Origin of the sequence: Flavobacterium succinicans (assembly GCF_001662485.1) — a bacterium.
GTDB classification, from domain to species: domain Bacteria; phylum Bacteroidota; class Bacteroidia; order Flavobacteriales; family Flavobacteriaceae; genus Flavobacterium; species Flavobacterium succinicans_A.
The window spans coordinates 288358-346028 of sequence record NZ_JMTM01000017.1 but is presented as its reverse complement, the minus strand read 5'-3'; the positions used below and the strand labels follow the sequence as shown (position 1 = coordinate 346028).

48 protein-coding genes (2 of these 48 only partly in view) are annotated in these 57671 nt (G+C 35.4%); 21 read left to right on the top strand and 27 right to left on the bottom strand.

Going from position 1 to position 57671, the window contains the following annotated elements; all coding sequences use genetic code 11:
* On the bottom strand, nucleotides 1-1498 hold the 5' portion of the coding sequence (locus FLB_RS03730) for a valine--tRNA ligase (protein WP_064714612.1). It extends 1136 nt beyond the left edge of the window; only the first 1498 of its 2634 coding nucleotides appear in the window; the start codon lies at nucleotides 1496-1498; its stop codon lies off the left edge, out of view.
* 218 nt (nucleotides 1499-1716) lie between these two features.
* Between FLB_RS03730 and FLB_RS03725 the strand changes: the two genes are divergently transcribed.
* On the top strand, nucleotides 1717-2100 hold the full coding sequence (locus FLB_RS03725; RefSeq protein WP_064714611.1) for a DUF1573 domain-containing protein: 384 nt from the start codon (nucleotides 1717-1719) through the stop codon (nucleotides 2098-2100).
* A gap of 7 nt (nucleotides 2101-2107) precedes the next feature.
* On the opposite strand, the gene FLB_RS03720 is transcribed toward FLB_RS03725, so the two are convergent.
* On the bottom strand, nucleotides 2108-3445 hold the full coding sequence (locus FLB_RS03720) for a retropepsin-like aspartic protease (RefSeq protein ID WP_064714610.1): 1338 nt from the start codon (nucleotides 3443-3445) through the stop codon (nucleotides 2108-2110).
* 125 nt (nucleotides 3446-3570) lie between these two features.
* Here FLB_RS03720 and FLB_RS03715 point away from each other — a divergent pair, with 125 nt between their 5' ends.
* From FLB_RS03715 to lgt, 5 genes are all read left to right on the top strand, one after another.
* A complete protein-coding gene (locus FLB_RS03715) occupies nucleotides 3571-4770 on the top strand; it encodes a pyridoxal phosphate-dependent aminotransferase (RefSeq protein ID WP_064714609.1) in 1200 nt (399 codons plus the stop codon).
* 183 nt (nucleotides 4771-4953) lie between these two features.
* On the top strand, nucleotides 4954-5625 hold the full coding sequence (gene folE / locus FLB_RS03710) for a GTP cyclohydrolase I FolE (protein ID WP_064714608.1): 672 nt from the start codon (nucleotides 4954-4956) through the stop codon (nucleotides 5623-5625).
* Nucleotides 5626-5775: 150 nt separating this feature from the next.
* Nucleotides 5776-7254 carry a cysteine--tRNA ligase gene (cysS, locus tag FLB_RS03705; protein WP_064714607.1) on the top strand — a complete coding sequence of 493 codons (1479 nt, stop codon included), beginning with the start codon at nucleotides 5776-5778 and terminating at the stop codon, nucleotides 7252-7254.
* Between the two features lie 202 nt (nucleotides 7255-7456).
* Nucleotides 7457-7702, top strand: a complete 246-nt coding sequence (gene yidD / locus FLB_RS03700) for a membrane protein insertion efficiency factor YidD (protein WP_064714870.1) — start codon at nucleotides 7457-7459, stop codon at nucleotides 7700-7702.
* 58 nt (nucleotides 7703-7760) lie between these two features.
* Nucleotides 7761-8684 (top strand): prolipoprotein diacylglyceryl transferase, encoded by a 924-nt coding sequence (lgt, locus tag FLB_RS03695; RefSeq protein ID WP_064714606.1) that lies wholly within the window; start codon nucleotides 7761-7763, stop codon nucleotides 8682-8684.
* A 64-nt stretch (nucleotides 8685-8748) separates the two neighbouring features.
* Here lgt and FLB_RS03690 read toward each other — a convergent pair whose 3' ends face one another.
* From FLB_RS03690 to FLB_RS03665, 6 genes are all read right to left on the bottom strand, one after another.
* Entirely contained in the window at nucleotides 8749-10854 is a 2106-nt protein-coding gene (locus tag FLB_RS03690) for a prolyl oligopeptidase family serine peptidase (RefSeq protein WP_064714605.1), read from the bottom strand.
* 302 nt (nucleotides 10855-11156) lie between these two features.
* On the bottom strand, nucleotides 11157-14135 hold the full coding sequence (gene secDF, locus FLB_RS03685) for a protein translocase subunit SecDF (protein ID WP_064714604.1): 2979 nt from the start codon (nucleotides 14133-14135) through the stop codon (nucleotides 11157-11159).
* 225 nt (nucleotides 14136-14360) lie between these two features.
* Nucleotides 14361-15296, bottom strand: a complete 936-nt coding sequence (gene mdh, locus FLB_RS03680) for a malate dehydrogenase (protein ID WP_064714603.1) — start codon at nucleotides 15294-15296, stop codon at nucleotides 14361-14363.
* Between the two features lie 54 nt (nucleotides 15297-15350).
* Nucleotides 15351-17294, bottom strand: coding sequence for a DNA topoisomerase (ATP-hydrolyzing) subunit B (gyrB, locus tag FLB_RS03675; protein WP_064714602.1), 1944 nt, complete (start codon nucleotides 17292-17294; stop codon nucleotides 15351-15353).
* Nucleotides 17295-17486: 192 nt separating this feature from the next.
* Nucleotides 17487-19163, bottom strand: a complete 1677-nt coding sequence (gene asnB / locus FLB_RS03670; protein WP_064714601.1) for an asparagine synthase B — start codon at nucleotides 19161-19163, stop codon at nucleotides 17487-17489.
* A 425-nt stretch (nucleotides 19164-19588) separates the two neighbouring features.
* Nucleotides 19589-21214: an amidohydrolase gene (locus tag FLB_RS03665; RefSeq protein ID WP_064714600.1), complete on the bottom strand. Its 1626-nt coding sequence runs from the start codon at nucleotides 21212-21214 to the stop codon at nucleotides 19589-19591.
* Between the two features lie 263 nt (nucleotides 21215-21477).
* Here FLB_RS03665 and FLB_RS03660 point away from each other — a divergent pair, with 263 nt between their 5' ends.
* A complete protein-coding gene (locus FLB_RS03660; protein ID WP_064714599.1) occupies nucleotides 21478-21738 on the top strand; it encodes a hypothetical protein in 261 nt (86 codons plus the stop codon).
* A 583-nt stretch (nucleotides 21739-22321) separates the two neighbouring features.
* Here FLB_RS03660 and FLB_RS03655 read toward each other — a convergent pair.
* The 4 genes from FLB_RS03655 to FLB_RS03640 all read right to left on the bottom strand — a co-directional run bounded on the left by FLB_RS03655 (nucleotide 22322) and on the right by FLB_RS03640 (nucleotide 28575).
* The gene (locus tag FLB_RS03655) at nucleotides 22322-22771 is read right to left on the bottom strand and encodes a hypothetical protein (RefSeq protein ID WP_064714598.1); all 450 of its coding nucleotides are present in this window, start codon (nucleotides 22769-22771) and stop codon (nucleotides 22322-22324) included.
* 56 nt (nucleotides 22772-22827) lie between these two features.
* On the bottom strand, nucleotides 22828-24582 hold the full coding sequence (locus FLB_RS03650; protein WP_064714597.1) for a TonB-dependent receptor: 1755 nt from the start codon (nucleotides 24580-24582) through the stop codon (nucleotides 22828-22830).
* A 47-nt stretch (nucleotides 24583-24629) separates the two neighbouring features.
* Nucleotides 24630-25493 carry a PhzF family phenazine biosynthesis protein gene (locus FLB_RS03645; protein WP_064714596.1) on the bottom strand — a complete coding sequence of 288 codons (864 nt, stop codon included), beginning with the start codon at nucleotides 25491-25493 and terminating at the stop codon, nucleotides 24630-24632.
* Nucleotides 25494-25560: 67 nt separating this feature from the next.
* A complete protein-coding gene (locus FLB_RS03640; protein ID WP_064714595.1) occupies nucleotides 25561-28575 on the bottom strand; it encodes a tetratricopeptide repeat protein in 3015 nt (1004 codons plus the stop codon).
* A gap of 344 nt (nucleotides 28576-28919) precedes the next feature.
* Between FLB_RS03640 and FLB_RS03635 the strand changes: the two genes are divergently transcribed.
* Both FLB_RS03635 and FLB_RS03630 read left to right on the top strand, forming a co-directional pair.
* Nucleotides 28920-29603 (top strand): cell division ATP-binding protein FtsE, encoded by a 684-nt coding sequence (locus FLB_RS03635; RefSeq protein ID WP_064714594.1) that lies wholly within the window; start codon nucleotides 28920-28922, stop codon nucleotides 29601-29603.
* Nucleotides 29603-30496, top strand: a complete 894-nt coding sequence (locus tag FLB_RS03630) for a glycosyltransferase family 2 protein (protein ID WP_064714593.1) — start codon at nucleotides 29603-29605, stop codon at nucleotides 30494-30496. The genes FLB_RS03635 and FLB_RS03630 overlap by 1 nt, the downstream gene beginning before the upstream one ends.
* Here the strand turns inward: FLB_RS03630 and FLB_RS03625 are convergent.
* The 3 genes from FLB_RS03625 to FLB_RS03615 are packed head-to-tail and all read right to left on the bottom strand — an operon-like array spanning nucleotide 30476 to nucleotide 32795.
* Nucleotides 30476-31570, bottom strand: coding sequence for a glycosyltransferase family 4 protein (locus tag FLB_RS03625; RefSeq protein WP_064714592.1), 1095 nt, complete (start codon nucleotides 31568-31570; stop codon nucleotides 30476-30478). The two genes, FLB_RS03630 and FLB_RS03625, sit on opposite strands and share 21 nt — an antisense overlap.
* Entirely contained in the window at nucleotides 31567-31974 is a 408-nt protein-coding gene (locus tag FLB_RS03620; RefSeq protein ID WP_064714591.1) for a sugar 3,4-ketoisomerase, read from the bottom strand. The genes FLB_RS03625 and FLB_RS03620 overlap by 4 nt, the downstream gene beginning before the upstream one ends.
* Nucleotides 31971-32795: a glycosyltransferase family 2 protein gene (locus tag FLB_RS03615; RefSeq protein WP_064714590.1), complete on the bottom strand. Its 825-nt coding sequence runs from the start codon at nucleotides 32793-32795 to the stop codon at nucleotides 31971-31973. The genes FLB_RS03620 and FLB_RS03615 overlap by 4 nt, the downstream gene beginning before the upstream one ends.
* Before the next feature lie 44 nt (nucleotides 32796-32839).
* Between FLB_RS03615 and FLB_RS03610 the strand changes: the two genes are divergently transcribed.
* Nucleotides 32840-33979 carry a glycosyltransferase gene (locus FLB_RS03610; RefSeq protein ID WP_064714589.1) on the top strand — a complete coding sequence of 380 codons (1140 nt, stop codon included), beginning with the start codon at nucleotides 32840-32842 and terminating at the stop codon, nucleotides 33977-33979.
* Here the strand turns inward: FLB_RS03610 and FLB_RS03605 are convergent.
* The 5 genes from FLB_RS03605 to FLB_RS03585 are packed head-to-tail and all read right to left on the bottom strand — an operon-like array spanning nucleotide 33976 to nucleotide 38489.
* Nucleotides 33976-35247 carry an O-antigen translocase gene (locus tag FLB_RS03605; protein ID WP_157490524.1) on the bottom strand — a complete coding sequence of 424 codons (1272 nt, stop codon included), beginning with the start codon at nucleotides 35245-35247 and terminating at the stop codon, nucleotides 33976-33978. The genes FLB_RS03610 and FLB_RS03605 overlap by 4 nt on opposite strands.
* Nucleotides 35244-35780: an acyltransferase gene (locus tag FLB_RS03600; protein ID WP_197488928.1), complete on the bottom strand. Its 537-nt coding sequence runs from the start codon at nucleotides 35778-35780 to the stop codon at nucleotides 35244-35246. The genes FLB_RS03605 and FLB_RS03600 overlap by 4 nt, the downstream gene beginning before the upstream one ends.
* 35 nt (nucleotides 35781-35815) lie before the next feature.
* Nucleotides 35816-36925, bottom strand: coding sequence for a DegT/DnrJ/EryC1/StrS family aminotransferase (locus FLB_RS03595; RefSeq protein WP_064714586.1), 1110 nt, complete (start codon nucleotides 36923-36925; stop codon nucleotides 35816-35818).
* Complete coding sequence (locus FLB_RS03590; protein ID WP_064714585.1) at nucleotides 36922-37872, bottom strand: hypothetical protein; 951 nt, start codon at nucleotides 37870-37872, stop codon at nucleotides 36922-36924. Before FLB_RS03590 ends, FLB_RS03595 begins: the two co-directional genes overlap by 4 nt.
* Before the next feature lie 2 nt (nucleotides 37873-37874).
* The gene (locus tag FLB_RS03585; protein WP_064714584.1) at nucleotides 37875-38489 is read right to left on the bottom strand and encodes a trimeric intracellular cation channel family protein; all 615 of its coding nucleotides are present in this window, start codon (nucleotides 38487-38489) and stop codon (nucleotides 37875-37877) included.
* Between the two features lie 169 nt (nucleotides 38490-38658).
* Between FLB_RS03585 and FLB_RS03580 the strand changes: the two genes are divergently transcribed.
* The 7 genes from FLB_RS03580 (at nucleotide 38659) to nudK (ending at nucleotide 46999) form a co-directional block, all read left to right on the top strand.
* On the top strand, nucleotides 38659-39444 hold the full coding sequence (locus FLB_RS03580) for a TrmH family RNA methyltransferase (RefSeq protein WP_064714583.1): 786 nt from the start codon (nucleotides 38659-38661) through the stop codon (nucleotides 39442-39444).
* Between the two features lie 41 nt (nucleotides 39445-39485).
* On the top strand, nucleotides 39486-41036 hold the full coding sequence (locus tag FLB_RS03575) for a serine hydrolase (RefSeq protein WP_064714869.1): 1551 nt from the start codon (nucleotides 39486-39488) through the stop codon (nucleotides 41034-41036).
* Nucleotides 41037-41191: 155 nt separating this feature from the next.
* On the top strand, nucleotides 41192-43414 hold the full coding sequence (locus tag FLB_RS03570) for a RelA/SpoT family protein (protein ID WP_064714582.1): 2223 nt from the start codon (nucleotides 41192-41194) through the stop codon (nucleotides 43412-43414).
* 81 nt (nucleotides 43415-43495) lie between these two features.
* On the top strand, nucleotides 43496-43954 hold the full coding sequence (locus tag FLB_RS03565) for a Fur family transcriptional regulator (protein ID WP_024981183.1): 459 nt from the start codon (nucleotides 43496-43498) through the stop codon (nucleotides 43952-43954).
* 79 nt (nucleotides 43955-44033) lie between these two features.
* Nucleotides 44034-45305 (top strand): adenylosuccinate synthase, encoded by a 1272-nt coding sequence (locus FLB_RS03560; RefSeq protein WP_064714581.1) that lies wholly within the window; start codon nucleotides 44034-44036, stop codon nucleotides 45303-45305.
* A gap of 57 nt (nucleotides 45306-45362) precedes the next feature.
* Nucleotides 45363-46373: a cellulase family glycosylhydrolase gene (locus tag FLB_RS03555; RefSeq protein WP_064714580.1), complete on the top strand. Its 1011-nt coding sequence runs from the start codon at nucleotides 45363-45365 to the stop codon at nucleotides 46371-46373.
* A 5-nt stretch (nucleotides 46374-46378) separates the two neighbouring features.
* A complete protein-coding gene (gene nudK / locus FLB_RS03550; RefSeq protein WP_064714579.1) occupies nucleotides 46379-46999 on the top strand; it encodes a GDP-mannose pyrophosphatase NudK in 621 nt (206 codons plus the stop codon).
* 144 nt (nucleotides 47000-47143) lie between these two features.
* Here nudK and FLB_RS03545 read toward each other — a convergent pair whose 3' ends face one another.
* Entirely contained in the window at nucleotides 47144-48055 is a 912-nt protein-coding gene (locus tag FLB_RS03545; RefSeq protein WP_064714578.1) for an AEC family transporter, read from the bottom strand.
* A 37-nt stretch (nucleotides 48056-48092) separates the two neighbouring features.
* Entirely contained in the window at nucleotides 48093-48290 is a 198-nt protein-coding gene (locus tag FLB_RS03540; protein WP_064714577.1) for a hypothetical protein, read from the bottom strand.
* A 102-nt stretch (nucleotides 48291-48392) separates the two neighbouring features.
* On the opposite strand from FLB_RS03540, the gene meaB reads away from it, so the two are divergent.
* Nucleotides 48393-49481 (top strand): methylmalonyl Co-A mutase-associated GTPase MeaB, encoded by a 1089-nt coding sequence (gene meaB / locus FLB_RS03535; protein WP_064714576.1) that lies wholly within the window; start codon nucleotides 48393-48395, stop codon nucleotides 49479-49481.
* 48 nt (nucleotides 49482-49529) lie between these two features.
* Here meaB and FLB_RS03530 read toward each other — a convergent pair whose 3' ends face one another.
* From FLB_RS03530 to FLB_RS03510, 5 genes are all read right to left on the bottom strand, one after another.
* Nucleotides 49530-49760 carry a hypothetical protein gene (locus tag FLB_RS03530; protein WP_064714575.1) on the bottom strand — a complete coding sequence of 77 codons (231 nt, stop codon included), beginning with the start codon at nucleotides 49758-49760 and terminating at the stop codon, nucleotides 49530-49532.
* Nucleotides 49761-49886: 126 nt separating this feature from the next.
* Nucleotides 49887-50792, bottom strand: a complete 906-nt coding sequence (locus FLB_RS03525; protein WP_157490523.1) for a prohibitin family protein — start codon at nucleotides 50790-50792, stop codon at nucleotides 49887-49889.
* 71 nt (nucleotides 50793-50863) lie between these two features.
* Entirely contained in the window at nucleotides 50864-52246 is a 1383-nt protein-coding gene (locus tag FLB_RS03520; protein WP_064714574.1) for an MATE family efflux transporter, read from the bottom strand.
* Nucleotides 52247-52375: 129 nt separating this feature from the next.
* Nucleotides 52376-54145 (bottom strand): cytochrome-c peroxidase, encoded by a 1770-nt coding sequence (locus FLB_RS03515; RefSeq protein ID WP_064714573.1) that lies wholly within the window; start codon nucleotides 54143-54145, stop codon nucleotides 52376-52378.
* A gap of 75 nt (nucleotides 54146-54220) precedes the next feature.
* Nucleotides 54221-55666, bottom strand: a complete 1446-nt coding sequence (locus FLB_RS03510; RefSeq protein ID WP_064714572.1) for a hypothetical protein — start codon at nucleotides 55664-55666, stop codon at nucleotides 54221-54223.
* A 325-nt stretch (nucleotides 55667-55991) separates the two neighbouring features.
* Between FLB_RS03510 and FLB_RS03505 the strand changes: the two genes are divergently transcribed.
* From FLB_RS03505 to FLB_RS03495, 3 genes are all read left to right on the top strand, one after another.
* Nucleotides 55992-56831 (top strand): DUF6929 family protein, encoded by an 840-nt coding sequence (locus tag FLB_RS03505; protein WP_064714571.1) that lies wholly within the window; start codon nucleotides 55992-55994, stop codon nucleotides 56829-56831.
* Between the two features lie 317 nt (nucleotides 56832-57148).
* On the top strand, nucleotides 57149-57649 hold the full coding sequence (locus FLB_RS03500; protein ID WP_064714570.1) for an RNA polymerase sigma factor: 501 nt from the start codon (nucleotides 57149-57151) through the stop codon (nucleotides 57647-57649).
* 2 nt (nucleotides 57650-57651) lie between these two features.
* A protein-coding gene (locus tag FLB_RS03495) for a hypothetical protein (protein ID WP_064714569.1) crosses the window boundary here: on the top strand, nucleotides 57652-57671 show its start. The gene runs 925 nt beyond the window's last position; the window shows 20 of its 945 coding nt (coding positions 1-20); the start codon lies at nucleotides 57652-57654; the stop codon falls past the right edge of the window.

Sequence of the window (57671 nt, the reverse complement as noted above, 5' to 3'; positions counted from 1 at the left end):
ATAAAATATCTGGTCCTGTAACCAAATCATTCGTTGGATAATAGTATTTAAAATCTTCGTTTTCTGGATTCATTATACCTCCAAAAACAGACATTGGCCATAACCAAGATGAGAACCAAGTATCAAGAGCATCAGGATCCTGACGAAGGTCAGAGGTTAGAAGTGAGGAGTTAGAAGTTTTTTCTTTGGCTAAAGCTAAAGCCTCTTCAATATTTTCAGCTACTACAAAATCTTCTTTACCGTCACCATAGAAATAGGCAGGAATTTGTTGTCCCCACCACAATTGACGGGAAATATTCCAATCGCGAATGTTGTTCAACCAATGCGCATATGTGTTGTTAAAACGAGAAGGATGCAATTTAATATCTCCATCTTCTAAAACCGATTTAATCGCTGGTTTTACTAAATCATCCATTTTTAAGAACCATTGATCAGACAATCTTGGTTCGATTACCGCCTTAGTTCTTTCAGAGGTTCCTACTTTATTTAAATGAATTTCTGTTTTAGCCAAAGCACCTATTGACTCTAGTTCTTGAGCAATTTCGGTACGAACTACAAAACGATCTTTTCCTTGGTAGTGTAAACCAAAACTATTTAAAGTAGCATCTTCATTGAAAATATCAACAATCTCTAAATTATGTTTCTCTCCTAGCGTCTTATCATTCATATCGTGTGCTGGAGTCACTTTCAAACAACCCGTACCAAACTCCACATCTACATACTCATCTTCGATAATTGGAATTACACGACCACAAATAGGTACAATCGCTTTCTTTCCTTTTAAATGGGCAAAACGTTCATCATTTGGATTGATACAAATTGCAGTATCTCCAAAAATCGTTTCAGGACGCGTAGTCGCTACCGTCAAGAAATCTTCCGACCCTTCAATTTTGTATTTTAGAAAAAACAACTTTCCTTGTTGTTCTTCGTAAATTACCTCTTCATCAGATAAAGTAGTTTTTGCTTCAGGGTCCCAATTTACCATTCGGTAGCCGCGGTAAATCATTCCTTTGTTATACAAATCCACAAAAGATTTGATAACAGAAGCCGACATATCTTCATCCATCGTGAATTTGGTTCTATCCCAATCACAAGAGCAACCTAATTGTTTCAATTGTTCTAAAATGGTTCCACCATATTTATCTGTCCAATCGTAGGCGTGCTTCAAAAATTCTTCACGAGTCAAATCAGCTTTATTGATGCCTTCTGATTTTAATTTAGCCACTACTTTTGCTTCTGTAGCAATCGATGCGTGGTCCGTTCCTGGCACCCAACAAGCGTTAAAACCTTTCAAACGAGCTCTTCGGATTAAAACATCTTGAATCGTATTATTCAACATATGTCCCATATGTAAAACTCCTGTAACATTTGGAGGTGGAATTACAATGGTGTAAGGAGTTCTATGGTCTGGTTCCGAATGAAAATAATTGTTTTTCATCCAGTAAGCATACCATTTATTCTCAATGGTTTTAGCGTCAAATTGTGCAGGAATACTCATTTTATAATAGATACGTTTATTAGTAATTGTATGTTTTTAGGTCATTGAATATCAAACTCAAAGAAAGTAAACAATACCACATTTCAGTTTTGGTTCGATATTTGTAAGTGTACCGTTGGCAAAAGTAATTAATAAAGTAGAGTATAAAAAGCGAATTAATAATTTGTACTCTAATTAAAACAAACTATATTTACTCAACCCAAACAAAGTCTAATTATATGAAAAATCTTATCATTGTAATAGCCACAGCGCTCTTTACCATTACAACCTACAGCCAAAGTGGTCCAAAAATCCAATTTTCGGCACCCGATAACACTATCGATTACGGCAAAGTGAGTAAAAATGCGGATAACGGTATTCGTACTTTTGAATTTAAAAATACAGGGGATGCACCTTTGCAAATCATCAATATACTATCTACCAAAGAGTGTAGCATTTTGAGTAAACCCACATCGGCAATTCAGCCTGGACAAAATGGCAAAATAGAAGTAAAATACAATATGACTCCGGGACCTATCAGAAAAACCATCACTGTTGAAACCAATGCAGTAAATCAAGAGAATGGTAGAGTTGCCTTAAAAATCAAAGGAGAAGTTATATAAAGCTATTTTAAAGTTCACTTTCTAACCTGAAAGTGAACTTTAATTTGTTATTATCTCTCAAAACCACTATGGTGATATTTTTATCTTCTTCCACCATAAAAAGATTGTTTATTTTTTGAAGTGTATACCTAAATACTGGAGTCCCTCCAATAGAAACAATCTCATCTCCCACTTTTAAACCACATTTCTCAGCAGCCGATTTTTTTCGGATATTAGCAATGATATAGTTGGGTTTTAACTCGAATTTATATTTGTAGTCATTTCTTACCATAACCTTTCCTGATTCTTGATTGCCATACCCATAAGAATTTACAAGACTATTTTCAAGTTTTATATAATCTTCCACCCATTTCAATCCATTTTGCTCAATCTCAATACCGCTTTTATTATACTTAAAATGAGATTTGAAATTCCCATTTTTCCTAAGATATATCGTCCCTCTTTCATAATCAAAAACAACTTTAAATCTCCTGAAGATTTCAGCACCAATAGAACCTACTCTATTATCGACCATTTTAACGTGTTTCAACGAACTCGAGTCAGGAAAAGCAACAATTGGAGTACTGAACTTGAAATCGGCCATTTTTAATTCGCTTATTTTGGCTCTTTTCCCCTCAATATCTCCACTAAATCCTTTTCCTAAAAAATCGTCAAAATTTTTCTTAGGCACATTAATCCCCTCAGTGTAGTTTTGAAAAACCCAAATTGCATCGCTGTTGCCTATATCAATCAACATTTTGGATTCGATATAAGTATCCTGCATTTTCAACTGAACATTGAAATATGGTTTTGCTTTTTCGATTGAAATTGGGAGGCTAACAAATTTCTTATCTAATTTCTTCTGGTATTTAGCATTGGATTTTGATACCGTAATTTTTTTTCTCAAATAATCAATTTCGACCAAATTATTTTTAAAAAATTGTGTTCCAATAATTCCATTTACAGGAATCCCAATATGTGAAGAGAGATTGAAATTTTGGTCTAAAATGATATAAAAACTTTGCTTTGGAGAGACCAATCCTCTAACAAACATATAATTATTCGAAGACTTGAGGCCCTCAATTGACTCATTACTGCCCAAACCTCGTAGTTGAATTTTATCAACATTATACAAATTCAATTCCTTTTTATCATCCAAACTAAACAATAAAGTCTCCTCTACTCCCGTATCCAATAAAAAATTAAGTTCAACACCGTTAACTGTAATTGGTATAAAAATCAGATTGTTTATCAACTGAAACGGTACTTCGACTTGAGTTTGATTGCCTATAAACTTAAACCCTTCTTGAGCACGGTTAGTATATTGTCCTAGAAAAAATAGCAGAAAAAATAGAGTTATTCTCATTAAAAAAGGTTTCGGTAATAGTACAAAAAATACAACATATTTGTTAGAATTTGGTAACAAATAGCACTTAAATTTACATTTAATTTGGAAAAAAAATCGCAATTTTGCACCAAATTATAAAAAACATGCCTAGTATTTCAATCAGAGGTAAAAAAATGCCTGAATCGCCAATTCGAAAATTAGCTCCTTTTGCAGATTTGGCCAAATCAAAAGGACGCAAAGTCTATCATTTAAACATTGGTCAACCCGATATTAAAAGCCCCGAACTCGCTATTGAAGCTATCAAAAATATACAACTAGATATTATTGAATATGGACCATCTGCTGGTTATGAAAGCTATAGAAAAAAATTAGCCAGATTTTATCAAAATCAAAATGTTTCAGTAGCTACTGAGGACATTATCATTACGACTGGAGGTTCAGAAGCTTTACTTTTTGCCTTAGGAAGCATTATGGATCCTGAAGACGAAATAATTATCCCTGAACCTTTTTATGCTAATTACAGTGCTTTTTCGGCTGAGTCAAGCGCACGAGTTGTTCCAGTAATTTCTAACATTGAAAGTGGTTTTACCCTTCCAACAATTGAAGAATTTGAAAAAGCTATTACCAGTAAAACCAAAGCAATATTAATATGCAACCCCAATAATCCTACTGGATACCTCTACTCTGAATCTGAAATAAATCAGCTTGGTGCATTGGTTAAAAAATATGACCTCTTCCTTATTGCTGATGAAGTATATCGCGAGTTTATTTACGACGAAAGAGACCAACATTTCTCTGTAATGAACCTAAAAGGAATTGAACAAAATGTCATTATGATTGATTCAGTTTCCAAAAGATATAGTATGTGCGGCGCTAGAATAGGCTGCTTGGTAACCAAAAATAAAGAAGTTATTGCCGCTTCAATGAAGTTTGCACAAGCTCGTTTGTGTCCACCTACCATTGAACAAATAGCCTGTGAAGCTGCTATAGACACGCCAAAAAGTTATTTTGACGAAGTAATTTCAGAATACAAAGAAAGAAGAGACATTTTAATCAATGAACTTAACAAAATTGATGGAGTACTAGTAAAAAGTCCAAAAGCAGCTTTTTATTGTATCGCCCAACTCCCTATAGACAATGCCGACGATTTTGCACAATGGCTTTTAGAAACCTATGAATTTAATGGAGAAACGGTTATGGTAGCTCCCGCGGCTGGTTTTTATTCTACTCCTGGTGTGGGCTTAAATCAAGTTCGTATTGCCTATGTTTTAAGTAAAGAAGAACTCATAAAAGCGGTTCACATTCTAAAAGAAGCTATAAAAGAATACAACCAACGTTCTTAGAAACAAAAAATAGATAATCAAAAGACAATAATTCAAAGGAGTTATTGTCTTTTTTTGTTAAAATTAAACCCGAAATATTAAGAAAAACTAGGCAATTAATTCCCTCAAGCGATTGAATTTGTTACTATTTATTATTTATCTTTACCCCTTGAAAAATACACACCCAACAAATAGTAATTTTTAATGATAAATAACGAAGAATTCCACGACGAAATAGGAAATAATCATATTAGTACCAACGCTAATAATCCGATAAGAGAAGATGCTTTTGCTATTTCGGATGAAGAAAAAATTGAACGCATCAAGAAAGATGTAGAAAATATGTTGCTTACTTTGGGTATGGATTTAACAGATGATAGCCTAAAAGGCACCCCAAATCGTGTAGCAAAAATGTTCGTAAAAGAAATTTTTGGCGGTTTAAATCCGAATAAAAAACCAAAAGCTTCAACTTTTGACAACAACTACAAATATGGTGAGATGTTGGTTGAAAAAAACATTACCTTATATTCTACCTGTGAACATCATTTGTTACCCATCATAGGAAGAGCACACGTGGCTTATATTTCTAATGGTACTGTAATTGGCTTGTCTAAAATGAATAGAATTGTTGAATATTATGCAAAAAGACCTCAAGTACAAGAGCGTTTGACTATGCAAATTGTTCAAGAACTTCAAAGAGCATTAGGAACAGAAGACGTTGCTTGTGTAATAGATGCCAAACATCTTTGCGTAAATTCTAGAGGAATAAAAGATATCGAAAGTAGTACGGTAACCTCAGAATTTGGTGGAAAATTCAAAGAAGCACAAACCAGAAGAGAGTTTTTGGATTACATTAAATTAGAAACGAAATTCTAAGAGTTTATGTTTTTTTGTTCAATCGGTTAAATAGTTAATCGATAGACAACAGATTATTTACTTTTTTCAAATAAGCAATCACGATTCATAAGTTTGCAATCAATAATTCAACGTTAAACATTAAACCGTTAAACTGTTAAACAAAAAGAAATGCCTTTATACAACCATCAACCCCTCAAAATATACAATTCTCTATCTGGAGAAAAAGAACCATTTGTACCCGTTCACGAAGGAAATGTAGGAATGTATGTTTGTGGTCCAACCGTGTACAGTAATGTACATTTAGGGAATGTGAGAACTTTTATGTCATTTGATGTAATATTCAGGTATCTATTGCATTTGGAATACAAAGTTCGTTATGTACGCAACATTACCGATGTAGGTCATATCGTGGATGATGTAGATGAAGGAGAAGATAAAATTGCTAAAAAAGCGAGATTAGAACAATTGGAACCGATGGAAGTAGTACAGCGTTATACTGTTGATTTCCATCGTATTTTGAGTGCCTTTAATTTTTTACCACCAAGTATTGAACCTACAGCTACTGGACATATTATTGAGCAAATTGAAATTATCAAAAAAATAATAGACAATGGATTCGCTTATGAAGCCAATGGTTCTATTTATTTTGATGTGGTAAAATTTAATGAAGACCATCATTATGGTATCTTGAGTGGCAGAAACATCGAAGATATGTTGGCTAATACTCGAGATTTAGACGGTCAATCAGACAAAAGAAATCCTCAAGATTTTGCTTTATGGAAAAAAGCGGAACCACAACATATTATGCGTTGGCCTTCACCTTGGAGCGATGGATTCCCGGGTTGGCACTTAGAATGTACTGCTATGAGTACAAAATACTTGGGCAATCATTTTGACATTCACGGTGGTGGAATGGATTTGAAATTCCCACATCACGAATGTGAAATCGCTCAAAATGAAGCGTGCACAGGACACACACCTGTGAATTATTGGATGCATGCCAATATGCTTACTTTGAATGGTAAAAAAATGGCAAAATCGACTGGAAATAATATTTTACCAGGAGAGATTTTGACTGGAGACAATACTATTTTGAGCAAACCGTTTTCAGCTTCGGTAACGCGTTTCTTTATGTTACAAGCACATTATAGAAGCATACTTGATTTTTCGGATGATGCTATTGTGGCGGCCGAAAAAGGATACAAACGATTAATGGAAGCTCTTTCGTTATTGAAAGACTTACCTACAAGCGCTCAATCGTCTGTTGCCATTGAAGATTGGAAACAATTCTGTTATGATGCGATGAATGATGATTTTAACACACCTATCCTAATTGCGCATTTGTTTGAGGGTGTTCGTTATATTAATGTCATCAAAGATGGTAAAGAAACTATAACGGTAGAAGATTTGGCTTCATTTACAACCGCTATAGAAGCATTTGTATTTGAGGTTTTGGGTCTTGAGAATGAAAAAATTACCGATAGCAGTAACGATAAATTAGAAGGCACCATTCAGTTATTGATTGACATGAGAAAGCAAGCCAGAGAAAACAAAAACTTTGCGCTTTCGGACCAAATTAGAGACCAATTATTGGCTCTGGGTATTCAATTGAAGGACGGCAAAGAAGGCACTACTTTTAGTTTATAAAACAGAAAATTAGATATTAGAAGTGAGAAATTAGAAGTTTAAAGTTTCCAAAAAATCACTTTCTGTCCTTTTAGCCCCGATGGGAGTGGCATCCTTTGCCTTTTTCTGTAAGAAGGCAAAGATATAACGGACAGCGGGACCCATACTTACTGAAAATGCCTTATTTACCTGCTCCTAATTAGTAGTTGACTAACAAAAGATGATGTTAAATAAAATTTTTACCTACCCATTAATTCTTTTGGTACGCTTTTATCAAGGAGCCATCTCCCCTTTTACACCAGCCGCTTGCAGGTACGAACCCACTTGCTCGAGCTATATGATTGAAGCGTTGCAAAAGCACGGTTTTTTGTTTGGTGGTTATTTGGGATTGAAACGGATTTTGAGTTGTCATCCTTGGGGTGGAAAAGGTTATGACCCTGTTCCTGAAAAAAAATGCTCACACAAATAGTAATTAAACGTTTTCAATTTGATTACATTTAAAGTTTATATTTACAAAAAAATTACACATGACACACGCTTTGAACTTGGTTTGGAATCCATCTGAAGGATTAGATTTAGGCTTTTTTATGATTCGATATTACAGCCTAATGTTTGTAGTAGCTTTTGGATTGGGTTGGTACATCATGAAACATATTTTTGAACGCGAAGGAGAACCGATTGAGAAATTGGATTCGCTTTTTATTTGGACTGTTTTAGCTACTTTGCTCGGTGCTCGTTTGGGTCATGTCTTTTTTTATGATTGGGAATATTATCGCAATCATTTGCTTGAAATTATACTACCATTTCGTTTTGAACCAAAATTTGAGTTTACTGGTTTTCAAGGATTAGCTAGTCATGGCGCAGCTGTTTCTATAATCATTGCTATGTATTATTACAGTAAAAACATCTTGAAACGCCCACAATTGTGGATTTTGGATCGCGTAGTTATTCCTGTAGCAAGTGGTGCTATTTTTGTAAGATTAGGTAATTTTTTTAATTCTGAAATTATTGGAAAAGAAACAACTTCTGTTTTTGGGATTCGTTTTTTGAGAGATCAGTTTAGTCCAAAAGATGCTGTAAATGCTACTGGAATCGCCAATCCAAATGACGCATATAATGCGATTGCAACCGACCCAAAGTTTGCTGATCTATTAGCGCAAGTTCCCGCAAAACATCCTACACAGCTGTATGAAGCTTTTTGCTACATCTTCGTTTTTGCCATTTTGTTTTTCTTGTATTGGAAAACAGAAGCAAGAAAGAAATCAGGCTTTTTGTTTGGTTTGTTCTTAGTACTTTTATTTACGGTTCGTATCATTGTTGAGTCGGTAAAAGAAAGTCAAGGCGGTTTTGAAAATGAATTAGGCAACATACTTTCTACCGGACAATGGTTGAGTATTCCTTTTATCCTTATTGGTTTATTTTTTGTTTTTAGAACACAAAAAGAAGCTTAGTATATTTACAAAAAAAGGCTGTCCTTAGTTTTTGGACAGCCTTTTGATTTATACTAAAAAAATATTATTTAATGGATTTAAAACCCATATTGAACAAAGTAAACGCCTGAATATCGGCAGCTTCTTCAATTGTTTTAGAAACGGGTTTTCCAGCACCATGGCCAGCATTGGTCTCAATTCGAATTAAAACAGGATTACTTCCTTTTTGTTTTTCTTGCAATTCGGCTGCAAATTTAAAACTATGGGCTGGCACTACTCTATCGTCATGATCTCCAGTGGTTACCAATGTAGCAGGATACTTTACCCCTGATTTTACATTATGAACTGGTGAATAGCCTTTTAAATAATCAAACATCTTTTTAGAATCTTCAGCTGTACCATAATCATAAGCCCAACCCGCGCCAGCAGTAAACGTATGATAACGCAACATATCCATAACTCCAACAGCAGGAAGTGCAACCTTCATCAAGTCGGGCCTTTGTGTCATCACAGCACCAACCAATAAACCACCGTTAGAACCACCACGAATTGCTAAAAATTCAGAAGAAGTATATTTTTGAGCGATCAAATATTCACCTGCTGCAATAAAATCATCAAATACATTTTGTTTTTGCATTTTGGTTCCGGCGTCGTGCCATTTTTTACCGTATTCGCCGCCTCCACGCATATTGGCAACAGCATAAATTCCGCCCATTTCTAACCAAACCGCATTGGCAATACTAAAACTTGGTGTTAAACTCACATTAAATCCACCATAACCATACAAAATGGTTGGATTCTTTCCATTTAATTGCAATCCTTTCTTATGTGTAATAATCATCGGTACTTTGGTTCCGTCTTTTGAAGTATAAAACACTTGTTTAGATTCATAATCTTCTGAAACAAAATCAACTTTAGGCTTAACATAAACCGAAGATTTACCACTTTCTGGAGAGAAGGTATAAGTAGTACCCGGAGTAACATAGTTAGTAAATGAAAAATACAACTCTTTATCTTTGGATTTACCACTAAAACCTGAAGCTGTTCCAACACCGGGCAAGGCAATGGTACGGATTAAATTTCCTTTATAATCAAATTGTTTGACTACAGAAACCGCATCTTTCATATAATTCGCAAAAATATACCCTGAACCCGTAGATGGATTTAAAACTTGCTCCGTTTCTGGAATTAAATCTTTCCAGATTTTAACACTTAAATCCGTAACATCCACTGTAACTATTCTTTTGTTAGGCGCATTTAAATTGGTCACTATTAAAAGCGTACTACCTACATTATCCAATACGTCAACATCATACTCAAATCCTGTATGAATAGGAAGAACAGGGCCATTTGGAACAGATAAATATTTTATGTACAATTCATTCCCTGAAGTAGAATTGGCAGCTGAAATAAACAAATAACGATTATCATCTGATACATATCCACCTACATATCTACGCTTTTCTTCATCACCAAAAATCACAGCATCTTCCGCCTGTTTGGTTCCAAGCTTATGAAAAAATAAACGGTGTTGATCCGTTTTAGCCGAAAATTCACTTCCATCTGGTTTTTCGTAACTAGAATAAAAAATCCCTTCATTCCCTTTCCAAGATAGACCGCTAAACTTTACATCCACTAAAGGTTCTCCTATACTCTGTTTCGTTTTAGCATCAATAAAAATAACCTTCCTCCAATCACTTCCCGCTTCTGAAATAGAATAAGCTACTAAAGAACCGTCTTTAGAAAAACTAACCCCATCCAATGAAGTTGTGGCATCTTTAGAAAAAGTATTGGGATCTAAAAATACCTCTTCAGTCCCTTTAGCATCTTTTCTATACAACACAGATTGATTTTGCAATCCATTATTTTTATAATAGTAGGTATAGTCACCTTCTTTAAAAGGCGCCGAAACTTTCTCATAATTCCAAAGTTTTTCCATGCGCGCTTTAATCGTATTTCGAAATGGAATCGCTGCTAAATAATCAAAGGTAACTTTATTTTGTTCTTTAACCCATTCGGCCGTTTCAGCTGAACGGTCATCTTCCAACCATCTAAAAGGGTCTGGAATAGAATTACCAAAATAAACATCTACTTTGTCTATCTTTTTAGTGGCAGGATACTTTATCGTGGATTGCCCAAACGAAAGCAAAGAAGAAGAAACAATCATAGTACTTAAAATTACTTTTTTCATAGATGTGAAATTTATTTAAAATGGAAGACAATTTTATAAAAATTCTTCAAAACAAATCTAATAAATTACCCTCAAAGTAAATATAAAACAAAAGTTATTTTTGGGCGTGCCCCTCCATAAAAATTCCGGGTCGGGCTGTACGTTCCCGCTTCCCGATGAAAAATCGGGAGAGCTCCACTGCCATCCTTCACGCAATTCATCAACAATTCCTATTTTAGCAAACACAACTAAAAACCTAAAATATATAAACAAAAAAAAGGGCGCATCATACAATGCGCCCTTTGTTATCAACAGACTATAACTTATTTATTTTCGTTATGTCTCTCTTCAATTAATTTTTTATCAGCAATTGAAATGGTGTCTACTAACACTGGTGTTGCGATAAATAGTGAAGAATACGTTCCAACTATAATACCAATCAACATAGCAAAGATAAATCCTCTAATGGATTCTCCTCCAAAGATGAACATAATTAACAATACTGCGATCATAGTTAATGAAGTATTGATTGTTCTTGACATTGTAGAGTTGATAGAATTATTTACGATTTCAGCAAAATTACCTTTTGTTTTACCATCTAAGAATTCACGAACTCTATCAAATACAATTACAGTATCATTCATAGAATAACCAATTACGGTAAGGATTGCTGCGATAAAATGCTGGTCAATTTCCATTCCGAATGGCATGAATTTGTAGCATAATGAATAGATTCCCAATACAAAGATAACGTCATGCGCTACCGCAGCAAGAGCACCTAAACTATACTGCCATTTTCTGAAACTGATTACCAAATACAATCCAACAATAAGCATTGCACCTAAAACTGCCCAATAAGCATTCGTTTTAATATCTTCAGCAACAGTTGGTCCAACTTTTGAAGCCATAACAACCCCAACTTTCTTACCATCATAAGCATTTACAAATTTCTCATAAGTAACATCAGCAGAAAAATGTTTCTTTAAGCTTTCATATAATAATTTGTTCACTTCTTCATCGGCTTCGCTTCCGTGTTCTTGAACTTTGTATTTAGTTGTAATTTTTAATTGATTGTCATTACCAAAAACTTTTGCTTCAGCACTACCAAAAACTTTAGTTAATTCTTCTTTAACTTCTTCTGCTTTTACAGGTTTCTCAAAACGTACTTGAAACGTTCTTCCTCCAACAAAATCAACTCCTTGATCAAAACCATTAGTAGCAATTGAAACAATAGATACTACAGTAACTATAGCTGAGAATACATAAGACCATTTTTTAATTCCTAAGAAATTAAAGTAGAAATTAGTAAAGAAGTTTTTAGAGAAATTAGTAACGAATGACAAGTCATTTTTACCAGCAATGTTTCTATCGATAAAAATTCTAGCAATAAAGATTGAAGTAAATAAAGACGTTACAATACCAATTAACAATGTTGTTGCAAAACCTTTAATTGGTCCTGATCCAAATATAAACAATACCGCACCAGTCAAAATGTGAGTTACGTTGGCATCAACTATAGAACGCATAGCACCTTTCCAACTATAAGAAGCAATAACAGCCTCATTTAAAGTTTTTCCTGCACGTAATTCTTCTTTCGCTCTTTCATAAATAATAATGTTGGCATCTACTGCCGTACCCATTGTTAATACGATACCAGCAATACCAGGCAACGTCAATACAGCACCTAAACTTGCTAAAATTCCAAACAAGAACAATAAGTTTACCGCCAAAGCTAAGTTAGCATACCAACCTGCTTTACCGTAATACACCATCATCCAAAGAGATACTAATAATAATCCAACAAGAGCAGAAGTAGTACCGTTATCGATTGCTTCTTGACCTAAAGATGGCCCTACCACTTCAGATTGAACGATATCAGCAGCTGCAGGTAATTTACCAGCTCTTAATACGTTAGCTAAATCTTTAGTTTCAGTAATATCAAAGTTTCCAGAGATTTCTGATCTACCACCAGCAATTGGACCACTTGAAACACCTGGAGCTGAATACACCACGTTATCTAAAACGATAGCAATGTATCCTTTTGAAGTATAAGCTCTTCCTGTTAATTCTTCCCATTCTTTAGCACCTTTGCTATTCATTTGCATAGAAACCGCTGGTTTACCCATTTGGTCAAATGTGTCAGTTGCATCTGTTACCACACCACCTGCCATTGAAGGCGCATCATTTCTATTTCCTTTTAAAGCATATAATTCTACTGCATCTATTTTTTTATCTTTTGCTTTAGCATCTTGAATAGTTGTTGGTTTACCCCAAACAAATTTAGCGTAACGTTGCTCCCCTGCTAATAAGTTTTTTACATCAGGTCTTTTTAAGTACCCATTAACAATAGCTGTATCTTTAGGAGAAAACATTCCTAATACTGGTCCACCACCTTGAGCAATAATTTTATCGAATAAAGGATTTTTCCCTGCTTTTGTAGCAGTTGAATCTTTTTCGTCAGTCAACAAAGCACTCAAAGTATCTTTTGCTACTTTTTTAGTTTCTATTTTAGCTACTTCCGTTTTCTTCAAAACATCATTTGCAGCTACTAAGAAATTACCAATTTCTTCAATTTTATAAGTTTCCCAGAATTGTAATTCTGCTTTCCCTTGTAATAATCTTTTGATTCTATCAACATCTTTTGCTCCAGGTAATTCTACAAGAATTCTTCCTGTTTCACCAATTTTTTGAATGTTAGGTTGAGTCACTCCAAATTTATCGATACGCTCTCTTAAAACACCAAAAGCACTTTCAACAGATTCGTCAACTTTTCTTTTAATAACTTTTTGCACTTGAGCATCGGTCATTTGAAAATCAACACCACCATCACCTTGCAAGCTTCTGTTTGCAAAAATTTCAGGAGAGGCTAACTTTGTAGTCCCATTGGCATTAGCTTCAAAAGCTTCAAAAAAAGCATCTAAATAGGTTTGATTTCCTTTTTGATTAGTAGTAGCATCAGCTAAGGACTTGTTGAAAACAGGATTTTTTGAATTATTAGATAATCCTTTCAAAATGTCTTTAACAGAAATTTGAAGAATTACGTTGATTCCACCTTCTAAGTCAAGACCTTTATTAATTTGTTTGTCTTTAACCTCATTGTAGGTAAAATCAGTAAACCCTAGATTAAACACTTTTTCTTTCCCTATGGAATCTAAATATTTTACTTCTTTTTCAGTGTTTCCACCAGCGAAAGATTTAGCATCACTTTGAATCTTATCCGATACAAACGTGAAAGAAAGTTGGTAAATACTTACCAATGCAAATAGAATTGCGAAAAATTTAATAAGTCCTTTATTCTGCATTATTACTAAAAATTAATTATTTTTTAATTACTCTTTTTGTTTTAAACCTCAATAAAATAAGCATTGACATCGTTTTTTTAAAACAAAAAAATCAATCTTGCATTATATCATTTTTTTTAAACCGAGCAAATATATCATTAACGAAAAGATTAACCAATTTTTTTATTAATTAATCTCAAAAAAAAAACTGCAAAAGCGCAGTTTTTTTTCATATTACATAAAACGTTATGCTAACACCGATTTCAAATCAGCATTCATTCCTCTAACTGCTTCTGCACTTTTAGCAAATGCTGCCTTTTCTGATTCATTCAAGTTGATATCGATAATTTCCTCTACCCCATTTTTACCAATAATACATGGCACACCGATGCAAATATCGTTTTGACCGTATTCTCCTTCTAAGAAAACAGAGCAAGCAATCATTTTCTTTTGATCATTCAAAATACTATCCACTAAGTAAGCTACAGAAGCTCCTGGCGCATACCAAGCTGATGTACCTAATAATCCTGTTAAAGTAGCTCCACCCACCATAGTATCTGCAGCCACTTTATCCAATACTTCTTGAGAAGCAAATTGAGAAACAGGAATACCGTTATAAGATGCCAAACGGGTTAATGGAATCATAGTTGTATCTCCATGACCTCCGATAACCATTGCTGAGATATCATTTGAAGGCACATCTAACGCTTTTGACAAATAATATCTAAAACGTGAACTATCTAAAGCACCTCCCATTCCTATGATTCTATTTTTTGGCAAACCTGTTGCTTTTAATGCTAAATAGGTCATCGTATCCATTGGATTTGAAACCACTACAACAATACAATTAGGCGAATGAGCTAAAACATTTTCAGCTACAGATTTCACAATTCCAGCGTTGATACCGATTAACTCTTCTCTTGTCATTCCAGGTTTTCTTGGAATGCCTGAAGTAATCACTACAACATCACTGTTAGCTGTTTTGGCGTAATCATTAGTACTTCCTGAAACTTTGGTATTAAAACCAGTATTAGTAGCACATTGAGAAATATCCATTGCCTTTCCTTCGGCAAAACCTTCTCTAATATCTAATAAAACTACTTCACTTGCAATTCCTCTATAAGCAATTACATCTGCGCAGGTTGCTCCAACATTTCCTGCTCCTACAATGGTAACTTTCATTTTTTTCTAATTTTGTTTATATGTAAAATTGATTCTTATAATCAATCCCCTAATTTACGCATCTATATTGGCATAAACAGCATTTTTTTCAATAAATTCTCTACGAGGTGGCACCTCATCTCCCATCAACATAGAAAAAACGCGATCTGCCTCAACCAAACTATCAATATTCACTTGTCGTAAAGTCCTGAAATTCGGATCCATAGTAGTTTCCCACAACTGTTCCGCATTCATTTCTCCAAGACCTTTATAACGTTGAATTGAAGCACTACCTCCCATTCTTTCGTTAGCTTGATCTCTTTGAACATCAGTCCAAGCATATTCTTTCTTATTTCCTTTTTTTACTAAATACAAAGGTGGTGCAGCGATATATACATGTCCCTCTTCGATCAACTCTTTCATAAATCGGAAGAAGAAGGTCAAAATCAAAGTAGCAATGTGACTACCATCGACATCGGCATCACACATGATAATTACTTTATGATAACGTAGTTTAGAGATATTCAACGCTTTACTATCTTCTTCTGTTCCAACAGTAACACCAAGTGCTGTGAAAATATTTCGAATCTCTTCATTTTCGAAAACCTTGTGGTGCATGGCTTTTTCCACGTTCAAAATTTTACCTCTCAAAGGCAAAATAGCTTGAAAAGCACGATCACGTCCTTGTTTTGCAGTTCCACCTGCCGAATCTCCCTCGACAAGATACACTTCACATCTAGCAGGATCTTGCTCTGAACAATCGGATAGTTTACCTGGCAAACCTCCACCGCCCATAACGGTTTTACGTTGTACCATTTCACGAGCTTTCTTAGCTGCGTGACGCGCTTGAGCCGCTAATATTACTTTTTGGATAATGATTCTAGCATCATTTGGATTCTCTTCCAAATAATTCTCTAACATTTCACCTACTGCTTGACTTACAGGAGAAACTACTTCTCTATTTCCTAGCTTCGTCTTAGTTTGTCCTTCAAACTGAGGCTCAGCTACTTTTACAGAAATAATAGCGGTTAATCCTTCACGGAAATCATCTCCAGTAATTTCAAACTTTAATTTATCAAGCATTCCAGAAGCATCGGCATACTTTTTAAGGGTTCTTGTTAAACCACTTCTAAAACCTTGCAAATGCGTTCCTCCTTCGTGTGTATTGATATTATTTACATACGAAAATATGTTTTCAGAATAACTTGTGTTGTAGATCAAAGCTACTTCAACAGGAATTTCTCCTTTTTCGTGATCCATAGAAATCACGTGTCCGATAATTGGCTCACGGTTTCCATCCAAATAACGAATGTATTCTTTTAAACCTTCAGTAGAATGAAATACTTCTCTTAAGAAATTTCCATCTTTATCAACTTCTCTTTTATCTGTAAATGTGATTGAAATTCCTTTATTCAAAAAAGACAATTCACGCATACGCGCAGAAAGTGTATCGTACGAATACTCCGTAGTTTGCGTAAAAATGGTTGGATCAGGATAAAAAGTTACTATAGTACCTCTTTTGGTCGTTTCCCCAATTTGTTTTACCGGATATAAAGCTTTTCCTCTTTCGTATTCTTGTTCATACACTTTGCCATCACTACTATGAACAGTTGCTCTCAAGTGAGAAGATAATGCATTCACACAAGACACCCCAACACCGTGAAGACCACCAGATACTTTATAAGAATCTTTATCAAATTTCCCTCCAGCACCAATCTTGGTCATTACTACCTCAAGTGCTGAAACGCCTTCTTTTTTATGAATCCCAACTGGAATTCCACGACCGTTATCTTCAACTGTAATAGAACCATCTTCATTGATAGCAACACTAATGGTATCACAATGACCTCCCATTGCCTCATCGATAGAGTTATCTACTACCTCATACACTAAGTGATGCAAACCACGGACACCTACATCTCCAATATACATTGATGGACGCATTCTTACGTGCTCCATTCCTTCTAATGCCTGAATACTGTCTGCTGAATAATTGTTCTTATTGATTTCCTCGCTCATATATATTTATTCTAAAAATGTATTTTTTGTATAACACGCAAATATACAAAAGCCGAAAGGAATTTAGGTCAAAAAAGCCTTTTTAAGCGCTTAAGTTATCAACATTTATGGTTTATATCCCAACAAAAAAAACACGCCCTAAAAAGAGCGTGTTTTCAACAGTACAACTAATAATCTAATTCAAATAATAAATTATGCTTTTACATAGGCATCATCGTGTACATTGGCCACGGCTCTACCTGATGGATCGTTTAAATTTTTAAATGCTTCGTCCCATTCTAAAGCGATTTTGGTACTACAAGCCACACTAGCTTCTTGAGGAACACACAAAGCCGCTGCATCGCTTGGAAAATGTTCTGCAAAAATAGAACGGTAGTAATACTCCTCTTTTGATGTTGGTGTTTGCAACGGGAATTTGTATTTGGCATTCGCCAATTGTTCATCGGTTACTTCAACAGCTACAACTGCTTTCAAAGTATCGATCCAACTGTAACCCACTCCATCACTAAATTGTTCTTTTTGTCTCCAAGCTACACTTTCAGGCAACATATCCTCAAAGGCTTTACGAACCACCCATTTCTCCATTGGATGCTCTTTGTTGATCATTTTATCTTGAGGATTGATACGCATAGCTACATCCATAAATTCTTTGTCCAAAAATGGCACACGTCCTTCAATTCCCCAAGCGGCTAAGCTTTTGTTCGCTCTCAAACAATCGTACATATGCAGTTTACCTAATTTACGAACATTCTCTTCGTGAAATTCTCTTGCATTCGGCGCTTTATGGAAATACAAATAACCTCCAAATAACTCATCGGCACCTTCACCAGACAATACCATTTTGATTCCCATTGATTTAATAACTCTCGCCATTAACCACATAGGAGTTGATGCTCTTACAGTAGTAACATCATAGGTTTCTAGGTTGTAAATCACATCACGAACGGCATCTAATCCTTCTTGAATGGTAAATTTAATTTCGTGGTGAATCGTTCCGATATGTTCTGCTACTTTTTGAGCAGCGGCCAAATCTGGCGAACCTTCTAATCCTACAGAAAACGAGTGCAATTGTGGGTACCAAGCATCTACTTGATCGTCTGACTCAATACGTTTTTGAGCGTATTTTTTAGCTACAGCCGAAGTAATTGACGAATCCAAACCTCCTGAAAGCAACACTCCATAAGGCACATCACTCATTAATTGTCTGTGAACCGCAGCTTCTAAAGCTTCTTTGATTGCAGGAATACTGGTTTCATTGTCTTTTACAGCTTCATAGTCCGTCCAATCTCTTTTGTACCATTGTACAAACTCACCATCTCTACTTGACAAATAATGTCCTGGAGGAAACAACTCAATTTTGGTACAATAGCCTTCTAATGCTTTCAATTCAGAAGCTACATAAAAAGTACCGTGTTGATCCCATCCTATATATAAAGGAATAATTCCCATATGATCACGAGCCACGAAATATTCATCTTTTTCAACATCATAAATAGCAAATCCGAAGATTCCATTCATTTCGTCAATAAAATCAACTCCTTTTTCTTTGTATAAAGCCAAAATTACTTCGCAGTCACTTTCGGTTTTAAACTGATATTTACCTTCAAATTGTTTGCGTAAATCGCGGTGGTTATAAATTTCGCCATTGGCAGCCAAAATCAAATTGCCATCTTCGCTTAACAAGGGTTGTTTCCCTGAAGCTGGATCTACAATGGCCAAACGTTCGTGAGACAAAATCGCTTTTTCATTACTAAAGATTCCACTCCAATCTGGTCCACGGTGGCGGATAATTTTAGACATTTCTAAGACTTGAGGTCTTAGGGTTTCTGATTTCTGTTTTAAGTCAAAGGCACATACAATTCCGCACATAGCTATATTTTTTTATTCTGATTATTTAATTTGATGAAGCAAAGATGCTACAACAGATATAAACAGAAAACACAAAATCGATTTTTAGTTATAATTTATAACTAAAAATCGATTTTTAATAAAAATATGAAACACAAAACCGATTCAATTAGAAGAAACACTTAAAATCTGTAAATCGAGAGCGCTATCTAATTCCAAACACTATTTCATTATAGTCAATCCTATTTTTGTCATATCGAACGCAGTCGAGATATTACAAGGGTTCTCGAGTGAGCTACCATTGACGTTTTTGTTTAAGAAGGGTTTCGACTGCGCTCAACCTGACAATGCAAATATCTTTTTATATTGCTTTTTTTTAGAATAAAAAATTAAACCTCGAACTGACAAAATGGACTATTAAAAATAAGTTATTGCTATTATGACGATTATTTTTGTTTTGCCCCTTTAATAAATGTACTTGAAGGCTTCAACTTAACCATCTGACTAGATACGACTTGCATCAAATCGGCATCAAATACCACAAAATCCGCCCATTTACCGACTTCCAAACTTCCTTTTTCTTTTTCTTCGAAATTAGAGTAGGCTGCCCAAAGCGTCATTCCTTTTAAGGTTTCTTCGCGAGACAAAGCATTTTCTATTTGGAAACCATTTTTTGGAAATCCTTTTACATCTTGACGTGCCACCGCAGCGTGAAACGTAAGCATAGGATTGACTTCCTCCACAGGAAAATCGGTTCCTAGAGCTATTGTGCCAGATTTTTGGAGTAGTTTTTTATAGGCATAAGCATTTTTCAAACGCTCTTTCCCTAAGCGATCACCTGCCCAATACATATCGGAAGTGGCGTGTGTGGGTTGAACGGAAGGAATGATTCCGAGTTTGAAATAATCAAAATCGGATTCCTGAATTACTTGTGCGTGCTCAATTTTCCAGCGGCGGTCTTTTTTGCCTGTCAATACTTCTTTGTAGATTTTAAGCAAAACGGTATTGGCCGAATCTCCAATAGCGTGTGTATTGAGCTGAAAAGGCGAATTGGCAATTTGTTGCGCTACTGCTTTCAATTGAGGCACTGGAGACAACAAAGCTCCAAATTGCTTAGGACTATCCGAATACGGTTTGTGCATACAAGCTCCTCTGGACCCCAAAGCGCCATCGCCATACATTTTGAATGAACGCACATTCAGTTGATTGGTTTTGTAGATTCCTTTTTTGAAATACAAATCCATATTTTTTTGATTGGCCGTAATCATCGCATAGACGTTGATTTTCATTTTACCCGCTTGTTGCAAACTGTCGATCAAATGGATAATATCTGGATCTAATCCTGCGTCGTTCACAGTAGTCAAGCCATAATCAAACATTACTTTTTCGGCATCCAAAAGCGCGGCGATTTGTGTTTTTCGGCTAGGTTTTGGAATGATTTTAAAAACCAATTCCATAGGATTATCAATCAGAATTCCGGTTGGTGCTCCATTTTGAAGTTCAATTTGTCCGCCATCCGCTTTAGTTTTGGCGGTAATTCCAGCCATTTGCAGCACTTTGGAATTGACCACAATGGCGTGCCCGTCAATGCGGTTGAGCACCACAGGAATGTTTGGAAAAGCGGCATCGAGTGCTGCTTTGGATGGAAATTTCTTCACAGCCCAATCGTTTTGATCCCAGCCATTGCCGACAATAAATGCTGGATTTTTTGCTTTTTGAAACGCTTTTAGGCGCGTAATTATTTCTTCGAAGCTTTTGGTGCCGCGCAAATCTACTTCCTGTAACGTTAGTCCATAGCCATAAAAATGACAATGTGCATCTATCAATCCAGGATAGATAAATTTTCCTTTGTAATCTAAAATAGTTTTGGAAGTATATTTTTTCAGGAGCGAGTCCGTATTACCGATAGCTAGAATTTTTCCATCCTTAATCGCCATCGCAGAAGCTTTTTCGAAAGCAGCATTCACGGTATAAATGGTCGCGTTGGTTACGAGCGTATCCACTTCTGTCTTTGTGCTAGACGCACAAGAAAACAAGAATAGGAATGCAAAAAACAGAGCAATTGATTTCATATTTTTGAAATTGAGTTTGGTCTTGCTAAGATAAGGAAAAGTAAAGTTTAAAATGCTTTTAGTCTGCTTGGCAAAAAATGAAGTTGTTGACTATAAGCAGGCTTTATAGAACAATTATTTAATCTTCCAATACTATAAATAGCCTAAAATCTTAAAGATATATACAGAAAAAGTAGTGAGTTTTTTAGTATGTTTACGTATTAAAAAATAAAAACGAAAACAGGAGACTTCGTAGAGCGAAAAACAATTAAATTAAATTTAAAATGGATTTTTTTGAAATAATTTTTAGTAGAGGAATACTTGAACTTGTTGGAGGATTTATTAGATTTATTTTAAATAAGTGCTATTTATTATTAACTGGAAAACCTCACAAGTCATTATCTTTTTATTTTAAAGAAACAAAAGATGAAACTTTTAAAAATGGAGTTGGAAATCATGTAGTAGGAGTTATCTTCTTTGGACTAATTGTTTTAATTACCATCTTTGTCATGTCACCTGAAGGTAGAAAGTTTTTTAGCAAATAATATCTACAAGAATACTAATAAGCCATTATTTTTTTTTATTGCCGATGGTTCGAATATGGATAAAACCTCTAAAGCATAATAGAGCAGTCTCAAACTTCACATCATTCCAAATAGTGTTGCCTATTCGTAAACCGAAAAAGTCACGCTACTTTTACCATTAGTATTTATAGAATGATTGGCTTTTAAAAGCTAAAACATTAAAACAATCCTTGGCCTATATTGATAAAACTATAAAGATTTAGAAGCTTTAGCCGAAATTAAAGCCCATTTTTGGCTAAAGCCTATACCAAACTCATTTTAATGAACGGGCTAAAGCCCATTCATATTCAAAATTTGAAAAAAAATCCTAACTCATCTTAAAGAACGGGCTAAAGCCCATTCCTATTCAACATTTGCAAAAAAATAACCGAACTCGAGCTTCAACAACTTTTCCAATTCTTCCCAAAAAATCAAAATAATCCCTGCTAGCCCCGGGAGGAGCGACATCCTTTGCTGCCGGGGTTCGGCAGCAAAGATATAGCGGATCACGGGACAATGTAACTAAAGAAGCCTATTGCTTCCTGCTCCTACTCCAACTTTTAAATTACAAAATTTCTTGAATGGTGTACTTGGTGGTGTTGATTTCGAACTCAAAAGCTACTTTGTTGCCCATTAATTTACTGCCCAAAGGCGATTGTGGAGAAAGCGCGATGATGTTGGTGCCTTCGATTGTGATTTTAGGCAAGGCCAAACTGAGGTACAGGTAAATGCCGTTGGCTACAACCAAACTACCTACGACTATGGTTTCGGCGACGATGGTAGGGTCGATTTTGTCCAATACGGCTTTTTGTCCTAAGACTTCTTTTAGTTTGTGATTGAATTTTTCTTGCTCGATATGCATCATTGAAAGTGCGGTTTCGTGCTTGTCTCCCGCGGATCCTTTGGCATCATTTTTAGAGTCTTCGGTCAATGCAGTAATCATATCGCGAAAGGCATCGATTCGGTCTTGAACTAACTGTAGATAGTAAGTATGTATTTTTTGTTTGAATGTCATTGGTAAAACTACAACTCTGACAGGGTTTTGAACCCTGTCAGAGTTTTTTAAAAAATTTAAAAATCAAATTTATAACTTGCTCCCGCTACGATTTGAAATCCTTGAACGGGAAGATTGAGCCATTTTTGATAGGCTTGGTTGGCAATATTGTTGGCTCTTAAAAATGCAGTAATGCGTTCGTTGTATTTGTACCCCACGTGTAAATTAGCGTCAAAGTAAGAAGGCAAAGTAATACTAGCAGCATTAGTAACCAAATCGGTATTGAATTGATTTTCTTTTCGCTCTCCTACAAAAAACACTTTCGCGCCCGCAAACCATTTTTCAGTAATAACAACGTCTAAGGTTGAATTAATTTTCATCGTGGGCAAATTCCATGCTTCAGCCTGAGTATCGGTGGTATAGGTATTTAGGGTGGCGTTGATTCCGAAAGTGACATTCTTAGAAAAATCGGCTTTTAATTCGCCATAAAGACTGATCGTTTTTACATCGTCATAGACTATTCCCAAAGAGTTTCCAAAAGCGTAAGGCTCATTAGAACTAAGCTCCGTATAATTATTGGCTTTAAATAAGGCTTTGTTACCTTCGTTCAAATAAGAAGCGCTAACATTATAACTAACAGAATTCGCCAATTTCCCCTTTAATCCAGCAAAAAGATTGTACTTGGTGTCTGTTGGTTGTACAAATAAAGTAGGAGAAAGAAATGGATTTTCTGCAACAAAATCCATATATGTGTTTTGTTTTAAACTCCCATCGGCTCCTAAATAAAAGATCATCAAATCGCCCACCACTTTGTAAGATGCTTTGAAATTAGGGTAAAAATACAATTTGTATTTACTGGCTTGCGTATTGAAGCTATAAAACAAACTTGCTCCTATTTGCAAAGTCCAATTGTCTTCTTGAACCTCAAAACGTGGCGACAATCCTAAATTAATAAAGCGGTATTGTATAGTTTCTGTATTCGTTTTAGCATAATTATTTTCGAAAGTTCCACCAACGTAATCCAAAACCATATTCGACTTAACAGCTTTGTTCATGAGTTCAATTTCGAATGAAGGTTTGCCAAAAAAACGATTTTCAGATGAACCAAAGGCATCTGAAAAATGATAAAACTTCACGGTAGTTTCGCTTAGTAAACTATCTTCAAAATCAACCGTTCCACCTAAAGTAATCGAACTGTATTTTTGTACTGGACTGATACTGTTTATTAAATCGCTACGTTCCGCATCAGTTAATGTACTCCCAAAACCTCCTGGCAATCCATACCAATTATAGCTTTGGCTCTGAAAACCAGCTTCAATATTCCACGAAAGATCGGATTGATTGGTTCCGTAAAACAAATCTAATTTGGTATCATAAAAATGGTCATCAAGAAGCACCTCCTTGATTCCACCTTGAGAAGAATGATGTTGAAAACGTCCTCCTGCATAATCCGAAGCATTCAGTTTTTTATTCACAAAAAGTTCACCGTTGAGCGTTCCATAATTCCCAATGCCCAATGCAGCATAATTTTCGAATAGCTTAATGGCTTTGCTTTTTTCTACTGCCGCAGCTACTCCTTTGCTTGGGGTAAACGTTGAAGCCACAGGAAAAGGCAAAACCGTATATTTTACTACTTCCTTTTTAGCATTTCCTTTATCGTCCAAAAGCGGTGTTTCTTTGATCTTGAAAGCATCCGAAACCGTTGGCGAAAAAGATTTGACCACATTTACTTCTTCTGCTCCAATGATTTCGTTCTTTTTTTGGGCAAACGAAAGTTGAAGTGTCAACAACAACAGTATAGGAAGAATTATAGTTTGGTGTTTAATTTTCATTTTTTTTCTACTTGTTAAATAGTATGTTCATTACTGAATTGTCTCTGTTATATTTCCCATTCTCCTTTGGCAACAAACTGTGCTTTTCCACCAATTTGAATATCAAATTGATCATCGGTTACTTTCCCTTTAAAATAAATCTGAGAAGGACGTCCAATATAATCTCCTTGATAATTAATAATTTCTAATGCAGGCAGATGGTATTTCAACAAAAAAGCTTGCAAACAAGAACTGGCGCTTCCTGTAGCGGCATCTTCAATCAATTGATTGTTTTCGATGCACAACATTCGGCTATACAATTTTGATCCTTCTAAATAATAAAAATACAAGGCTCTGTGGGCTGTTTTGCAATTCTTTTTCAACCAATTATCGGTTTTGTCTTTATCTAAAATCAATTGCTCCAGCGCTCTTTTACTACTTAATCCAACCAACACAAAGGCGCTTCCCGTAGTAACTTCTTGAATTGGAAATTGATTTTCAAAATCTTCTTTGTTCAGATTGCTAAATCCTGAGAATTCTTCTTTTGAAAAAATATCCCAAAATTTGGGCTGTGCTGCTTTTAGCCAAATCAACTCTTCTGTTCTTTGAATCGAAATTGGACCAATAGGAACATTTAATTTTATATTTTCAGGAGAATTTTCAAACACTTTATGCATCAAAACCCAAGAGGTTCCAATGATCGGATGGCCTGCAAATTGCATTTCATGTGCTGGTGTAAAAATCTTAACCTCCGCACAATTATTTTGAGCATCACGTTTGGTAATAAAAGTACTTTCGGCAAAATTAATTTCACGGGCTATCGTTTGCATTTGAGCTGAACTCAAATTTTCAGCGTCTAAAAAAACAGCCAATTGATTTCCGGCATATTTTGTATCGGTAAAAACATCAACTATATAAAATGGTAGCGTCATAATTTGTAAAAGGTATTTTTGTTAGAAGCAAAATGCAAAACCATCTTTTTTACATTTTACAGCGAACCTATTTAATAATCGAGGAATTTGTTTTAGCCTCTTCAGCTTTAATTTTGTTCAGCTCAGATTGTGCTGTAGCGACCACATCTTTATACTCTGCAAAATTTTTGATGACACTTTCTAAAATGTAAGTCGCTTGAAAACTGTCTTTCAAACCATAAAAATTACTTGCCATCACCACCAAACCTTTGGCACCCAAATAACGATAACTGGAATAATTTTTAGCTAGTTTTTGAACCGCTTCATTTGAGGCTTCAAATTTGCCGTCTTTATTTTTGAAATACGCGTCATAATAAAGGGCTTCTGCTGCTAATTCGCCTTTGGCAATAGGTAATAATTTAGCATAGCTCGACTTTGCTTTGGCTTCGTCACCCACTTGAATGGCGCTTCGAGCCACTATAATTTGGGCATCACTTTTGACCATTTCTTCAGTTTTGGGTTCGGCTAAAACTTTTTCAGCATAGACCACAGCTTTACTATACTCCTTTGTTTCGTAATACAATTTCATCAGATTGGCCATGGCAAAAATTTTGTTTTGAGCCACATCCGATTCGGTTTCTAAACGCAATAAAGCTGGAATTGCATGCTCCGATCTATTGTCTTTCAAATGAATTTGTGCCAAACGAACCAACGATTGCTCTGTATACTCAGAGCGTGATTGTTGTACTACATAATCAAAATGAGATAACGATTTGCCCGTTGCTCCGTCATTGTAATACGCTTGCGCTAATTGAAAATTGGTTTTTAAAGCATGAATCCCATTTGGAAAAGAAGTCAGATAGGCATTCCAACCTGCGATGGCTTGTTTAGTATTGCCTTGTTGCCATTGTTTTTCGGCCGCTTCATAACTGTCATTATCTAATTCAACATCCGTAACCGAAACAAAAGACAACGTTCGTACCCAAGTTGCATATTCGTTCACTTTCCCGCTATCCACATAAATCAAACGCGCCGAAGATACAGCCTCTAAGGCCTCTGGGGTTTTAGGAAAATCAGCGGCGATTTTTTTGAATTTGGACAAAGCCAAATCATTTTTATCATCATTATAATACACCAATCCTTGACGCAGCAAGGCTTTGGATGTCAACGTTCCTTCTGGGAATTCGGTAATCAATTGATTGTAGGTTTTGATCGCCAATTCGTCTTTCTTATCGGCAACATACGTATTTCCTAACTCAAACAAAACATCATCACGATAAATCGAAGTAGCGAAACGATCTAAAAACGCCGTCAATTCAGCAATTTTCTTATCGTTTTTGGCTAAAAATCCATAACAAATTGCTTTTTGAAAATAGGCATAATCGGCATCAACGCTTTTCAATTCGATCGCTTTCACATAATTATCAATCGCTGGCCAATATTTTGAACCCACAAATCTACAGTCGGCTAAACGCAAATAAGCATCTGCTAAACGCTTTTTATCTTCTTTGTTGTCGTCTATTTGCTTCTGAAAATAAGTCGCTGCTTGCTCATATTCTTTCAATTTGAAACTCGCATAGCCTAAATTGTAGTTACTGTTTTTGAATTCAGATGTCGTGGTGGCACTAGGCAAACTAGCAAATTGTTTAAAACTCACCAAAGCTGACGAATAATCCTCTAAAACAAAATCCGATTCAGCTTTCCAGAACGTAGCGCGAGCGGTTATTGTAGGATCCTTCGATTCGTTTATAGCTCTATTAAAAAGCTTGTTTGCTGTGGTATAATCGCCAGCCGTAACCGCTTCGATACCGCTGTAGAACAACACTTTTTGATAGACTACTTTATTTTCTGCCGTTTTATTTCTTTCCAATAAAACAAGGGCTTCTTTGTAATTTTTAGAAGAAATATAGGAATCAATCAACAATTTTTCTACCTCACTAACATTCGCATTTCGGGGATATTTTTCTAAAAAAGCCATCAAAATAGACGGAACACTTTCATAAGAATTTCCAATTTCATAACTCAATTTGGCGTAATTCAACCTAGCATCTTCTTGAAGCTCTGCATTAAAATCCATTTCAGAAGCATTCTTAAACGCATGCAATGCCTGTGTTTTTTGTCCCAAATCCAAATACGATTCTCCTAAATGATAATAAGCATTTTGAGCCACAAAATCGTTTCCGCCAATGATTTTATTAAACTGAGCTATAGCATTTTCATATTGCTTTTGTTGATAATATGCATAGCCTAATTGATAAAAATCGGTATTGCTCCATTTGCCTTTTTTTCCTTTGTATTCGGACAAATACGGAATGGCTTTTTCGTAGTTTTTGAGGTTAAAATAACTTTCCCCAATAATTTTATTCAATTCCGACACCTCCATTTCATTGGACTGCCCCATCGCTTTCAAACCCAAATCAATCGCTTTTTGAAAATTACCCAGCTTAAAATTCATATCCGCCTGAAAATACGACAATTTCTCTTTGTATTTTTCTTCACCCGAAACCTCATCAAAATACTTCGTAGCCGCTTTGTAATCATCGCCTTCATACGCCATAAAACCCAAATAATACTTGGCCTGAGCACCGTATTCTGGAGTATTCACAACAGTATTCAAATATTTGATGGCCTCTTTTTTCTTTCTTGCATTGTAATAACTGTAGCCTTTTTCAAAATTAAATTTATCTAGCTCTTTTTGTGTCAATTGGCTTTCCTCCACTTTATCAAACCAAAACAACGCTTTCGGGAAATTATTTTTTTCAAAATAAAAATGAGCCACTTCAAGATACGCTTGATTGCGCTTAGTGCTCGTAGGATAAGTCGCCACGAAATGTTCTACCAACTGGTCCGCATTCGATTGTTGCGTACGAATCGCACAATTGGCCACATAATACGCACAATCAGCCAAAATTTCTTCCTGATTTGTTTTTTTGGCAACTTGTTCAAAAATCACTTTTGCAGCAGCATATTGCTGGTCGTTATACAACAAAAGTGCCGTATTAAAATCCTTTAAATCATGAGTATAAAGGGTCGATTTTTGAGCAGAAACAATAGAAAAAGTAAGTAGAAAAGGCAAGAAAAAAAGCCTGTAAAATGTACGCATTTTGCTTATTTTTTGATCATTCAAATATATCATATTCTACACTTAGTAACGAATAGAACCTTGATTTTATTATCAACTTCTTACCATGCTGTTTTTTAGGAGCAGAAAGAATAGGCTCTTCAGGTTATATCGTCCTGCTCTACGCTATATCTTTTTTTAAGCCAGCAGGTTTACAACCTACTACCTTAAAAAAAGGATGCCGCTTCGATCAGGGCTAAAGAGAGGCATTTGTCTGTTTTTGTAAACATTTTTTAATGATAGCATGGTTTTTTACTCGAATGCGTTGAATTTATTTTGAATCCAAACACTATCTTCTTACTTTTACGCAATAAATCACTTCAATCATGTCACAAACCGTATTAGCTTTACACAACGTTACCATTTATCAAGAAGGAAGAACCATTTTATCCGATGTGAATTTAGAGGTACAACATGGTGAATTCATTTATTTAATTGGAAAAACAGGTTCAGGAAAAAGTAGCTTACTCAAAACCTTATACGGCGATTTACCCCTAACCGAAGGCAGCGGACATATTGTAGATTTCAGTCTAGAAACCCTAAAAGAAGATGAGATCCCATTCTTGAGACGCAAAATCGGAATTGTTTTTCAAGATTTCAAATTATTACCCGATCGTTCCGTAAATGACAATATGTTGTTTGTACTCAAAGCAACAGGTTGGACAGATTTGAACGATATGAATAACAAAATCGAAGAAGTGCTTACCAAAGTAGGCATGCAAGATTTTGGCAACAAAATGCCGCACCAACTTTCGGGAGGTGAACAACAAAGAGTTGCTATTGCAAGAGCTTTGCTTAACGACCCTGAATTCATTCTTGCCGATGAACCTACTGGAAACTTAGACCCACAAACCAGTGCCGAAGTACTTGAAGTATTAAAAACCATCAATGCACTTGGCAAAACCATCATTATGGCCACTCACGATTATGCTTTGTTAATGAAGTATCCTTCAAAAACCTTAAAGTGTGAGGACACCAAAATTTTTGAGGTAGTTCAGCGCACGGTATAATGCTTTCTGTTCTTATTCCGGTATACAATTACGCGGTATTTCCATTGGTTTTGGAAGTACACAAACAATGTATTGCCGCCGGAATACCATTCGAAATCCTTTGCCAAGACGATTGTTCTTCCTTATTTATCGAAGAAAATCGTACTGTTGAACAATTATCGTATTGTACATTTTTGCAAAATACAGTCAATTTAGGCAGAGGCAAAAATCGAAATTTACTGATTCAAAAAGCCCAATTCGATTGGTTACTGCTTTTGGATTGCGATACCTTTCCCAGAGATTCTTTTTTTATCAAAAACTATCTTTCGTTCATACAAAAACCTATAGCTCCTTTGGCCTTTGGAGGCATTATATATCATCCCAAAAAGCCTCACAACTCACAATTGTTACGCTGGGTATATGGTCAAAAAAGAGAAGCTTTATCTCGTGAATTCAGGAATAAAAAACCTAACAGCCGCGCACTTACTTCTAATTTAGTTATACGAAAAGAAATCGCACTGAGCCATCCATTTCTTGAATCGGTAAGTGATTATGGGTATGAAGACTTGTCTTTTCTATCGAATTTGGGGCAGCAGAACATTACTGTTTTCCATATTGACAATCCTACTTTTCATCTTAATTTAGAAACCTCGACTCAGTTTTTGACAAAAACAGAAATCGCATTGCAAAACTTAGTTCTGCTAATTCAAACCAATAGAATAAAGACCAATGAAAGTAAAATAATCGCAACTTTTTTATGGGTCAAAAAACTACATTTGATACAATTGACGGCTTGGCTTTTTCAACAAACCAAAACAGTTACTACAAAAAATCTATTGTCTGACAATCCTTCGTTGCTACTTTTTGACTGGTACAAGTTGGGCTATCTTTGCCTATTGCAAACGCTCAAATAAGGTCTTCCACTGCAACATAATCGCATCCAAATCATATTCCGAAACACTTTGCCAAGCGTTGGCTCCCAGCTCTTTTCTTAAATCTTTATCCTCAAAAAGCAAGGCTAATTTTTCAGCAAAAGCGGTTGCATTGCCATCCTCAACCAAAAAACCATTTACACCATCCGTTATAATTGACCTTGGACCAACTGGGCAATCGTACGCCACACAAGGCAAACCCGAAGCCATAGCCTCAAGCAGCACCAAACCCAATCCTTCTGAACGAGAAGTCATCACCAACACCGAAGCGTTTGCATATAGCGTAGCAACTTCCAAAACAGGAGGATAAAAACGAACGGAAGAGCCAATTCCTAAAGCATTTGCCATTGGAATCAGATTTTCTTCAGGAGAAAGCGTTCCATAAATATCCAGTTTCCAATCAGGATGCTTTTGAAATACTAAAGACCAAATCTCCAATAATCTATCGAGTCCTTTTTCGTAAGAATTACGGCTAACAGCTAGTACTTTTTTAACATCTAACGGAGCTGGTTCTTCTGATTTAAAAGACAATGGATTAGCAATAATAATTCTATTTTTAGTATTCCATTCTTGGGCACTTTCTTTATTCAACACCACAAAAGCATCAAAAGTTTTAGCGCCCAATTTTTTAATAGAAACCCCTATTCGAAACCATAATCTAGACAAAAAAGGAAATGTAAAAGGTCTTTCATTTACATACTTTGAACCATGACATTCAAAAATCACAGGTGAGTTCTTACCAATTAAAAAAGGAACCAAGTAGCCTTTCAATCCATTATCAGCAACAATAATACTATCGGGTTGCACTTGTGATATAATCTTTTGGAGTTGCTTTTTGTAGGCATAAATCGCACTCAAAAAATAACCTTTCCGTTCAATATCATGCCAAACAATTTGCGCATTAAATTCAAAAAAAGGATGCTCATACCCTTTATTCTGGGTCATGATATGCACTTCGTACTCAAAATTTTGAATGAAATAGTCGGTTTTGGTAGCCAGCACTTTTGCTACCCCACCCGCTTGATTGACAGAAGGAACTAAATACAATAATCTCATTTTTTAGTTTCCAAAAATTGTGAATAGTCTCGAATATAATCCGATTCTTCAAAAACATCCGAAGCCAAAACCAAGCATACCGCACCCGAAGAAAAATTCTGTAATTCTCTCCAAATCCCTGTCGGAATTAGTAATCCCTGCGAAGGTTTATTGAGCAAAATTGTTTTTTTCTCAAAACCGTCATCCAAAACTACCTCAAAGCTTCCGCTTAGAGCAATCAAGACTTCTTGTTGTTCAATATGAGCGTGTCCACCCCTAAAAGCACTACTAGGAACATCAAACAAGTAATACACTCGCTTAAAATCGAAGGTTAGGATATCATTTTGAATAAATCCTAAATTCCCACGGGTGTCTTCTACCACTGGGATTGCAATCGTTTTTAGGTCTTTAAGAGTAGTTTTCATTGGGTAAGTTCTAAATATTTTTTGCGCCCATTAAACGCAAATTGAATGGCTTTGGGTGTTTCTTTTAGCCTAATTTTTTTCTGTTTTACATCATAAAACACTTTTTGTAAAACGCGAAAAATCCAATTGTTCATCCCCACACGTTTCAAAAAAGCGCCTTGAATGTAATATCGTTGTAAAAAATCTACTTTATCAGTTGTGGTTTGGGTTTTATGGCTAGCAATTACTTTGGGAACAAATGAAATTTGCTGTTGCTGACGATACAAATCCATCAAAAAAATGGCTTCTTCACCCATTTCAAAGGTAGCTCCCAATCCAAAATGAGCATCAAATTCGATTCCTGATGCGTCCAAAATGGCTTTATTTATCGTTATTTCAATGGACATCACAGAGAACAAAGTCAATGGTTTTAAAAACTTTTGACTCTTCTTTGGATATTTTTTAAACAACTTCCTATTTTCGTTTTCAATCTGAAAACTAATTACTGCAGCATCAGGAAAATGTTCGTAGGCATTGCTGATTGTTTCTATAAAATCAGGTTCAAATACTTCATCGTCATCTGCCAAAATTAAAATTTCTCCTTGGGAATTTTTCAATCCCAGATTTCTACTTTTAGACAACCCTATTCCAAAAGAATTAATGACTTTGACAGTAGGAAAATCAGAAGTCAAAATAGCATTTTCATGGGATTGATTGACGATTAAAATTGAAAAATCAGCAAAATGAGCAAAAGGAAACATCGGAATCAAAAAATCCAACGAATCCCTATTCATCGTTGCAATTATAATTTCAATAGCCTCTTTTGTATAACGAATATTCAATTTGTTCTTACATTTACACAAATATAGAAAAATAGGGTTTGTAAATGAAAATACTTTTGATTGGCGAATACAGCAGGTTGCACAATTCTTTAAAAGAAGGCTTGGTGGCATTGGGTCATGAAGTCGTACTTGCAGCCTCGGGTGATGCTTTCAAAAACTTCCCTTCTGATTATTCATTTCGAGCACAAATCATCAATAGCAATTGGTTTTTTAAGAAAACAAGAAACCTAATTTACAGTTTAACTCGAATTGAAATTGAACAGATAGAACACGCGATTCGTTTTTACCTTTTACTTCCAAAACTTGATAAATTTGACCATGTACAACTCATTAACTCAGATGCATTAGCAACTTTTCCTTGGGTTTCGAGATGGCTATATCGCAAGTTATTTCAAAATGTAAAAAGTCGAAGTTTACTCATTTGCGGTGACGAAACGCCAGTCATTGATTATTTGCTAAAAAAAGAATTATCGTATTCTATTTTGACTCCTTTTTTTGAAGATGCTACACTCAAAAATCATTTTTATTACCCTTTAAAATACACGAAACCATCTTACAGAAAAACCTTCGAATGGTTAGCACAAAATTGTCAATCGATGACGACTTCTGATATGGATTATAAAATCCCTATGGAACGAATGGGATTCAATGCTCCCATGATTCCTAATCCAGTCAATTGTGAAAAGATTCCTTTTGAAGCCATAAGCAATCTTGAACCCGTTGTGATTTTCTTAGGTATTAATCGAGGTAGTTATATTAAAAAAGGGATTCCTTATTTTGAAAAAGCATTGGCCGAAATTGAGAAAAAATACGGTAATAAAGTTACTATCTCTGTTTGCGAAAACCAACCCTATGAAACCTACATTAGCCTGTACAATAAAGCACATATCGTATTGGACCAGATTTATGCTATGGACCAAGGGTATAACGCTTTAGAAGCTATGGCAAAAGGAAAAGTAGTTTTTACGGGTGCTAGCGAGGCATTCACAAATTATTATGGTTTGAATGAAAATGTAGCTATTCACGCCTTACCAGACAAAGATTACTTAGTTCAACAATTATCCTATCTGATTGAAAACCCAAGTAAACTAAAGGAAATTGGTGAACGAGCAAGAGCATTCATAGAAAAAGAACATCATTATACAAAAATCGCAGAACAATATCTTGCGGCTTGGAAACTTTAACTCTTCGGTAAAAAGAGTTTTCTAAACACTATCAAAATCAATACAAAACCTAAGACACTAGCGCAGCAATACGCTTGAATCACTCCTTCATATCCCCGAGTTTTTATCCAATACAGTGATAGTAGTAAATAGCTTAGATTAAAAGTTATTTCAAGAAAAAAATAAACTTTGAATCGTGCTTTGACTAAAATTTGATATCCAAAGGCTAAGGTTAGTATTTTAAAAAAATCACCGATAAACTGCCAAATCAAAACCGATTTTAATTTCAAAAAATCAGTTGTGAATACCCACTTCAAAATCCATTCTTTGGCAAAAAACAAAACCAAAAGCATTACCAAAAATAAAGGAACAAAAGACGAAAAATACACTTTTACTTCTTTCTTAAAAGCATCATCCGTTGATAGTGAGGCTAGTTTAGGCATATAATACAATGACAATCCCGAAGTAAAAAAAAGCATATAAAAACCAGACAGTTTGGTGGTAGCTTCCCAATATCCAGCTTCGACTAAAGAGTAATTTGTTGTGATTGCATTCCGTATCAAAAGTAAGGTAAGTGGTGCAATAATAGCTGTAAGCAATGCCATTGCCGAAAACTTTTGAATGGCCGTCAGATATTCTTTTTTAATTAAAAACCGAAAATGAAATTGAAAAAAGCGTTTGTCTTTTACGACAAAAACAAAAGTAGCAAGCACCATCAGTAGTTCACTTAAAGCAATCGCCCAAACCGCACCATCAATGGAATGAAAATAAATTAAACTTATTGTTACTATAAAAACTAAAACAGAAGAAACCAATTGTACTAAAACAATAGTTTTGAATTGTTCCAAACCATTATAAATGGCTAACCAAAATGTAGTAAGCAATACCAAAGGCAAAGACAAACCTACTACGCGAATTGGAGTAGTCCATTGGCTTGAATCGAACAAAAGCTCTGCAATACCCTCTGCAAAAAAGAAAACCCCAATGGCCAATAAAGAAGAAATAATAATAAAAACAGAAAGAAAAGTAGCATACAATTCCGAAAGTGCAGTCTTATTTTCTTTGTTTTCAGCCACTAATTTCACCAGTGATGTACTAATCCCAAGCGTTGCAACCGATTTTAACATTGCACCCAAGTTTCTAAAATTACCTAGTATAGCCATTCCGGAAGGCCCCAAGAAAACAGCGACCACCTTGTTCGAGATAAATCCCAACACAAAAGTGACTCCCATTAAAAAGGAATTCAGAGTTAATACTCTAAGCAACGTATTTTCTCTTAGGATTTTCAATGTGGCAACATTCTAATTATTCGAGCTGGATTACCCGCAACAATTGCATTTTTTGGCACATCCCGAGTCACTACAGTTCCATTTCCTATTACTGCATTTTCTCCCACAGTTACTCCTTTAAGAATAGTTACATTCGAACCAATAAAAACATTATTTTCTATGACAACAGCTTGTCCAGAAGGCGGCTGATTTCTCTTATTAAATGCTAGCTCATGCCCATCATTATCCATAATAGAACAATTGACACCAATTAGTACATCATTACCAATAGTAACTTTAGCATAAGTCACAACCGAGAATCCATTGTTTATGGCAACATTTGAGCCGATTACAATCTCTGATTCTCTGTATCTGGCTTCTAAGTAGGTGTAATGAGAATAAAAATTAGGAGAGGAAATTACGCCAATTTGTACATTTTCACCAAATGAAATCTTTCCTTCGCCTTTTAGCAATAAAGGATGATGTTTTGTAGGGTTTCCTGAAACTATTTTACAATCCGATAACAATTTGTATTTTAGGATACGTAGCCTCACAAAACAAAACACTTTTATTTTAGAAAAAACGCTCATTAGTATTCATTTAAGGCTTTAATAATAGCACTAACTTCTTCGTCCTCAAGAGCTGGATTTAGTGGCAAACTCAAAATTTCCTCATGAATTTTCTCTGTGATAGGAAACGAGAGCGCATTCATATTTTCTAAAGCCTTTTGCTTATGCGGAGGAATGGGATAATGAATCGCTGTTTCAATGCCGTGTTGTTGTAGAAAGGCTTGTAATTCTGCTCTTTTTGAGGTTCGAATCACAAACAAATGAAAAACGTGATTTTTTGAAAAATCCCAGAATGGCAAGATGATTTTATCGTTTTTGATTTCGGTCAAATAGCGTTTAACAATACGTCTTCGCTTTTCATTATCTGTATCTAAGTTGGATAATTTCAAGTTCAAAAAAGCAGCTTGAATTTCGTCCAATCTAGAATTAACACCAACAAACTCATTCTGATATTTTGTTTCGGAACCATAATTGCGAAGGGATTGTATCACTTTCGCCAATGGAGCATCATTAGTAACAACTGCTCCTCCATCACCCAAAGCTCCTAAATTTTTACTCGGATAAAAACTGTAAGCACGAGCCCATAGTTTGGTTTTGGAATTTGGAATTTCAAAATTAGAATTTCTTTCTATTCCGTGAGCCTGAGCTGCATCTTCGATAACTAATAAATCATTTTGTTCAGCAATTGTGTGAATACGCTCAATTTCTGCTAACTGTCCGTATAAATGAACCGCCAAAATAGCTTTTGTCTTTGGCGTTATCTTTTCTGGTATCAAATCAGGGTTAATGTTGTAAGTTTCTAATTTGGGTTCTACCAAAACAGGAACCAAATCAGCCGCTAGAATAGCCAAAATAGTGGCTATATAAGTATTGGCTGGCACAATTACCTCATTCCCTTTTTGCAATTTTCCTAATTGAATATAGGCTTTAAAAATCAAAGTCAAAGCATCCAAACCATTGCCCACGCCCACACAATGTTGGGCTTTACAATAGCTAGCAAAATTAGTTTCGAAGGTTTCGACTTCTTTACCTAAAATATACCAACCACTTTTTAAAACCGATTTCAATTTGTCCTGAAATGCCGTTTCATACCGTTCGTTTATTTTTTTTAAATCTAGAAATCGTATCATACTAACTTGATTTTGTAAAAATCCTGACTCCATACGGTGCAACCCAATTCTTCTTTTTGTTGTAATAAGCCGCTATGAAATCCTTTTTTGTTAGCGTCATTTACAATTCCCATATCAAAAAAATGTTTGCCTCTTTTTTGAAAAATATCTAGTAAAGAAATAAATAAAAAATCCAAGGCACGGTATTTTTCCCCTTTTTTGGAAGTGGCACCGTATTGCGATTTCACTCCGTTTTCAAATTCAAAAATGGTGATTCCTGCTACAATTTTATCCTCTAAATACGCAGAAAATTGTTTGATATTTTGAGGAAATCTTTCGTGAAGCAACTGAATTTCTGCTAAGCTATGAACGGGTTTTGTATCGTATTTTTCTGCCAATCTTGGCTCTAGAATTTTTTCCCAAAAAGACTGAAAATTAGTTTCTTCTACCACTCGCAATCCTAATAATTCCGTTCGTCTAAAGTGTTTTAATTTACTTTTAGAAATTGGGATTTCTTGATGCAAATGTGCTACCATATTCATTTCTTTTCGGTACAGTTGCGCTCCTTTTTTCATCAAAAAAAAGTCAATCGCGGCGTTTCCTTGACCTAAATAAAATGAAGGAATTGGGTGCAAATAAAAATCTACTATCCGCTTGCTTTTGAAAAAATCAAACAACAAATCCAGTATCGTTTCTATCTTTTCTATTTTTAATTTGGAAGAATAAACCAATCCGCCGTAAGTTAATCCTTGATGTGAATACACCGTGTTGTCTACTCGATTCGCAGGCAAAACTGCGACCAATTTAACTTTATCAAATACTAACAGTGAAAAATCTTCAAACCGTTCTTTATGATACTCCATAAAATCCCTGTGAAACAAAAAAGTAGCATTTTTAGTACCACTTATAAAAGTGTTCCAAAGATCATAATCGCTTTTTTGATAAGGCCTTATATTATAATTCTTCAATTTTACTTCACATTTAAATCTAAAGTTGGCAACGACCAATTAAATTTGACCACCAACAATCGAACAATAATAATCACCAACGATGTAACTAACTGAATCAATTGATCAGGGAAGTTTCCTTGTTCTAACATAAAAAAAACAATACCTCCAAAAATACATATCGTTGCATAAATTTCTTTTCTAAAAATGACGGGGATTTCTGCACACAAAACATCTCTGATAACACCACCAAAACAGGCGGTCATAGTACCCAGTGCCACACAAATAAACGGATGCATCCCAAAATCGAGTCCTTTTTGAATTCCAATTAAAGTAAAAACTCCCAAACCAATGCTATCCGACAATAACATGGATAATTTAAACCGATGCAAATTTCCTCTGAAAATCAACACTAAAACAAAGCCCAAACTTATGATATATAAATAATTCAAATCTTGCATCCAACCCACAGGTGTTCTACCAATCAAGACGTCTCGAAGCGTACCCCCACCAACGGCAGTAACAAAGGCGATAATTAAAACCCCAAAAGGATCCATTCTTTTGTGAAGTGCTGTAAGTGCTCCAGATATGGCAAATGCCAATGTTCCGACTAAGTCTAATGCCTCAAAAAATGTCATACAGTAACTTTTAAGTTGCTAAATTAAATTGTAAAAATTGTATCAAAAGTAAAGAATTATACTTTGTAAAAAGACATTGGTTTGAAATGGAATTGATCTTATTGATTTTCTTGGTTCAGAATTTTAAACAAAACCCACACAATATGTATCTTTGTCATTAAAAAAAAGCTTGAAACAAATTACTTCCATACAGAATCCGTATATCAAATCCTTGGTTTTATTACAGGAAAAAGCGAAAACTCGCAAACAAACGGGCACTTTCTTAATTGAGGGGCAAAGAGAAATAAGTATTGCCATAAAAGGAGGCTACGAAATTGAAACCTTGTTATTTGTTCCCGAAATTTGTTCAGAAAACCAAACCAAACAATTGGCTCCAAAGGCAGATTTAATCGAAATTACTTCAACCGTTTATGAAAAGCTAGCCTATAGAGATTCTACAGAAGGTGTCTTGGCTGTAGCCAAAACAAAATCGAACTTGTTATCGGATTTAAAACTCTCTGAAAACCCACTGATTCTGGTGGCTGAAGCTCCTGAAAAACCCGGCAACATTGGCGCCTTGTTGCGAACCGCGGACGCTGCTAATTTAGATGCCGTGATCATTGCCAATCCCAAAAGTGATTTGTACAATCCAAACATCGTTCGTTCGAGTGTCGGTTGCTTATTTACCAACCAAATTGCCACGGGCAGTACGGCTGAAATTATTGCCTTTTTGAAAGCAAAAAATATTAGTTTCTATTGTGCTACGTTACAAAACTCCAATAGCTATCATCTTGAGGATTATACCACTCCAACGGCTTTGGTAGTGGGAACTGAAGCTACAGGATTGACTCAAGAATGGCGCGATGCGGCTACACAAAATATTATTATCCCGATGCAGGGCGAAATTGATTCGATGAACGTTTCGGTTGCTGCGGCTATTTTGATTTTCGAAGCCAAAAGACAAAGAGGATTTTAAAAAATATTGATTGATTATTGAACAACACAACACCTAAAAAAATGAAAAAATATTGTTTTTCGCTGCTCTTACTTTCTGTATTTAGTTTCAGCACTTTTGCCCAAATTACCCCAGAGCAAATTGACCAAGTAACAGAGAAAGCCATTCAAACCTTTAATGTACCTGGGATTGCCGTAGCGGTAGTAAAAGATGGCAAAGTAATTCATTCCAAAGGATATGGCGTAAAATCAATTTTGACCAAAGAAAAAGTAGATGGCAACACCTTATTTGGGATTGCTTCCAATAGTAAAGCCTTTACCACAGCCGCATTAGCGATGCTTATTGAAGAAGGAAAGCTACAATGGGACGATAAAGTAATGCAGTATTTGCCCAATTTCAAAATGTACAACGACTATGTTACCAACGAATTTACCATTCGAGATTTAGTAACACATCGTAGTGGATTAGGACTTGGTGCGGGCGATTTAATGATTTGGCCTGACGGAAGTGATTTCACTTCAAAAGATATTATTGAAAATCTACAGTACTTAAAACCGGTTTCTGGCTTTAGAACCAAATTTGATTACGACAATCTTTTATACATCGTAGCCGGTGAAATTATTCACAAAGTAAGTCAGTTAACTTGGGCTGAATTTGTTGAACAACGCATGATGAAACCTCTAGAAATGAAAAATAGTGTAGCCTCATACAAAAGGTTAAAAGACACTACAAACGTCATTGCTCCACACGTTCCTGTAAACGGTCAATTAAAAGTAATCAAACCTTATGCTAATCAACTCTTTGATGGGGCAGCGGGTATTTATTCTAGCGTAAATGACATGAGCAAATGGGTACTTTTACAACTCAACAAAGGAAAATACGGGCTAGAAAACAAAGCTTTATTCTCTGAAGCTCAGCAAAATGAAATGTGGCAATTGCAAACAATCATTCCAGCAGCCACTCGCCCACCTTATAACACTCACTTCAATGGTTACGGATTGGGCTGGTTTTTGAATGATGTTAAAGGATATAAACAAGTTTCGCACACAGGAGGTTTAGAAGGAAATGTCACTCAAGTAACACTACTTCCAGAGCTACAATTAGGGATAGTTGTTCTGACCAATCAACAAGAAGGTGCCGCTTTTACAGCGATAACCAATACGATTAAGGATAGTTATCTAGGTATTCCAGCTCAAGATTATGTAACGCTGTATCATAATCGAATCAAAGCCAACGTTGCAACTGCCGATAAAGTGACCGAAGAAATTTGGGCAACTGTAGCCAAAAACAAGAAAGACAAAGTAAAAACCGAATGGAAAACTATTCTTGGTACTTTCAAAGATAATTGGTTTGGTACCATTGAACTTTCAGAGAAGAAAGGAAAAATCTACTTTCAATCGAAACGCTCTCCACAATTAGCTGGCGAAGTTTTCTTTTATAAATCAGGTAATCTTGTGGTGAAATGGAATAATGCTTTTTTCAATGCTGATGCACACCTATTCCTAGAAAATGATGCCTCAGGAAAAACAATAGGCATCAAAATGAAACCAATTTCTGAATTGACCGATTTTAGTTATGATTTTCAAGATTTAGATTTTAAGAGGATCAATTGATCTTTATCCAAAATTGTTTTTGTCCGATAAAAAATACAATCTTTTTTTTATCGGACAAATTACTTTTATACGTCTTTAAAAAAAACTTTATAAGTCAATTTCTCCTTGCAAAAATGGGATTTATTGCTTAGTTTTAGAAATTGAACCATGCCGTTATGACAGAATTAGAAATAGAAAAAGAAAACAAAGCGATTGCGCAAGAATACAAAGAATTATTGCGAATCAGTTATCAAACATTGACGCCAACCGACAAGAAACTCATTCGGAAAGCTTTTGACGTATCTGTAGATGCTCACAAAGATCAAAGAAGAAAATCAGGGGAAGCTTATATTTTTCACCCCATTGCTGTGGCCAAAATTGTGGCTTCAGAAATTGGTTTAGGTGCCACGTCTATAGCTGCCGCCTTACTTCATGATGTGGTCGAAGATACACCAATGACCGTTGAAGATATTGAACGTCTTTTTAATCCAAAAGTTGCGCAATTGGTCGAGGGACTTACCAAAATTTCATTGGTTCAAAAAGACTTAAATGCCTCCATTCAAGCAGAGAATTTCAGAAAAATGATTCTGACTTTGAACGATGATGTTCGAGTAATTTTAATCAAACTTGCCGATCGATTGCACAATATGCAAACTATGGATTCGATGCGTGAGGATAAACAAACCAAAATCGCTTCTGAAACCTTATATATTTATGCTCCTTTAGCGCATCGATTGGGATTGTACAACATCAAAACCAAATTAGAAGATTTAGGATTAAAATATACTGAACCCGAGATTTACAATGAAATTGTTAGCAAAATCAAAGAAACCAAAGAAGAACAAGACGCCTATATCAAAGATATTTCAGATGTACTAAAAAATTCTTTAGACCAAGAAGGAATTGAATACATTATCAAAGGTAGACCTAAATCCATTTATTCTATTCGTAGAAAAATGAAGGCTCAGAATGTAAGTTTTGACGAAGTTTACGATAAGTTTGCCTTACGTATAGTGTATAAAGCATTACCCAATGAGGAGAAGTTTTTTGCCTGGAAAATTTACTCAATAGTTACCGACCATTACAGACCAAGCCCAAGCCGTTTGAGAGATTGGATTTCCTCTCCAAAATCAACAGGTTATGAAGCTTTGCATATTACCGTTATGGGACCAAGAGGACGCTGGGTAGAAGTCCAAGTGCGAAGTGAAAGAATGGACGAAATTGCCGAAAAAGGATATGCAGCGCATTACAAATATAAAAATGGCGCCTCCGAAGAAAGTGGTTTAGACGTTTGGCTAAACTTACTGAGAGAAGCTTTAGAAAATTCTGAAACCAATGCCGTAGATTTTGTAGAAGATTTTAAAATGAATCTCTATTCTAAAGAGATTTTTGTGTTTACTCCAAAAGGAGAAATCAAATCACTCCCAAAAGGCGCTACATCGTTGGATTTCGCCTTTAGTATTCACTCTGAACTAGGAATTAAAACCCGAGGAACTCGCGTTAACGGAAAACTAGTACCGTTGAATTATGAACTCAAAAGTGGTGACCAAATAGAAGTCATTACTTCACAATACCAAAAACCAACCGCTAACTGGTTGGACTATGTGACCACTTCAAGAGCAAAAACAAAAATTAAAAACGTTCTCAACGAAAACACCAAAAAAATTGCTGAAGAAGGAAAAGAAATACTTACCCGTAAGCTAAAACATTTAAAAATCACCCTTAGCGAATCCGTTACCAATGAGTTAGTGAATTTCTTCAAACTCAAAACCAGTCTGGATTTGTATTATAGAGTAGGAATTGGTGCGATTGAAAATCAGCAATTGAAAGATTTTGCGGCTAAAAAAAGTAATACTTTCATCAATTTCTTCAAGAATAAAATCAAACGCAATCCAAAAAATACGGCTGACATTGACATCCACAAACCAGAAATCAATACTAATTATGATTTACTAGTTTTTGGTACCGAGCATGACAAATTAGATTACAAATTAGCCCCCTGTTGCAACCCAATTCCTGGAGATGATGTTTTTGGTTTTGTTACTATAAATGAAGGCATTAAAGTACACAAAAAAGATTGTCCAAATGCCATAGGAATGCAGTCTAACTATGCTTATCGCATCATGATTGCCAAATGGATTGACTCTACGCAAGAAGAATTTAAGGCACTACTCGATATTACAGGAATGGATATTCTTGGATTGACCAACCAACTTACAAAAGTAATTTCAAACAATATGCATGTCAACATTCAAAGTATTTCTTTGAGCACGAATGCAGGCCTTTTTCATGGTCAAGTAGCAGTAATTGTTCAAAACAATGCCATTCTCAAGAAAATGATCAATAACATCAAAAAAATCGACGGCATAGAAAAAGTAACTAGAGTCTACAATACTTAAATTTCGTTTAAGAACATTTAATCACAAACTTTAAAACTAGGGACTTTAATCTTTAAACAAAATAATTTATCTTTGCAAGATATGACACTCATCTCCACAGAAAACAATAAAAATCAAGAAATTGTAAAAAATGTTTTTACAATGTATCTTGAAAATAAAGGACATAGAAAAACGCCTGAACGCTATGCTATCCTACAAGAAATCTACGATAGTGAAGAACATTTTGATATCGAAAATTTGTACATCAAAATGAAAAACAAAAACTATCGTGTGAGTAGAGCTACCTTATACAATACGATTGAATTGCTTCTGGATTGTGCCTTGGTGCGTAAACACCAATTTGGACAAAATCAGGCGCATTACGAAAAATCATATTTCGACAAACAACACGATCACATCATCATGACCGATACAGGTGAAGTAATAGAGTTTTGTGATCCAAGAATACAAACGATCAAAAAAACGATCGAAGAAATTTTTGATATAGAAATCACCAATCACTCGCTGTATTTATATGGCAACAAAAAGAAAACAGAATAATTTTTTTTATAGACTAAAGAAGACTGGACAACACAAGCGTTGTCCAATTCTATTTATTTAACAACAAACAATACACATAATGACCGTAGATTTATTATTAGGATTACAATGGGGAGATGAAGGAAAAGGAAAAATCGTAGACGTACTTACCTCTAATTATGATATCATTGCCCGTTTTCAAGGAGGACCAAATGCTGGTCACACCCTTGAATTTGATGGAATCAAGCACGTTTTAAGAACCATTCCTTCTGGTATTTTTCATAAAAAAGCTGTAAATATTATTGGAAATGGTGTAGTAATTGACCCCGTTGTTTTTCAAAAAGAAATCGAAGGTCTTCAAAAATTTGATATCGATATCAAAAGTAAATTAATCATTTCTAGAAAAGCTCATTTAATTTTACCTACTCACCGTTTGCTTGACGCAGCTTCTGAAGCGGCAAAAGGAAAAGCGAAAATTGGTTCTACTTTAAAAGGAATTGGACCAACATACATGGACAAAACCGGTAGAAATGGACTTCGCGTTGGTGATATCGAGCTAGAAGATTTTGCAGATCGTTACAGAGCTTTGGCTGACAAACACGAAGAAATGATCAAATTCTATGATGTAGCCATTCAATATAACTTGGCCGAAATGGAAGCTGAATTCTTTGAAGCCATCGAAGAATTGAAAAAATTAGATTTTATTGATAGTGAAGAATATTTACACCAAGCACAAAAAGCAGGAAAATCTATTTTGTGCGAAGGTGCTCAAGGTTCTCTATTAGATGTTGATTTTGGAACCTATCCATTTGTAACTTCATCTAATACTACAGCTGCTGGAGCTTGTACAGGTTTAGGTATTGCTCCTAACAAAATCAAAGAAGTTTACGGAATTTTCAAAGCTTATGTTACTCGTGTAGGAAGTGGACCATTCCCAACTGAATTGTTTGACGAAGTTGGTGCAACAATGGCCAAAATTGGTAATGAATTTGGATCTGTAACTGGAAGACAAAGACGTTGTGGTTGGTTGGATTTAGTAGCATTAAAATATGCCGTTCAAGTAAACGGTGTAACTCAATTGATGATGATGAAAGGTGATGTACTTTCTGGTTTTGATACTTTAAAAGTGTGTACTGCTTATCAATACAAAGGAGAAGAAATTGCGCATTTCCCATACAATATTGAACCTGAAAATGTAACTCCTGTTTACCAAGAATTTAAAGGATGGGCACAAGATTTGACTGGAATGACTACTTATGATGAATTACCAAAAGAATTAAAAGAATACATCGAGTTTATAGAAAAAGAAGTAGAAGTACCTATCAAAATAGTTTCTGTTGGACCAGACAGAAAGCAAACTATTTTAAAATAAAAACACCCAACGCTCTGAGATTTCAGAGCGTTTTTTATTCCATCTTATTTGAAAAACATGAAAAAAAAGTTATCTATTTTCCTTCTGATTCTAATTCTTTTTTCTTGTAAAAAAGATGATATAGAAACTAATACAGCGAGTACTACAAAATACAGTATTGCTAGAACCAAGCTTCTCATGGACCAGAAACCAATACAACTTATTGGTGCAAATGCATTTCATGTTTTTGGGGTAGGAAGTACAGATATGAATGCTTGGAAAATAGACATCATTCGAGAATTTATTGGAAATATAAAAGAGACACCCTTAACAGGAAGCCCTATAAAAGATGCTACAGGAGCTTATCTATATTCTCTCGAAAATATCATAGCAGATAATAGAATCAATAAAAGAGTCACTATTATTTGTGCTTTTGGTTGGGATGGTACCCAAAACACTGCTTTTACTGGAAAAAGCCCGCAACAGACCAATTGGTGGCAGGAATACAAGACCAAATTAAAAGAATGGGCCAATTACCTAAAAGACCAACCCGATGTGTGGATTGAAGTTTGGAATGAACCTTACAGATACGACAGAACTGATGGCTATACCGACCAAGTTTGGCTACAAGACATGAATGAATTAGTAGCAATAATTCGGTCTACGGGAAATCAAAACATTGTCGTTGTGCCTTGTGCGGAACAAGGACAAGACGAAAGTGTGTTATTAAATAAAGGCAATGAATTTCTTAATGAAAAATCCAATATCTTGTTTGATATTCATGCGTATGAAAAATGGCTTTTGGACAGCAATAGTTCTGTTGAAAATCGTTTGAATCAATTGAGGAATAAAAATATTCCAATAATTATAGGAGAAATAGCCCCTATGAATGCTGGAGTTTTAATGAATCCAAAACCATTTTTAGATACTATGTTTGATCATGGACTATCTATTTGCGCTTGGGTTTGGAAAAAAGACGAAAACGACATAGACGCCTTATTAACAACAACTGGAGAACCAAACAACAATAACAATAATAATTGGGGAACAACATTCAAAGACTTAACCAATAGAAGTAGAAAACCATAAAAGCTATGTCAAATCCGAAATACAAAATCCAAAAGACCGAATTACTATCCGACAATTGGTACATTTTGAACAGGGTCACTGTTGATTATCAAAAAAAGGATGGTACATGGGATACTCAAAAACGAGAAGTGTACGACAGAGGCAATGGTGCTGCCATTTTATTGTACAACATTCACAAAGGAACGGTGGTCTTGACCCGACAGTTTCGATTACCGACTTATATGAACGGTAACCCAACTGGGATGCTAACAGAGGTATGTGCTGGTTTACTTGATGAAGATGACCCTGTAGCCTGCATAATTCGTGAAACCGAAGAAGAAACAGGCTATCGCCTTTCATCGGTGCGAAAAGTATTTGAGTCTTATATGTCACCTGGAGCTGTGACTGAAATTTTATATTTTTTTGTTGGCGAATACGATGCAAGCATGAAAGTAAGTTCTGGTGGTGGATTGGACCAAGAACATGAAGAAATTGAGGTTATTGAAATTCCATTTGATCAAGCATATTTAATGATTGAAACCGGAGAAATCAAAGATGCCAAAACAATTATGCTTTTGCAATATGCCAAAATCAACCAACTGATTCCAAATGCAACAAGGCTGGCTGATGATTATAGTAATGAATAATTTTGCTAACTCAAAAGCCTTTTGCTTCTAACTAGCCCCGATAGGAACGGCATCCTCCTGACTTGTGACCGAACAAGGCAGGAGATATAGTGGATAGCGGGAAACCTGCCTCCCGAAGAAGCCAAGTGTTTCGCTCCTAAAAAATCAAATGTTTTGCACTAAAAGGTACCAAAAAAGAAGGGTAAAAAAGGAAATAGGAATCCCAAAACCTACCATCATACTACATAATTTCGGTTTTAATCCGTGGCTTGCGGCTAAAATGCAACCCGTTATCATAGGCGCCATAGCAGATTCTAGTAACGCTACTTGAATGGCTTCTGAGTGCTGCTGCAAAATCACAACGTACAACAAAAAAAGAAATGCTGGCGCAAGAAGTAATTTATAAAAAAGCCCTAATCGTAAAAAGCCCCAATGCTTGCTTTTGCTATCAAATTGTAACTGCAATCCCACCGAAAGTAGTGCCAGAGGTGTTACGCCTGCACCAATTATTTTGAGTCCTTGCTGAAAAAAAGTGGATAATTCGTACTCAAAAGTATTCATCAAGCAAGCGATGACAAAGGTGATAAAGGGCGGAAAAAAAGCTATTTTTTTGATAATTTGTAGACCTGTTGTTTGCCCTTTGGAATACATAGTTGCCACCAATATTCCTAAAGTAGAAAGCACCACAAAGGATCCTGGCTGATCGACTAAAATGGCGGTTTTCATTCCGCTCTCGCCATAAAGCGCCGTAATAATGGGAAATCCGAGAAAGGAGGTATTGCTGAGACCGCTACAAATGATTAAGCAACCGGTAAGTTTTCGAGACCAACCAAAATGTTTTCCAAGAAGCGCAAACACCAACCAAGATAAGAGAAAAATTATCCAAGCGACGAGGATTGGATACAACAATTGAACATTCCACTGGATTTTTGGAATGTAATACAAGGCCAAAGCCGGAAGACAAATTTGAATAACTATCCAGTTGAGGATTTTGGGAGTGGTTTTGGGGAAAGAAGGTATGTGCTGCAACACTAATCCGAGAACCAAGAAAACAACTATAATAATAAAATTCATCATAAGGCTTGTTTATAAATGATTTTACAAACAAACATATCTAATCTTTATGATTTACTATTCTTACAAGGAGTGCTAATCCAATAAATGCTTTCGTAAACAATCCAGTATAACTTCCTAGATTATATGCTGTAGAGTTTAAATAATTCCAATCAAAATGAAACAATTGAGTGGCACCTTTAATAAAAAGGCTTAAGGCTGAAAAAGCAATTAAAATTAAATAAAATTTATTATTCATTATGACACTTAATTTTAGTTTCTCAAAAATACAATTAAAAAAAATTCAACAACTATAAAAATCATAAGTTTTAATTAATTTTACTCTTAAAACAATTTTATCTTGGCCAATACGAATCCAAAAAAATCAGCGCTACACGAAATTCCGGGTATTCCTTCACCCGAAAGTGTTAGCATTGAAGCGGCTCACAGCATTCAATCATTTCGAAAAAAAACACCTACTCCTGCTGAATTGGTTCAAGGGATTTTGGCTGGTAACATTACCGCTTTGAGCCGTGCCATAACACTAGTAGAAAGTACCAATCCAAAGCATTTAAGTCAAGCCAACGAAGTCATTAATTCGTGTTTGTCGCACGTAAAAGAATCCGTTAGAATAGGCATTACAGGAGTGCCTGGTGTTGGAAAAAGTACTTTTATTGAAGCTTTTGGAAAACACTTAACGAGTTTAGGCAGAAAAGTAGCTGTTCTCGCCGTCGACCCAAGTAGCACCATTTCGCACGGAAGTATTTTGGGCGATAAAACCCGAATGGAGGAATTGGTGAAAGATAAAAATGCGTTTATTCGACCCTCGGCATCTGGGGAAACCTTGGGCGGTGTGGCTCGAAAAACCAGAGAAACCATCACCTTGTGCGAAGCTTTTGGTTTCGATACCATTATTATTGAAACGGTAGGTGTTGGCCAAAGTGAAACAGCGGTGCACAGTATGGTCGACTTTTTTTTATTACTAAAAATTGCCGGAGCAGGTGATGAATTACAAGGTATTAAACGAGGCATTATGGAAATGGCCGACGCGATAGTCATCAACAAAGCGGATGGCGACAATATTCGCAAATCAAATTTGGCAAAAGTGGAATTCAACCGAGCTTTACATCTTTTTCCAGCCAAAAAATCGGGTTGGACGCCTACTACAGCTACTTGCAGTGCCATAACAAAAGAAGGCATTTCAGCCATTTGGGAAACCATTTTACATTACCTAAAAACCACTCAAAGCAATCAGTATTTTTTTGAAAAAAGAGCTTCACAAAACCAATATTGGATGCTCGAAACCATCAATGAGTATTTGAAAAACCATTTTTACAATCATCCAGAAATAGTTCCGCTATTAGAGAAAAATAAAGAAGCCGTGGCTCAAAATGCCCTTTCTCCATTTGCTGCTGCACAGGATATTTTGGATACTTACTTCAAAAAATAAAGGAATTCATTTTGACATGAATTCCTTTAAAAATTTTGTTTCCAAAAATTATTCTTCTTCGAATCGGGCAATTTCGCGATCATAAAAAGCATTCGCTTGTTCGATTAAGCCTTCCATTTCTGCGTTCAATTCGGCTTCGTCTAAATCCTCTGCCTCTTCCATGAATTCTACTTCATCATCTTTTAGATTAATGATAAATCGAGGATAATCCAAGTGAATGATAAAGATATCATCTGGAAAGTCGGTATTGTCGCCTAGTAAAAATTTTGGTAATTCCATTTTTTGTTTGTTGTTTATTGTTTTTTTGTCTCTAAATTGTATTTAGTTAGAAACTATTTTTTTTACAAAATTAATCATTCCTTCCATAGTATCCATCTAATCAAATGATCGATTAACCTCAAAAAACTATTTATCAGAAAGAATCACGGGTGCACTTCCTTTTCCCATAAAAATAATTTTGGTGTTGGGTGAAGTAGCGATTTCTTTTTGCGCTTTGATTTGTTCGTATTGTAATTGTTTATCGGTTAGCCCTAAAGAAATAATGCGTTGATAATCTGCGATACCTTGTGCTTCTACTCTTTTACGTTCGGCTTCTTGTTTTTCTTTTTGCAAAACAAAAGTCATTTTTTGAGCATCTTGTTCGGCATTAATTTTACTTTCGATGGTTTTCTTTACAGATTCAGGCAAATTGATATTTCGAATCAACAACTGCTCTAATACCAATCCTCTGGCTTTAAAATCGGCTTCGATACTTTTAAAAATACGTTGTTGAAATTCATTTCTTTTGGTCGAATACAAGGCCACAGCATCATAATAAACTGCGTTGTCACGAATACGGGTTCTAGTTACTGGACGTACAATTTTATCGGTGTAGCTTTCTCCAATTCCTTTCAAAATTTTAGGTGCTTCATTTGGGATTACACGATACAAAACCGTCAAATCAATAACAACTTCCAATCCGTCATTGGACAATACTCTAATCGCATCATCACCTTCTTGTGCTCCTTCATTATGAACGGCTGACATAGTATAGTTTTGAGTTTGTACATCAAAAACAGTAATATCCAAAAGTGGATTAACTACGTGAAGTCCACTTTCTAGAACATCCGTTTGTACACTACCATAAAGCGATTTTACGCCTACTTTGCCCGCGTCTATTTGCTTAAACATCGAAGAAAATACTCCGATTAGCAGTAATAAAATACCTATAATTTTTAAAAGATTAGAAAATTTAGATAAAGGATTAGCGTTGTTGTTTACAGTAAAACTAACTACTAACAAAATTATTCCGAGAATAATAAATACTATCATTTTTTTTTGGTTTAGTTGATATGTTTATTATACGAGGAAATAAAGTAGAAGTTACATTTATAAAAAAATCTTTACGTAGCTGCATTCAAACGAACCAGTTTTTTGGTCAATCGAGAAAATCGAATGTATAAAAATATAGCTGCTGCTGTTAGTCCTGCCAATAATCCAATCCAGATTCCGACCGCCTTTAGATCTGTATATTTTCCTAGATAAAAGGAAACCGGAAAACCTACTACCCAATAGGCCACAAAAGTAATGTACATTGGAATTTTCACATCTTGAAGCCCTCTCAAAGCTCCTAAAACTACTACTTGTACACCATCTGAAATTTGAAAAATTGCTGCAACCAACAACAATTTAGCCGTTATCATTATAATTTCATTATTATCCGCCATTTGAGAAACATCAGCAGTATTCAAGAATAAATGTGGTAAAAAATTGTGGAAGACAATGAATAAAATAGCAAAGAGCGATTCAATAAGTATTGCTAATAAAAAAATAGAACGAGCTACAACAATTAGTCCTTTAAAATCGCCCGCTCCCTTGGCGTGACCGACACGTATCATTGCTGTTACATTCAATCCCATTGCGACCATAAAAGTTGAAGAAGCTAGAATCAATGCAATTTGATTGGCCGCTTGATTGTTTTTACCCAAGGTTCCTGAAAGCCAGATCGCTGCTGTAAATAAAGTAACCTCAAACAACATTTGCATCGCAGAAGGAAAACCTAGATCGATGATTTTTTTTAAAATCGTTTTTTTGATTTCTTTGAAGGTAAAATTTTTAAAATAGCGCTTCATGATAGTATTTTGTTTCATGATATAATGCATAAAAATCACCATCAAAATTCTTGAAATTACTGTTCCTAAAGCCGCACCTACGATCCCCAATTTAGGAAAAAACCAAACGCCATAAATCAAAACATAGTTAAAAAAAACGTGCACTACATTGGCAAAGAGAATGGCGTACATAGAATATTTGGTTTGCGATAATCCATCGGCAAATTGCTTATACCCTTGATAAATAATTACCGGAATCAATGAAAAAGCGACCCAATCAATGTATGGCGCTGCCAAAACAACAACCGCTTCGGGTTGGTTCATAAAATACATCAACTGCTTGGACAAGACCGTCAAAACAAACAAGACAACGCCCAAAATAGTACATAACAACAAGCCGTGATGAAAAGTTGTTCGGATTTTTTTGGTGTTTTGTTCTGCATCTGCTTCTGCAATCAATGGAGTAATAGCCGTAGAAAAACCTATCCCCACAGAAAGTGCCAAGAAAATAAAACTATTGCCTAAAGAAACCGCTGCCAATTCAGTAGATCCCAAATTACCAACCATGTAGTTATCGACAATACCAATTAACGTATGCCCTAGCATCCCTAAAACAACAGGATAAGCCAGTTTTATATTGTATGAAAATTCTTTGGTGTATTGTGACAAGTTCATTTTATTGCTTTTAAGTCGGCAAAGGTAATCAGAAGAAATTGATTCTTTGAATAGAAATATAATTAAAAAATCATTTCTAACCCCTTCAAATCAACCTTGAATAAAGCAATTCTGACAACTACACCCTTTTTAATTTCTCTTATCGGTAAGGGTTTTCATAAAAGCAATTAAATGTTTCTTTTCTTTATCCGAAAGCAGTAATTGATCTTCGGGCAAGGTTTGATTGGGCACTTTGAATCCAAGGCCAATTCCACCACCTTTATTATAAAAATCAATGACTTCTTCTAAGGTTTTGAAAACACCATTATGCATATAAGGCGCGGTTAATTCAATGTTTCTGATGGTAGGTGTTTTAAAAGAATTTCTATGAATTTCGGCTTGAGTCAATTCATATTTTCCTAAATCGGCATCTAAATAATTATGCCTGTTCGGTACTCCTAAAATTTCGCTTTCTGTTTTCATAAAATTAGGTGGGACTGTCCCGTTGGTTAAAGGAATAAAATGGCAAGTAGCACATTTAGCTTTGCCAGCAAATAGATTAAAACCTGCTTTTTCGTCTGACGTAAATTCTACTTCGTCACGCATATATTCATCAAACTTTGAATTGTATTGGCTCAAAGAACGAACATAGGAAGCCAAGGCGTTTTTGATTCCGAATTCGTTGATCTCATTTTTCGGAAATGCTTTTTTGAATTCGGCTAAATACTTTTTGTCTTTTTGCAAGGCTTTCACTGATTTTTCAAGGGAACCGTGCATTTCGATTTCGTTTGTAATGACAGCCACAGCTTGGTCTTCGAGATAACTTACTTTAGAATCATAGAAGAAAGCACGTTGAAAAGCGATGTTCATCAAAGTGGGTGTATTTCGTTTTACTTTGGTTTTGCCATCTAATGAAATCGTTTGCTCTAAACCATCTGTAAAAGCAAGATTGGAATAGTGACAAGAGGCGCAAGAACGCGTATTATTGCCCGACAAAATAGGATCATTGAATAACTTTTTCCCTAAGGCAATTTTTTCTGGAGTGGTTTTATAATCAGGAAAACCATTGAAAGCTTCTATATCAAAAGCATTTTTATCAAAAAGGGTTTGAGCGGTAGTTTTTAGAGCTCTGGTCTCTTTTACAAACGGAATCGAAGCACTTTTTTGACATTGATATAACTGTTTACTCAATGGATTAGCTATATTTTTTATAAAATACGCTCTATCAAAAGCATTGAAGTTAGTATGAGTTACTAGGTACTTTGTTCCTTGAGAAAGAGTAGCTGAAAGCGCTTGAAATGACTTAGCGTCCAAAGTGTTTTTATAAAAAGTTACATTTTCCGCTAGACATTCTAAAACCACTTTTGCTTCTGGGATGGAATGAAGCGCAACTGGGGAATCAAAGCCTGTAATTCCTAGGGTAATCATTCTAAAAACAGATAGTCGCAACGCATCAAAGACCGAAGCATCTGTCAATTCATTGGTTTGGGCTATTTTTTCTAATCGATTTAAATTGGCATTCAAAATGCCTATTTCTGTCAATACTTCAGCTTTTGTTGACTGATTGTATTTTGGAAAAAAATATTCTTCAATGACTTGAAAGCCTTCTGGAGGCAAAGTTTTTCCATCGTTTTCCTCAAACTCAGGTAATGCTGGTCCGTTGATGGCCTTTGCTACGGCTGGAAAATAATACTCGGTCAACCATTCTACTTTTTTGTAACTACTATGAGCTTTCAAAAATTGAAATTGAATCTTTTGGGAATTGGCATCAGATTGCACCAATTCTTTTAAATGTTCAACTTCGACTTTTAACTGCTTTATGTTTATTTCAAAATTAGCGGCAACTTTTTGATGGTTTTCCTCAGCGGGTTGGCAAGAGAACAAGGCAAATGAGAAGAATAAAAAAATGATTTTTTTCATAATTACTTTAAAAAATAAAAAACCAAAACCACGATAACAAAAATGCCATCGTGGTTATTGGTAGTAAAAGGTATATTATCTAGCTAACCCTTTGATTAATACAATTTGACTCGCTTGATCTTCGTTTGGACGATTTGTACCGCCATCAACACCTTTGTATTTTGTCCCTTTCCAAGAATGCGGTTGAACGCTCAACAAAAAGGTATCATCAATGCCTAATTGCTCAGAAACATCAATCATAGCACCATATTCCCAATCTCCAAATTTTGATGTTCCTCCTACATTATACTTAGCTGCATCAGTAGCCGTACGACGGTGGTCTAATTCAAAAACCACTTTTAATTGCTTTTTAGCAATATCGTATTGATAGATGTAGGCATCGTGAGTTTCGTCACCATAACCATTAGCATCTTCTTGCACATACACATAGTTTTTGGTCACACAAATGTTGTCTGGATTTTGAAATTTACCCGCAATTCCGTTACGGTCATCACCGTCCAAAATTACTTCTAAGCTTCCGATTAATGGATTTTTAGCATCTAAGTTCAATTTATACACACGTCCGTATTTGGTTCTAGAACCATCGGCATTAGTTCCTGTAGTATTTTGACCTGTTACGTTAAAATAGATTTCGCGTGCATCTTCTGCACTTCCTTTTCGGTAATCCAAATCTTCTACTCTACCAAATTTGATACCTTTTAAAGTATTTACCGAAGCATTGATAGCTGCACCTGTAAGTGTTGTATGATTCTCGATTTTTACAAATGAAACAGGATATTTTTGGTTTGCCACCATATCTTTCTCTCTTTGGTTATCGTCTTGACGTTTCATCATATACAAAGAACCATCGGCTAAATCACCCACACGATTAGACACATACATAAAAACTTGACCTCCGTAAGTTCCTGAATCGTCATCTCCAATCACTACAACGGTTTTCCCAGCATAAGCTTTAGCATTCAATGGCATTGCATTTTCAGCACTTAAACGTCCAAATGAAGCTAATTCTTTGGTAACAGATGCCAATCCTGCATCGGCATAAGGATAAACCGCATGCGTACGAGATTCTTCTCCTGATTCACCACAAGTTAAATATAATGGTCCAAAACCGTGTTCAGCAACAGTAGCCATAGTAGCACCACACAATCTCCAAGTTCCACCATTAGAGTTTAATAAATATTCTCCTTTCAGAGGTTTGAAGGTTTTGTCAAGAGTCACTCTTGAAACCGCAAAATTATCTTCGTGATTAACCAAAAAAGTAAAAGTTCCATCATCGTTTCTTAACAAACCAGAACCATCAGCAGAACCTCCAAAAACAAATTTTGGGCTACCCGCCAATACATCATCAGAAGAAATTAAAGAGAATAACTCCACGTTTTCAAAACCCGATTTTTTAGTAAGTAATACAGGAGTTACCGATTGATTTGCCAACACCACTGTAGTTGGTTTTGTGTCATTAGCTTCATTCTCACAAGAAATAAGTGAGACCAAACAAAGTAAAGGTAAAATTAATTTTTTCATTGATTTATGTTTTTTTATACCTGCAAAATAAACGCATGAATTTAAACCTATTGTCACTTTAGAATTAAGAAACAGCTATCAATTCGTAAGATTTTAAATTATAATTTAATCTAAAATTTACATGATAACAGTAAGCACATACTCCGTTTAAATTGAATTAACAATGAAGAGTAAAGCCTAACTATCTTTCTCAAAAAAATTGAAAAGAAACTTCTAAAGTCCGCTTAAACGAAAGGATTTTGACGACAAATCATTACTTTAGTTGATTTTTAATTCATCTGTATTCCGCACTTTAATGGAATATTGATACAAATTTTATAATGCAATGGAAAAATTCACACTCGAGCTTTTATTTCAAATCATAGGAATTGGTTCTGCTTCTGGTCTTATTTACAAATCGCCTTCCTTGTATGTTATTGGTGATAACAGCGGCTATTTGTACGAATACAATATGGAAGCCAAGAACTTACAACAACACGCCATTATTGAAAACGCCAGCGCAAATATTGCTAAAAAAGAAAAACCAGATTTTGAAGCCATCACGAGTTTTGATGATAAATTGTATGTTTTCGGTTCTGGTTCTACCCCGAAACGCAACAAAATGGTCGAAATCAATACAACCGAAAAAGAGATTAAAACCAATGATTTGAAGGATTTGTATGGCGTGATGCAAAGTTTTGGCCAAATCAAAGCCGATGACTTTAATCTGGAAGGGGCTATTTATAACGGCAAAGAATGGATGCTTTTTAATCGTGGGAACGGGAAAAAGAGCAAAAATGTGATTTTTACGATTTATGGTAAAAATCTAATCAACGAATTTAATATGATTAGCAACGAGTATAAGTTGCCTAAAATTAATGGGGTGCGCAGCAGTTTTACCGATGCCGTTTTGGTGGATACTAAAATTTATTTTTTGGCAACCGCTGAAGATACACAATCGACGTATAATGATGGAGAAGTAAAGGGCAGCTTGATTGGGGTAATAGATATAGAAACAATGAAACTAGAATTTACGCAAAAAATAAGCGATACCCATAAATTTGAAGGCCTTACCCTCTATCAAAATTCGGACAAAACAGTGGCGTTTTTGTTATGCGAAGACAAAGACTCGGAAGTGTTGGAGACGAATATTTATAAATTGGTACTTGACAAGCGTACCCTTTAAGTAGCAAGTTAAATTGCTTCCAAAAAAGCACAATGTTGGCTTATAGCCCCGATTGCAGTGGCATCCTTTTTTATAGCTGGCAGGTTTTTGGACCTGACAGTTATAAAAAAGATATAACGTACAGCGGGAATCCTGCTAACCAGAAAGCCTTGTGTTGGCGCTCCTACATTCATTTTTAAAACTAGAATTCCTGATGATTGTAGTAAAAAAAGAATATTTTTTTGATAGGCTTCCCAACCTTTTTGATTTTTAATCGCTCTTTAGTAATAAAGACATCAATTGTGATAAACGAAACCCTACTCTCTAACTGCAAAAAAATGCACCGTGATGCTCAGCGACAGGTGTATGACTATATGGCGCCCAAGCTGTATCGCACTTGCAAGCGCTATCTTAAAAAGGAGGAAGATATTGAAGAAGTTTTGGCCGACGCTTTTTATACAATTTTCACCAAAATAGACCAGTTGAAAGAGGTGCTGGCTTTTGAGGCTTGGTGCCGAAAAATAACGGTGAATCACTGTTTAGCAGCAATTAAAAAAAACACCAATTTCAATATGTATTTGGATGATGTGAAATTGCTTTCGCAGCCTTTTACTGAAGAAATCACAGCGCTTGAAGAAGCCGATTTATTGGAACTTTTGAACCATATTCCAGAGGGATGCAAAACTATTTTTACTCTTTTTGTGATAGAAGGCTATGGACACAAGGAGATTGCGAGTTTGTTGCAAATCTCTGAGGGCACCTCAAAATCACAATTGAATGCCGCCAAAAGTAAACTAAAGGAACTGGTGAACAACCTCTATTATCAAAAAGCAAAATAGGTATGGACTATCAAGATAAATT

Excerpts from the sequence above, each read along its gene's own strand:
- FLB_RS03725 (WP_064714611.1), top strand. The coding sequence starts at position 1,717 with ATGAAAAATCTTATCATTGTAATAGCCACAGCGCTCTTTACCATTACA.
- FLB_RS03720 (WP_064714610.1), bottom strand. The coding sequence starts at position 3,445 with ATGAGAATAACTCTATTTTTTCTGCTATTTTTTCTAGGACAATATACT.
- FLB_RS03715 (WP_064714609.1), top strand. The coding sequence starts at position 3,571 with ATGCCTAGTATTTCAATCAGAGGTAAAAAAATGCCTGAATCGCCAATT.
- folE (WP_064714608.1), top strand. The coding sequence starts at position 4,954 with ATGATAAATAACGAAGAATTCCACGACGAAATAGGAAATAATCATATT.
- cysS (WP_064714607.1), top strand. The coding sequence starts at position 5,776 with ATGCCTTTATACAACCATCAACCCCTCAAAATATACAATTCTCTATCT.
- yidD (WP_064714870.1), top strand. The coding sequence starts at position 7,457 with ATGTTAAATAAAATTTTTACCTACCCATTAATTCTTTTGGTACGCTTT.
- lgt (WP_064714606.1), top strand. The coding sequence starts at position 7,761 with ATGACACACGCTTTGAACTTGGTTTGGAATCCATCTGAAGGATTAGAT.
- FLB_RS03690 (WP_064714605.1), bottom strand. The coding sequence starts at position 10,854 with ATGAAAAAAGTAATTTTAAGTACTATGATTGTTTCTTCTTCTTTGCTT.
- secDF (WP_064714604.1), bottom strand. The coding sequence starts at position 14,135 with ATGCAGAATAAAGGACTTATTAAATTTTTCGCAATTCTATTTGCATTG.
- mdh (WP_064714603.1), bottom strand. The coding sequence starts at position 15,296 with ATGAAAGTTACCATTGTAGGAGCAGGAAATGTTGGAGCAACCTGCGCA.
- gyrB (WP_064714602.1), bottom strand. The coding sequence starts at position 17,294 with ATGAGCGAGGAAATCAATAAGAACAATTATTCAGCAGACAGTATTCAG.
- asnB (WP_064714601.1), bottom strand. The coding sequence starts at position 19,163 with ATGTGCGGAATTGTATGTGCCTTTGACTTAAAACAGAAATCAGAAACC.
- FLB_RS03665 (WP_064714600.1), bottom strand. The coding sequence starts at position 21,214 with ATGAAATCAATTGCTCTGTTTTTTGCATTCCTATTCTTGTTTTCTTGT.
- FLB_RS03660 (WP_064714599.1), top strand. The coding sequence starts at position 21,478 with ATGGATTTTTTTGAAATAATTTTTAGTAGAGGAATACTTGAACTTGTT.
- FLB_RS03655 (WP_064714598.1), bottom strand. The coding sequence starts at position 22,771 with ATGACATTCAAACAAAAAATACATACTTACTATCTACAGTTAGTTCAA.
- FLB_RS03650 (WP_064714597.1), bottom strand. The coding sequence starts at position 24,582 with ATGAAAATTAAACACCAAACTATAATTCTTCCTATACTGTTGTTGTTG.
- FLB_RS03645 (WP_064714596.1), bottom strand. The coding sequence starts at position 25,493 with ATGACGCTACCATTTTATATAGTTGATGTTTTTACCGATACAAAATAT.
- FLB_RS03640 (WP_064714595.1), bottom strand. The coding sequence starts at position 28,575 with ATGCGTACATTTTACAGGCTTTTTTTCTTGCCTTTTCTACTTACTTTT.
- FLB_RS03635 (WP_064714594.1), top strand. The coding sequence starts at position 28,920 with ATGTCACAAACCGTATTAGCTTTACACAACGTTACCATTTATCAAGAA.
- FLB_RS03630 (WP_064714593.1), top strand. The coding sequence starts at position 29,603 with ATGCTTTCTGTTCTTATTCCGGTATACAATTACGCGGTATTTCCATTG.
- FLB_RS03625 (WP_064714592.1), bottom strand. The coding sequence starts at position 31,570 with ATGAGATTATTGTATTTAGTTCCTTCTGTCAATCAAGCGGGTGGGGTA.
- FLB_RS03620 (WP_064714591.1), bottom strand. The coding sequence starts at position 31,974 with ATGAAAACTACTCTTAAAGACCTAAAAACGATTGCAATCCCAGTGGTA.
- FLB_RS03610 (WP_064714589.1), top strand. The coding sequence starts at position 32,840 with ATGAAAATACTTTTGATTGGCGAATACAGCAGGTTGCACAATTCTTTA.
- FLB_RS03595 (WP_064714586.1), bottom strand. The coding sequence starts at position 36,925 with ATGATACGATTTCTAGATTTAAAAAAAATAAACGAACGGTATGAAACG.
- FLB_RS03585 (WP_064714584.1), bottom strand. The coding sequence starts at position 38,489 with ATGACATTTTTTGAGGCATTAGACTTAGTCGGAACATTGGCATTTGCC.
- FLB_RS03575 (WP_064714869.1), top strand. The coding sequence starts at position 39,486 with ATGAAAAAATATTGTTTTTCGCTGCTCTTACTTTCTGTATTTAGTTTC.
- FLB_RS03570 (WP_064714582.1), top strand. The coding sequence starts at position 41,192 with ATGACAGAATTAGAAATAGAAAAAGAAAACAAAGCGATTGCGCAAGAA.
- FLB_RS03565 (WP_024981183.1), top strand. The coding sequence starts at position 43,496 with ATGACACTCATCTCCACAGAAAACAATAAAAATCAAGAAATTGTAAAA.
- FLB_RS03560 (WP_064714581.1), top strand. The coding sequence starts at position 44,034 with ATGACCGTAGATTTATTATTAGGATTACAATGGGGAGATGAAGGAAAA.
- FLB_RS03555 (WP_064714580.1), top strand. The coding sequence starts at position 45,363 with ATGAAAAAAAAGTTATCTATTTTCCTTCTGATTCTAATTCTTTTTTCT.
- nudK (WP_064714579.1), top strand. The coding sequence starts at position 46,379 with ATGTCAAATCCGAAATACAAAATCCAAAAGACCGAATTACTATCCGAC.
- FLB_RS03545 (WP_064714578.1), bottom strand. The coding sequence starts at position 48,055 with ATGATGAATTTTATTATTATAGTTGTTTTCTTGGTTCTCGGATTAGTG.
- FLB_RS03540 (WP_064714577.1), bottom strand. The coding sequence starts at position 48,290 with ATGAATAATAAATTTTATTTAATTTTAATTGCTTTTTCAGCCTTAAGC.
- FLB_RS03530 (WP_064714575.1), bottom strand. The coding sequence starts at position 49,760 with ATGGAATTACCAAAATTTTTACTAGGCGACAATACCGACTTTCCAGAT.
- FLB_RS03525 (WP_157490523.1), bottom strand. The coding sequence starts at position 50,792 with ATGATAGTATTTATTATTCTCGGAATAATTTTGTTAGTAGTTAGTTTT.
- FLB_RS03520 (WP_064714574.1), bottom strand. The coding sequence starts at position 52,246 with ATGAACTTGTCACAATACACCAAAGAATTTTCATACAATATAAAACTG.
- FLB_RS03515 (WP_064714573.1), bottom strand. The coding sequence starts at position 54,145 with ATGAAAAAAATCATTTTTTTATTCTTCTCATTTGCCTTGTTCTCTTGC.
- FLB_RS03510 (WP_064714572.1), bottom strand. The coding sequence starts at position 55,666 with ATGAAAAAATTAATTTTACCTTTACTTTGTTTGGTCTCACTTATTTCT.
- FLB_RS03505 (WP_064714571.1), top strand. The coding sequence starts at position 55,992 with ATGGAAAAATTCACACTCGAGCTTTTATTTCAAATCATAGGAATTGGT.
- FLB_RS03500 (WP_064714570.1), top strand. The coding sequence starts at position 57,149 with ATGCACCGTGATGCTCAGCGACAGGTGTATGACTATATGGCGCCCAAG.